Origin of the sequence: Enterococcus sp. C63, from assembly GCF_040887215.1 — a bacterium.
GTDB lineage: Bacteria > Bacillota > Bacilli > Lactobacillales > Enterococcaceae > Enterococcus_B > Enterococcus_B hirae.
This window is the reverse complement of the sequence record NZ_JBFOFI010000003.1, coordinates 230,687-288,129: the sequence shown is the minus strand read 5'-3', so window position 1 is coordinate 288,129 and position 57,443 is coordinate 230,687. Positions and strand designations below refer to the sequence as shown.

63 protein-coding genes, 3 tRNA genes and 1 riboswitch (2 of these 67 running past the window's edge) are annotated in these 57,443 nt (G+C 38.3%); of the genes, 58 read left to right on the top strand and 8 right to left on the bottom strand.

What is annotated here, in order from left to right; genetic code table 11:
• The 6 genes from AB3H90_RS06740 to AB3H90_RS06715 all read left to right on the top strand — a co-directional run.
• On the top strand, positions 1-740 hold the 3' portion of the coding sequence (locus AB3H90_RS06740) for a V-type ATPase subunit (RefSeq protein WP_368016430.1). It extends 247 nt beyond the left edge of the window; only the last 740 of its 987 coding nucleotides appear in the window; its start codon lies off the left edge, out of view; the stop codon is at positions 738-740.
• Complete coding sequence (locus AB3H90_RS06735) at positions 730-1,041, top strand: V-type ATP synthase subunit F (RefSeq protein WP_010718638.1); 312 nt, start codon at positions 730-732, stop codon at positions 1,039-1,041. The genes AB3H90_RS06740 and AB3H90_RS06735 overlap by 11 nt, the downstream gene beginning before the upstream one ends.
• 20 nt (positions 1,042-1,061) lie before the next feature.
• Entirely contained in the window at positions 1,062-2,843 is a 1,782-nt protein-coding gene (locus AB3H90_RS06730; RefSeq protein ID WP_010718637.1) for a V-type ATP synthase subunit A, read from the top strand.
• A complete protein-coding gene (locus AB3H90_RS06725) occupies positions 2,836-4,212 on the top strand; it encodes a V-type ATP synthase subunit B (RefSeq protein WP_010718636.1) in 1,377 nt (458 codons plus the stop codon). The genes AB3H90_RS06730 and AB3H90_RS06725 overlap by 8 nt, the downstream gene beginning before the upstream one ends.
• A 7-nt stretch (positions 4,213-4,219) precedes the next feature.
• Positions 4,220-4,852, top strand: coding sequence for a V-type ATP synthase subunit D (locus AB3H90_RS06720; protein ID WP_080292479.1), 633 nt, complete (start codon positions 4,220-4,222; stop codon positions 4,850-4,852).
• Positions 4,853-5,167: 315 nt separating this feature from the next.
• Positions 5,168-6,514 carry a TrkH family potassium uptake protein gene (locus AB3H90_RS06715; protein ID WP_368016429.1) on the top strand — a complete coding sequence of 449 codons (1,347 nt, stop codon included), beginning with the start codon at positions 5,168-5,170 and terminating at the stop codon, positions 6,512-6,514.
• Positions 6,515-6,600: 86 nt separating this feature from the next.
• Here AB3H90_RS06715 and AB3H90_RS06710 read toward each other — a convergent pair whose 3' ends face one another.
• The gene (locus AB3H90_RS06710) at positions 6,601-6,972 is read right to left on the bottom strand and encodes a VOC family protein (protein ID WP_010718633.1); all 372 of its coding nucleotides are present in this window, start codon (positions 6,970-6,972) and stop codon (positions 6,601-6,603) included.
• A gap of 128 nt (positions 6,973-7,100) precedes the next feature.
• On the opposite strand from AB3H90_RS06710, the gene AB3H90_RS06705 reads away from it, so the two are divergent.
• The gene (locus AB3H90_RS06705) at positions 7,101-7,538 is read left to right on the top strand and encodes an NUDIX hydrolase (protein ID WP_034699102.1); all 438 of its coding nucleotides are present in this window, start codon (positions 7,101-7,103) and stop codon (positions 7,536-7,538) included.
• 90 nt (positions 7,539-7,628) lie between these two features.
• Here AB3H90_RS06705 and yidA read toward each other — a convergent pair whose 3' ends face one another.
• The 3 genes from yidA to AB3H90_RS06690 are packed head-to-tail and all read right to left on the bottom strand — an operon-like array spanning position 7,629 to position 10,650.
• Complete coding sequence (gene yidA / locus AB3H90_RS06700; protein ID WP_368016428.1) at positions 7,629-8,441, bottom strand: sugar-phosphatase; 813 nt, start codon at positions 8,439-8,441, stop codon at positions 7,629-7,631.
• Positions 8,442-8,465: 24 nt separating this feature from the next.
• Positions 8,466-9,836, bottom strand: a complete 1,371-nt coding sequence (locus AB3H90_RS06695; RefSeq protein ID WP_053765708.1) for an HD domain-containing protein — start codon at positions 9,834-9,836, stop codon at positions 8,466-8,468.
• A complete protein-coding gene (locus AB3H90_RS06690; RefSeq protein WP_368016427.1) occupies positions 9,820-10,650 on the bottom strand; it encodes a biotin/lipoate A/B protein ligase family protein in 831 nt (276 codons plus the stop codon). The genes AB3H90_RS06695 and AB3H90_RS06690 overlap by 17 nt, the downstream gene beginning before the upstream one ends.
• A 370-nt stretch (positions 10,651-11,020) precedes the next feature.
• Here AB3H90_RS06690 and AB3H90_RS06685 point away from each other — a divergent pair, with 370 nt between their 5' ends.
• From AB3H90_RS06685 to AB3H90_RS06635, 11 genes are all read left to right on the top strand, one after another.
• A complete protein-coding gene (locus tag AB3H90_RS06685; RefSeq protein ID WP_010718627.1) occupies positions 11,021-11,458 on the top strand; it encodes a DUF1934 domain-containing protein in 438 nt (145 codons plus the stop codon).
• A gap of 75 nt (positions 11,459-11,533) precedes the next feature.
• On the top strand, positions 11,534-12,145 hold the full coding sequence (gene rpoE, locus AB3H90_RS06680; RefSeq protein WP_368016426.1) for a DNA-directed RNA polymerase subunit delta: 612 nt from the start codon (positions 11,534-11,536) through the stop codon (positions 12,143-12,145).
• 134 nt (positions 12,146-12,279) lie between these two features.
• Positions 12,280-12,792, top strand: a complete 513-nt coding sequence (locus AB3H90_RS06675) for an RNA polymerase sigma factor (protein WP_034699109.1) — start codon at positions 12,280-12,282, stop codon at positions 12,790-12,792.
• A gap of 27 nt (positions 12,793-12,819) precedes the next feature.
• Positions 12,820-13,713, top strand: a complete 894-nt coding sequence (locus AB3H90_RS06670) for an RsiV family protein (protein ID WP_368016425.1) — start codon at positions 12,820-12,822, stop codon at positions 13,711-13,713.
• 585 nt (positions 13,714-14,298) lie between these two features.
• Complete coding sequence (locus tag AB3H90_RS06665; protein ID WP_010738003.1) at positions 14,299-15,024, top strand: GntR family transcriptional regulator, LSA1692 subfamily; 726 nt, start codon at positions 14,299-14,301, stop codon at positions 15,022-15,024.
• A gap of 1 nt (position 15,025) precedes the next feature.
• Complete coding sequence (locus AB3H90_RS06660) at positions 15,026-16,327, top strand: Sapep family Mn(2+)-dependent dipeptidase (RefSeq protein WP_161637936.1); 1,302 nt, start codon at positions 15,026-15,028, stop codon at positions 16,325-16,327.
• 145 nt (positions 16,328-16,472) lie between these two features.
• Positions 16,473-17,420 (top strand): N(4)-(beta-N-acetylglucosaminyl)-L-asparaginase, encoded by a 948-nt coding sequence (locus AB3H90_RS06655; protein WP_034699124.1) that lies wholly within the window; start codon positions 16,473-16,475, stop codon positions 17,418-17,420.
• 61 nt (positions 17,421-17,481) lie between these two features.
• Positions 17,482-17,811, top strand: coding sequence for a PTS sugar transporter subunit IIB (locus AB3H90_RS06650; RefSeq protein ID WP_010718620.1), 330 nt, complete (start codon positions 17,482-17,484; stop codon positions 17,809-17,811).
• Between the two features lie 52 nt (positions 17,812-17,863).
• Entirely contained in the window at positions 17,864-19,219 is a 1,356-nt protein-coding gene (gene celB / locus AB3H90_RS06645) for a PTS cellobiose transporter subunit IIC (protein WP_010738000.1), read from the top strand.
• 14 nt (positions 19,220-19,233) lie between these two features.
• The gene (locus tag AB3H90_RS06640) at positions 19,234-19,752 is read left to right on the top strand and encodes a GrdB-related putative oxidoreductase (protein ID WP_010718618.1); all 519 of its coding nucleotides are present in this window, start codon (positions 19,234-19,236) and stop codon (positions 19,750-19,752) included.
• Positions 19,753-20,126: 374 nt separating this feature from the next.
• Positions 20,127-20,738 carry a hypothetical protein gene (locus AB3H90_RS06635; RefSeq protein ID WP_161651607.1) on the top strand — a complete coding sequence of 204 codons (612 nt, stop codon included), beginning with the start codon at positions 20,127-20,129 and terminating at the stop codon, positions 20,736-20,738.
• 214 nt (positions 20,739-20,952) lie between these two features.
• Here the strand turns inward: AB3H90_RS06635 and AB3H90_RS06630 are convergent.
• Positions 20,953-21,024 (bottom strand) — tRNA-Arg (locus tag AB3H90_RS06630).
• A 59-nt stretch (positions 21,025-21,083) separates the two neighbouring features.
• Here AB3H90_RS06630 and rpoN point away from each other — a divergent pair.
• From rpoN to AB3H90_RS06590, 8 genes are all read left to right on the top strand, one after another.
• Positions 21,084-22,415 carry an RNA polymerase factor sigma-54 gene (gene rpoN, locus AB3H90_RS06625; RefSeq protein WP_161651606.1) on the top strand — a complete coding sequence of 444 codons (1,332 nt, stop codon included), beginning with the start codon at positions 21,084-21,086 and terminating at the stop codon, positions 22,413-22,415.
• Positions 22,416-22,567: 152 nt separating this feature from the next.
• A complete protein-coding gene (locus AB3H90_RS06620; RefSeq protein WP_172595671.1) occupies positions 22,568-23,659 on the top strand; it encodes a sugar-binding transcriptional regulator in 1,092 nt (363 codons plus the stop codon).
• 40 nt (positions 23,660-23,699) lie between these two features.
• The gene (gene gap, locus AB3H90_RS06615; protein WP_010718614.1) at positions 23,700-24,701 is read left to right on the top strand and encodes a type I glyceraldehyde-3-phosphate dehydrogenase; all 1,002 of its coding nucleotides are present in this window, start codon (positions 23,700-23,702) and stop codon (positions 24,699-24,701) included.
• A 110-nt stretch (positions 24,702-24,811) separates the two neighbouring features.
• Positions 24,812-26,002 (top strand): phosphoglycerate kinase, encoded by a 1,191-nt coding sequence (gene pgk / locus AB3H90_RS06610; protein ID WP_010718613.1) that lies wholly within the window; start codon positions 24,812-24,814, stop codon positions 26,000-26,002.
• Between the two features lie 155 nt (positions 26,003-26,157).
• On the top strand, positions 26,158-26,913 hold the full coding sequence (gene tpiA, locus AB3H90_RS06605) for a triose-phosphate isomerase (RefSeq protein WP_010718612.1): 756 nt from the start codon (positions 26,158-26,160) through the stop codon (positions 26,911-26,913).
• A gap of 115 nt (positions 26,914-27,028) precedes the next feature.
• Positions 27,029-28,327 (top strand): phosphopyruvate hydratase, encoded by a 1,299-nt coding sequence (eno, locus tag AB3H90_RS06600; RefSeq protein WP_010718611.1) that lies wholly within the window; start codon positions 27,029-27,031, stop codon positions 28,325-28,327.
• 259 nt (positions 28,328-28,586) lie between these two features.
• The gene (locus AB3H90_RS06595; RefSeq protein ID WP_368016424.1) at positions 28,587-29,612 is read left to right on the top strand and encodes an alpha/beta hydrolase; all 1,026 of its coding nucleotides are present in this window, start codon (positions 28,587-28,589) and stop codon (positions 29,610-29,612) included.
• 172 nt (positions 29,613-29,784) lie between these two features.
• Positions 29,785-30,921 carry an ArgE/DapE family deacylase gene (locus AB3H90_RS06590; RefSeq protein WP_368016423.1) on the top strand — a complete coding sequence of 379 codons (1,137 nt, stop codon included), beginning with the start codon at positions 29,785-29,787 and terminating at the stop codon, positions 30,919-30,921.
• A 166-nt stretch (positions 30,922-31,087) separates the two neighbouring features.
• Here AB3H90_RS06590 and AB3H90_RS06585 read toward each other — a convergent pair whose 3' ends face one another.
• Both AB3H90_RS06585 and AB3H90_RS06580 read right to left on the bottom strand, forming a co-directional pair.
• Positions 31,088-31,654, bottom strand: a complete 567-nt coding sequence (locus AB3H90_RS06585) for an ECF transporter S component (protein ID WP_010737992.1) — start codon at positions 31,652-31,654, stop codon at positions 31,088-31,090.
• Between the two features lie 5 nt (positions 31,655-31,659).
• A complete protein-coding gene (locus AB3H90_RS06580; RefSeq protein ID WP_368016422.1) occupies positions 31,660-32,634 on the bottom strand; it encodes a nucleoside hydrolase in 975 nt (324 codons plus the stop codon).
• 23 nt (positions 32,635-32,657) lie between these two features.
• Positions 32,658-32,702: riboswitch (PreQ1 riboswitch) on the bottom strand.
• Positions 32,703-32,915: 213 nt separating this feature from the next.
• Here AB3H90_RS06580 and AB3H90_RS06575 point away from each other — a divergent pair.
• The 28 genes from AB3H90_RS06575 to AB3H90_RS06440 all read left to right on the top strand — a co-directional run bounded on the left by AB3H90_RS06575 (position 32,916) and on the right by AB3H90_RS06440 (position 54,248).
• Complete coding sequence (locus AB3H90_RS06575) at positions 32,916-33,911, top strand: alpha/beta hydrolase (RefSeq protein ID WP_368016421.1); 996 nt, start codon at positions 32,916-32,918, stop codon at positions 33,909-33,911.
• Positions 33,912-33,982: 71 nt separating this feature from the next.
• Positions 33,983-34,258: a GNAT family N-acetyltransferase gene (locus tag AB3H90_RS06570; RefSeq protein WP_010718605.1), complete on the top strand. Its 276-nt coding sequence runs from the start codon at positions 33,983-33,985 to the stop codon at positions 34,256-34,258.
• 280 nt (positions 34,259-34,538) lie between these two features.
• Positions 34,539-34,775, top strand: a complete 237-nt coding sequence (gene secG / locus AB3H90_RS06565) for a preprotein translocase subunit SecG (RefSeq protein ID WP_010718604.1) — start codon at positions 34,539-34,541, stop codon at positions 34,773-34,775.
• A gap of 220 nt (positions 34,776-34,995) precedes the next feature.
• Positions 34,996-35,745, top strand: coding sequence for an alpha/beta hydrolase (locus AB3H90_RS06560; RefSeq protein ID WP_368016419.1), 750 nt, complete (start codon positions 34,996-34,998; stop codon positions 35,743-35,745).
• Between the two features lie 2 nt (positions 35,746-35,747).
• Complete coding sequence (gene rnr / locus AB3H90_RS06555; protein WP_034699140.1) at positions 35,748-38,114, top strand: ribonuclease R; 2,367 nt, start codon at positions 35,748-35,750, stop codon at positions 38,112-38,114.
• 39 nt (positions 38,115-38,153) lie between these two features.
• Positions 38,154-38,618: an SsrA-binding protein SmpB gene (gene smpB / locus AB3H90_RS06550; protein WP_010718601.1), complete on the top strand. Its 465-nt coding sequence runs from the start codon at positions 38,154-38,156 to the stop codon at positions 38,616-38,618.
• 300 nt (positions 38,619-38,918) lie between these two features.
• A complete protein-coding gene (atpB, locus tag AB3H90_RS06545) occupies positions 38,919-39,638 on the top strand; it encodes a F0F1 ATP synthase subunit A (protein ID WP_010718600.1) in 720 nt (239 codons plus the stop codon).
• Between the two features lie 50 nt (positions 39,639-39,688).
• Complete coding sequence (atpE, locus tag AB3H90_RS06540) at positions 39,689-39,904, top strand: ATP synthase F0 subunit C (protein WP_010718599.1); 216 nt, start codon at positions 39,689-39,691, stop codon at positions 39,902-39,904.
• Between the two features lie 209 nt (positions 39,905-40,113).
• Entirely contained in the window at positions 40,114-40,638 is a 525-nt protein-coding gene (atpF, locus tag AB3H90_RS06535) for a F0F1 ATP synthase subunit B (protein WP_368016418.1), read from the top strand.
• Complete coding sequence (gene atpH / locus AB3H90_RS06530; protein ID WP_034699144.1) at positions 40,625-41,167, top strand: ATP synthase F1 subunit delta; 543 nt, start codon at positions 40,625-40,627, stop codon at positions 41,165-41,167. The genes atpF and atpH overlap by 14 nt, the downstream gene beginning before the upstream one ends.
• 22 nt (positions 41,168-41,189) lie before the next feature.
• Positions 41,190-42,746: a F0F1 ATP synthase subunit alpha gene (gene atpA / locus AB3H90_RS06525; RefSeq protein WP_010718596.1), complete on the top strand. Its 1,557-nt coding sequence runs from the start codon at positions 41,190-41,192 to the stop codon at positions 42,744-42,746.
• Positions 42,747-42,759: 13 nt separating this feature from the next.
• Positions 42,760-43,662 (top strand): F0F1 ATP synthase subunit gamma, encoded by a 903-nt coding sequence (locus AB3H90_RS06520; protein WP_010737986.1) that lies wholly within the window; start codon positions 42,760-42,762, stop codon positions 43,660-43,662.
• Between the two features lie 22 nt (positions 43,663-43,684).
• Positions 43,685-45,091 (top strand): F0F1 ATP synthase subunit beta, encoded by a 1,407-nt coding sequence (atpD, locus tag AB3H90_RS06515; protein WP_010718594.1) that lies wholly within the window; start codon positions 43,685-43,687, stop codon positions 45,089-45,091.
• 13 nt (positions 45,092-45,104) lie between these two features.
• Positions 45,105-45,527, top strand: coding sequence for a F0F1 ATP synthase subunit epsilon (locus AB3H90_RS06510; protein ID WP_368016417.1), 423 nt, complete (start codon positions 45,105-45,107; stop codon positions 45,525-45,527).
• A gap of 218 nt (positions 45,528-45,745) precedes the next feature.
• Positions 45,746-46,492: a hypothetical protein gene (locus AB3H90_RS06505; RefSeq protein ID WP_368016416.1), complete on the top strand. Its 747-nt coding sequence runs from the start codon at positions 45,746-45,748 to the stop codon at positions 46,490-46,492.
• Positions 46,479-47,255 (top strand): hypothetical protein, encoded by a 777-nt coding sequence (locus AB3H90_RS06500; protein ID WP_368016414.1) that lies wholly within the window; start codon positions 46,479-46,481, stop codon positions 47,253-47,255. Before AB3H90_RS06505 ends, AB3H90_RS06500 begins: the two co-directional genes overlap by 14 nt.
• Before the next feature lie 143 nt (positions 47,256-47,398).
• Positions 47,399-48,250 (top strand): hypothetical protein, encoded by an 852-nt coding sequence (locus AB3H90_RS06495; RefSeq protein WP_368016413.1) that lies wholly within the window; start codon positions 47,399-47,401, stop codon positions 48,248-48,250.
• A gap of 449 nt (positions 48,251-48,699) precedes the next feature.
• Positions 48,700-48,933 (top strand): DUF1146 family protein, encoded by a 234-nt coding sequence (locus tag AB3H90_RS06490; protein ID WP_010718588.1) that lies wholly within the window; start codon positions 48,700-48,702, stop codon positions 48,931-48,933.
• A gap of 104 nt (positions 48,934-49,037) precedes the next feature.
• On the top strand, positions 49,038-50,339 hold the full coding sequence (gene murA, locus AB3H90_RS06485; RefSeq protein ID WP_010718587.1) for a UDP-N-acetylglucosamine 1-carboxyvinyltransferase: 1,302 nt from the start codon (positions 49,038-49,040) through the stop codon (positions 50,337-50,339).
• Between the two features lie 12 nt (positions 50,340-50,351).
• A complete protein-coding gene (locus tag AB3H90_RS06480; RefSeq protein ID WP_010718586.1) occupies positions 50,352-50,528 on the top strand; it encodes a DNA-directed RNA polymerase subunit beta in 177 nt (58 codons plus the stop codon).
• Between the two features lie 180 nt (positions 50,529-50,708).
• Positions 50,709-50,978: a membrane protein insertion efficiency factor YidD gene (yidD, locus tag AB3H90_RS06475; RefSeq protein ID WP_010718585.1), complete on the top strand. Its 270-nt coding sequence runs from the start codon at positions 50,709-50,711 to the stop codon at positions 50,976-50,978.
• Positions 50,965-51,462, top strand: a complete 498-nt coding sequence (locus AB3H90_RS06470) for a GNAT family N-acetyltransferase (RefSeq protein WP_240274209.1) — start codon at positions 50,965-50,967, stop codon at positions 51,460-51,462. Before yidD ends, AB3H90_RS06470 begins: the two co-directional genes overlap by 14 nt.
• A gap of 80 nt (positions 51,463-51,542) precedes the next feature.
• Complete coding sequence (locus AB3H90_RS06465) at positions 51,543-52,430, top strand: ROK family protein (protein WP_034699200.1); 888 nt, start codon at positions 51,543-51,545, stop codon at positions 52,428-52,430.
• Between the two features lie 83 nt (positions 52,431-52,513).
• Complete coding sequence (locus AB3H90_RS06460) at positions 52,514-52,747, top strand: DUF2969 domain-containing protein (protein WP_010718582.1); 234 nt, start codon at positions 52,514-52,516, stop codon at positions 52,745-52,747.
• A gap of 87 nt (positions 52,748-52,834) precedes the next feature.
• A tRNA-Tyr gene (locus tag AB3H90_RS06455) sits at positions 52,835-52,915 on the top strand.
• Positions 52,916-52,921: 6 nt separating this feature from the next.
• Positions 52,922-52,993, top strand: a tRNA-Gln gene (locus tag AB3H90_RS06450).
• Positions 52,994-53,113: 120 nt separating this feature from the next.
• A complete protein-coding gene (locus AB3H90_RS06445) occupies positions 53,114-53,284 on the top strand; it encodes a hypothetical protein (RefSeq protein ID WP_010718581.1) in 171 nt (56 codons plus the stop codon).
• Positions 53,285-53,540: 256 nt separating this feature from the next.
• A complete protein-coding gene (locus tag AB3H90_RS06440) occupies positions 53,541-54,248 on the top strand; it encodes a GntR family transcriptional regulator (protein ID WP_010718580.1) in 708 nt (235 codons plus the stop codon).
• Positions 54,249-54,343: 95 nt separating this feature from the next.
• On the opposite strand, the gene AB3H90_RS06435 is transcribed toward AB3H90_RS06440, so the two are convergent.
• Complete coding sequence (locus AB3H90_RS06435; protein WP_115233174.1) at positions 54,344-54,985, bottom strand: YigZ family protein; 642 nt, start codon at positions 54,983-54,985, stop codon at positions 54,344-54,346.
• A 134-nt stretch (positions 54,986-55,119) separates the two neighbouring features.
• Here AB3H90_RS06435 and AB3H90_RS06430 point away from each other — a divergent pair, with 134 nt between their 5' ends.
• From AB3H90_RS06430 to AB3H90_RS06415, 4 genes are all read left to right on the top strand, one after another.
• Positions 55,120-55,407: a hypothetical protein gene (locus AB3H90_RS06430; protein WP_010718578.1), complete on the top strand. Its 288-nt coding sequence runs from the start codon at positions 55,120-55,122 to the stop codon at positions 55,405-55,407.
• A gap of 96 nt (positions 55,408-55,503) precedes the next feature.
• The gene (locus tag AB3H90_RS06425; RefSeq protein ID WP_010718577.1) at positions 55,504-55,827 is read left to right on the top strand and encodes a PTS sugar transporter subunit IIB; all 324 of its coding nucleotides are present in this window, start codon (positions 55,504-55,506) and stop codon (positions 55,825-55,827) included.
• Between the two features lie 181 nt (positions 55,828-56,008).
• A complete protein-coding gene (locus AB3H90_RS06420; protein WP_368016412.1) occupies positions 56,009-57,382 on the top strand; it encodes a DEAD/DEAH box helicase in 1,374 nt (457 codons plus the stop codon).
• Positions 57,369-57,443 carry the start of a ComF family protein gene (locus tag AB3H90_RS06415; RefSeq protein WP_368016411.1) on the top strand. 615 nt of this gene lie beyond the right edge of the window, so the window shows 75 of its 690 coding nt (coding positions 1-75); it begins with the start codon at positions 57,369-57,371; its stop codon lies beyond the right edge, outside the window. Before AB3H90_RS06420 ends, AB3H90_RS06415 begins: the two co-directional genes overlap by 14 nt.

Sequence of the window (57,443 nt, the reverse complement as noted above, 5' to 3'; positions counted from 1 at the left end):
TCTATACGATGCGTTACACTTTCCATAATTTGAAAGTATTGACAAAGGCTGAGATCACAGGGCAAAACCTTGATCAACTTTACATCCATGATGGATTTTATTCGCTGGAAGTGTTGAAAGATGCGATTCACACGCAAGTGTCGGTGGAATTGCCAGACAGTCTCATGGATTATATTCGAGAAGTTCATGAATATTGCGAAGAATCGACTATTTTACAAGGGATCGATGTGATTTATGACCGTTGTTTTCTAACCGAGCAACGTCGCTTAGGGGAACAGCTTGGTTACCCTGAACTATTAGAAGAGATCATTGCTTTTATCGATTTAACGAATATCACCACGACAGCAAGAGGGATCTTGCAGCAATGTTCTGCAGGTTTTATGACAACAGTTATTTCAAGTTCAGGAAGTATTCCGAAAGACACATTGCTTTCCTTTGTTCGTGGAGAAATGGCATCTTTTACTCAGTTTTTACTGACAACAGATTACAGTGAGCTATTAAAGCAAGTCATCCATGAAGAACAGATTGATTTAGTCAGTTTGGAACAATTGAAAGATGATTATTTAAGTTCTTTTTATCAAGTAGCACAGACACAAGCGTTTGGCCCGTTACCATTACTAGCTTTTTTGAACGCAAAAGAAGTCGAAAGTAAAAATCTGCGCCTTTTGATCATTGGCAAACGAAATCACTTTTCACTGGAACAACTAAAAGAAAGGATGAGACAGGTCTATGACTTATAAAATCGGAGTAGTAGGTGACAAGGATTCTGTCTCGCCTTTTCGATTATTTGGCTTTGATGTACAGCATGGTACGACAAAGACTGAAATAAGAAAAACAATCGATGAGATGGCTAAGAATGAATATGGTGTGATCTATATCACCGAACAATGTGCAAATCTGGTCCCTGAAACGATTGAGCGCTATAAAGGACAATTGACACCTGCGATCATTTTGATTCCTAGTCATCAAGGAACCCTTGGTATCGGTTTAGAAGAGATCCAAAATAGTGTGGAAAAAGCTGTTGGACAAAATATTTTATAATAGGAAAAGGAGATAGTCATTTGCAAATTGGAAAAATCATAAAAGTCTCCGGTCCTCTCGTTATGGCAGAAAATATGTCAGAAGCAAGTATTCAAGACATGTGTTTAGTGGGAGATTTAGGAGTCATCGGCGAAATCATTGAGATGCGTCAAGATGTGGCGTCTATTCAAGTATATGAAGAAACTTCAGGAATTGGTCCCGGAGAACCTGTTCGTTCAACTGGGGAAGCACTATCTGTTGAGCTAGGACCAGGAATCATTTCACAAATGTTTGACGGGATTCAAAGACCACTGGATACATTTATGGAAGTGACTCAAAGTAACTTCTTAGGACGTGGGGTCCAATTACCAGCTTTAGATCATGAGAAACAATGGTGGTTTGAAGCGACAATCGAAGAAGGAACAGAAGTAAGTGCTGGAGACATCATTGGGTACGTGGATGAAACGAAGATCATTCAGCACAAAATCATGGTCCCTAATGGTATCAAAGGAACTGTACAAAAAATTGAATCTGGATCATTTACGATCGATGATCCGATTTGTGTGATCGAAACGGAACAAGGCTTAAAAGAGCTGACGATGATGCAAAAATGGCCAGTACGTCGTGGTCGACCAATCAAACAAAAATTAAATCCAGATGTACCGATGATCACCGGTCAAAGGGTCATTGACACGTTTTTCCCAGTAACTAAAGGAGGAGCGGCAGCCGTTCCAGGTCCGTTTGGTGCAGGGAAGACAGTTGTGCAACACCAGATTGCTAAGTGGTCGGACGTAGATCTAGTGGTTTACGTTGGTTGTGGGGAACGAGGAAATGAAATGACGGATGTCGTCAATGAATTTCCTGAACTGATCGATCCAAATACGGGCGAGTCTTTGATGGAACGAACTGTGTTGATCGCTAATACATCGAACATGCCAGTAGCTGCTCGAGAAGCTTCTATTTATACGGGAATCACGATTGCCGAGTACTTCCGTGACATGGGGTATGATGTAGCAATCATGGCAGATTCCACTTCTCGTTGGGCAGAAGCACTGCGTGAAATGAGCGGACGTTTAGAAGAAATGCCTGGTGATGAAGGTTATCCCGCTTATCTGGGCTCTCGTCTAGCTGAATACTATGAACGTTCAGGACGTGTCATTGCTCTAGGCTCTGACCAACGTGAGGGCAGTATCACTGCCATCAGTGCGGTTTCTCCTTCTGGTGGAGATATCTCTGAACCAGTGACTCAAAATACCTTACGTGTGGTGAAGGTTTTCTGGGGATTAGATTCTAGTCTTGCTCAAAAAAGACATTTTCCATCGATTAACTGGATCCAAAGTTACTCATTATATTCAACAGAAGTTGGCAGATATATGGATCAAATCTTACAACAGGATTGGTCTGATATGGTAACTGAAGGCATGCGGATCTTGCAAGAAGAAGAACAATTAAATGAAATCGTGCGCTTGGTAGGGATCGATTCGCTTTCTGATAACGATCGCTTGACCCTTGAAGTAGCAAAATCGATTCGAGAAGACTATTTACAACAAAATGCTTTTGATGATGTAGATACGTTTACTTCAAGAGAAAAACAATTCAATATGTTGAAAGTTATTTTGACTTTTGGGAAAGAAGCTCGAAAAGCCTTATCGCTGGGAGCGTACTTCAATGAAATCATGGAAGGTACGGTAGCGGTCAGAGAACGCATTAGTCGGAGCAAGTATATTCCAGAAGAAGAGTTAGCCAAAATTAGTAGTATAAATGAAGAAATCAAAGAAACGATCCAATTGATTGTTTCAGAAGGAGGGATGACCGATGATTAAAGAATATCGTACAATCAAAGAAGTGGTCGGCCCTTTGATGGCAGTCGAAAAAGTTTCGGGAGTCAAATATGAAGAATTGATTGAAGTTCGGATGCAAAACGGCGAGATTCGTCGTGGACAAGTACTAGAAGTCCAAGAAGACAAAGCGATGGTTCAGATCTTTGAAGGAACCAGTGGAATCAATCTAAAAAATTCTTCCGTACGTTTTTTAGGACACCCTTTACAATTAGGAGTATCAGAAGACATGATCGGTCGGGTTTTTGATGGTCTTGGTCGACCAAAAGACAATGGACCTGAAATCTTGCCAGAAAAATATTTAGATATCAATGGTGAAGTAATCAATCCAATTGCCAGAGATTATCCCGATGAATTTATCCAAACAGGGATTTCAGCAATCGATCATTTGAATACATTAGTCCGTGGGCAAAAATTGCCGGTTTTTTCTGGCTCAGGTTTACCACACAAAGAGTTGGCTGCCCAAATTGCTCGCCAAGCAACTGTTTTGGATTCTTCCGATGATTTTGCTGTGGTTTTTGCTGCCATCGGTATTACTTTTGAAGAAGCCGAGTTTTTTATGGAAGACTTTAGACAAACAGGTGCGATTGATCGCTCCGTTATGTTTATGAATTTAGCTAATGATCCAGCAATCGAACGAATCGCCACACCAAGAATGGCATTGACGGCCGCTGAATATTTAGCTTATGAAAAAGGCATGCACGTCTTAGTCATCATGACCGATATGACCAACTATGCAGAAGCGCTCAGAGAAATTTCGGCCGCACGTCGAGAAGTTCCTGGCCGTCGTGGTTATCCAGGCTATCTTTACACAAACTTAGCCACCTTATTTGAACGGGCTGGACGGATTAGAGGATTGAAAGGTTCTGTAACTCAAATTCCGATTTTGACGATGCCAGAAGATGATAAGACTCATCCGATTCCCGATTTGACGGGTTATATCACAGAAGGTCAGATCATTTTAACGAGAGAGCTTTATAAGAGTGGGATTCAACCACCGATCGATGTCTTGCCTTCTCTTTCACGGTTGAAGGACAAAGGAACAGGTGCCGGTAAAACGAGAGAAGACCACGCAGCAACGATGAACCAATTGTTTGCCGCCTATGCGCAAGGAAAACAAGCGAAGGAATTAGCTGTCGTTTTAGGTGAATCTGCCTTGTCAGATATTGATAAAATCTATGCAAAATTTGCGGAACGATTTGAAAACGAATATGTTAACCAAGGATTTTACACCAATCGGACGATCACAGAAACGCTTGACTTAGGTTGGGAACTGTTGGCGATGCTTCCAAGAACCGAGTTAAAACGAATCAAGGATGATTTACTGGATAAGTATTTGCCAGAAGGGAAGTGAGTTCCTTATGCGATTAAACGTCAATCCTACGAGAATGGAGCTAACTCGTTTAAAGAAACAATTAACGACAGCGACAAGGGGACACAAACTTTTAAAGGATAAACAAGATGAATTGATGCGTCAATTTATTTTACTGATCCGTAAAAATAATGAGTTACGCCAAGCAATAGAAAAAGAAACCCAAACAGCAATGAAAGATTTTGTCTTAGCAAAGTCAACAGTCGAAGAAGCCTTCATTGACGAACTTTTAGCATTACCAGCGGAAAACGTCTCACTTTCTGTAGTTGAGAAAAATATTATGAGTGTCAAAGTTCCCCTCATGAATTTTCAATACGATGAAACATTGAATGAGACACCATTAGAGTATGGCTATCTTCATTCTAATGCAGAGTTGGATCGTTCGATCGATGGTTTTACGCAGCTCTTACCAAAGCTTTTGAAGCTGGCAGAAGTTGAAAAAACATGTCAACTCATGGCTGAAGAGATCGAGAAAACCAGAAGAAGGGTCAATGCGTTGGAATATATGACGATTCCTCAATTGGAAGAAACGATTTATTATATTAAAATGAAGCTGGAAGAAAACGAACGAGCAGAAGTAACTCGCCTGATCAAAGTGAAAAATATGGGAACAGAAGAGTAAGGCTGATCCAATTCAGCATTCTAATGGCTTTTTTCAGGATCGAAACAAATCGAATTTAGCGTAAGAAGAAAAAGTAGTCATTTATTTTTCTTCTTGCGCTCGTTTGCTTATAATGGAAAGAGGTCGTGAAAACACGGGAGCTTCGACGACAATAAGAACAAATTTTTAAAGCTAGCTTCTCCTATTTTAGAAAATCATCGCTTATTATTGAGGAGTTGCTTCACGCCAATGATTCATTTTGTATCTATTTATGATCGCAGAACAAAATGTCGTTCTGCGATCTTAGATAAAAATTAAGCATAAGGAATGACTATCATGAAAAAAAGAGTAAGAAAACGATTATCACCTGTCCAGCTAATTGCTGCTGGTTTTTTTATCTTGATTCTGTTTGGAGGTAGTTTACTGACGTTACCATTTTTTAGCCGCAGCGGAGAAAGCACTCATTTTATTGATGCCTTATTTACTGCAACCTCAGCTGTTTGTGTGACTGGTTTGACGACACTGAATACTGCGGAGCATTGGAATAGTGCAGGACAGTTTTTGATCATGACCTTGATTGAAATCGGTGGGTTAGGCTTTATGATGATCCCGATCCTCTTTTTTGCTATTGCGAAGAAAAAAATCAGTTTTAGTATGCGGATTGTGCTAAAGGAAGCCTTAAACCTTGAAGAGATGTCGGGTGTAATTAAGTTAATGATCTATATCTTAAAATTTGCGGTGGTGATCCAAGTAATCGGGGCGGTTGCTTTGAGTGTAGTTTTTATTCCTGAATTTGGTTTGGCTAAAGGAATCTGGTTTAGTATCTTTCATGCCGTTTCTAGTTTTTGTAATGCAGGATTTGATTTATTAGGAGACAGTTTACTCGCGGATCAAACAAATGTTTACCTGATCATGGTCGTTTCAGCGTTGATCATTGCAGGTGGATTAGGTTTTATTGTCTGGCGTGATATTCTAAGTTATCATCGGGTCAAAAAAATCACACTACATTCAAAAGTCGCCTTATCTGTAACTGCACTCTTATTAATTGGTGGATTTATTTTATTTTTCATCACTGAAAGAAATGGACTGACTTTAGTTAAAGGTACGTTTACAGAAAGATTAGCGAATACATTTTTTATGAGTGTGACACCAAGAACAGCAGGCTATTACTCTATTGATTATTTACAGATGAGTCATGCAGGATTGATTTTAACGATGTTTTTGATGTACATCGGAGGAACTTCTGGTTCGACAGCTGGAGGACTGAAAACTACGACATTAGGAATTTTATTGATCCAAATGCATGCCATGTTCAAAGGAAAGACACGAGCAGAAGCCTTCGGTCGAACCATTCGCCAAGCAGCCGTGCTACGTGCATTGACTCTTTTCTTTGTAACTCTCTCTTTATGTGTTGTTGCGATCATGGTCCTATCTGTGACGGAGACGATTCCTAAAACGTCAGGAATCGAATATATTGCGTTTGAAGTCTTTTCCGCTTTTGGGACAGTTGGTTTGACGATGGGGTTGACCCCGGATTTGACATTGATCGGAAAACTAGTCATTATTTCTTTGATGTATATCGGTAGAGTAGGAATCATGACAGTCGTTTTTTCACTACTAGTAAAAGCGAACAGGGCAGAAGCCAATTACAAATACCCAGAAGAAAGCATTATGCTTGGGTAGTTGTGAAGGTATCGGGGAGTTCTGATGATAATAAAAAAGAAACGCTCAAAACAAGAGAAGCTGTTTTGAGCGTTTTTTTCACAACCTTATCCCCGAATAACTTCGATTTTATATCCGTCAGGGTCAACAACGAAATAATAAGAAGGAGCTGTTCCTGGAAGTCCTTTTAGGTCTGTCACATTGAATCCTTCTGCTTGGTGTTTTTCGTGAAGTGCTTCTAAATCATCCGCAGCAATAGCAATGTGTCCATAGCCATTCCCTAGATCATAGCCTTCATGATCATAGTTATAAGTTAATTCTAGTTCGTAGTCATCTCCTGGTAAAGTTAAGTAAACAAGGGTGAATTTGTTTTCTGGAAAATCACGGCGACGACTTTCTTCAAAGCCAAACGCTTTTTGGTAAAATTCTAATGAAGCGTCAAGATCTTTCACTCGAACGCAAGTATGAGCCATTTTCATAAATAACTACTTCCTTTCCTTTTTTTTCATCATAACAAAAAAAGAAAGAGCAATAGAAGATTTGCGCTTGTTTATGAGAAAACTCTCATGTAAAATAAAAAGTAAATAAGCTTAAGGTGGACAAAATGATGGATAAACCAGTATTTGGTGAAAAAGAAGCAGGGGTCCAGTATTCCCCACGATATGCTGCCTATATTATCGTGGAAGAAAAGAACAAACTAGCTTTGATTGAAGCTCCAAATGGTGCTTATTTTTTACCTGGTGGAGAGATCGAAGCGATGGAAACGAAAGAAGCGGCACTCAAGAGAGAACTCCTTGAGGAAATGGGGATCGTCGCAGAAATTGCGACTTATCTAGGGGAAGCGGATGAGTATTTTTATTCCAATTACCGTCAGACCTATTACTATAACCCAGGCTACTTTTATGTGGCAAACGGCTGGCAACAAGTGGCAGAACCAACTGAAAAGACGAATACCATTTGGTGGGTCACACCACAAGAAGCCATTGAAAAATTAAAACGAGGTAGCCACAAGTGGGCGGTTGAAAAATGGTTATTGAACAATTAAAACAATTAAATCAAGAAAAAATCCAAAACCAGCGTACAGTCAGTGACGAACTGGTTTTGGATTTTTATTTAGTAGCAAGTGTTATTTTTATTATGATAAAACATACGTTTTGATCGCTTCTGCCACGCCATGTTCTTCATTTGTTTTAGTGACCACGTTGGCAGCTTCTTTAACTAGCGGAACTGCATTTCCCATCGCAACGCCTAAGCCAGCATATTCAATCATCGATAAGTCATTTTCGTTGTCACCAATCGCCATGATCTCATCCTGATCGATTCCAAGATGTTGCGCTAAGTTCGCAACGGCTGCGCCTTTACTTGCTTCTTTGTTTAATACTTCAAAGTAATAAGGCGCACTTTTCACTGTCGTGTATTTTTCACGGAATGTTTGTGGTAAACGAGCAATCGCAGCATCTAAGATATCAGGTTTGTCGATCATCATCATTTTAACCAAATTGATATCTGGTGTCATTTCTTCAGGTGTGCGGTATTTCAACGGCATATGAACTAAGCTGGCTTCATGGATCGTATACGCACTGATATCACGATTAGAGGTGTAAATCGCCTGATCATCAATGGAGTGTAGATGACTGCCAACTCGACGAGCCATCACTTCGATTTCTAAATAATCTTCATGTGTCAAACCATGACGTGCGATGATTTTTCCTGATTTTGTTTGTTGGACAAGTGCGCCATTGTAGGTGATCACGTAGTCATTTTCTTGGAATAAATCGAGTTCATTCAACTGTTCCTGTACACCAGGCAACGGTCTGCCGGTACACAAGACGATAGCTACTCCTTTAGCGACAGCCTGAGCAATCGCTTCTTTGACGTCTGCTGTAATTTCTCTTTTCTCATTTAATAAGGTTCCATCGATGTCGATGGCGACTAACTTGATAGACATAATTTCCTCCAGTGATCGTGTGTTTTAGTTTGTTTGGGTAATCAGTGAACCATTGCGGATATGGCTTGCAAATTCTTGATAGGTTTCGTCAAATAGATCGTAGTGATTTCTTAAAGACGGATCAACCATTTCTTTTGGAAAGAAAAATCGTTCATCTCCTTGTTCTTGTCCAGCAAGAGCAGCCACAAGTTGGCTCACCTCTGATAATTCTACCAAAGTTCCATCATTTCGCAAGATTTCGATTTGTGTTCGATGGCGTCCTTCTTCGGGGCGGTAAAAATCATAAGGCAAATCATAACTGGAATTGATGGCAGTATAGTAGACAGGATTGTAGCCAACTTTTTCCACAAGAGCAGTCATTTCCTTGATCAAGGAAGAAGAGCGATCCCCAGAAAAAGTTGCCGATTTTAACGGTTTACGGTATAAGAAACGTTTAGCTAAATCACTTAAGATTGGATCAGAAAATTCCGTCCATTGGGTAAAATAAGTTCCTAAAACGCCATCGTCTAATTTTAAATACTCATCCAGTGTAAAGTTTTCGTCAAGAAACGGTAAGAGTAGTTGAGAATGGGATTCAAACACATTGGGATCTTCTCGATACAACTCATGCGCTCGATGTAACAAGTGTTCTAAAATTACTTCCATGCCACGAGACACAGGGTGAAAATAAACTTGAACGTACATTTGATAGCGACTCACAATATAATCTTCGACTGCGTGCATCCCATTCATCGAAAAGGCGATCCCGCCTTTATAGGGACGAATGACACGTAAAATTCGTGTTAAATCAAACGTACCGTATTCTGTCCCAGTGTAATAGGCATCTCGTAACAAGTAATCCATTCGATCAGCATCGATCTGACTCGAAATCATTTGGACGACTTGGGGATTAGGATACGTTTTTTGGATCACACTGGCAACTTTTTCTGGAAATCCTTCTTCCACACGATTCAAAATTTGATAAACTTCCGTTTCAGGAGAAGTAATGATTTCTACAGTGATCGCTTCATGATTCGTATGGAAAATATGTTCAAATGTATGAGAATAAGGACCGTGACCAACATCGTGAAGCAATGCTGCGCACAACGTAACCAAACGTTCTCGATCATCCCAGCCGTCAGCGCCAATTTTTTCTTGAGGGAAATTGCGGGAAAAGATATCACAGATCCGTCTTGAGATTTCATAGACCCCTAATGAATGAGTGAACCGACTATGTTCAGCGCCGTGAAAAGTAAAGGAAGAAGTGCCTAACTGTTTGATACGGCGCAATCGTTGGACTTCTTTTGAATTGATCAGGTCTAAAATGACTTGGTGTTGGACATGGATATAGTTATGGACCGGGTCACGAAAGACCTTTTCGATCGGTAATAATTGATATTTATAAGGAATAGTCATCAGCAAGCTCCTTTAATTTATTTCGTTCTTCCATTCGATTGATTTGATTCGTCCACTGTTCAGAAGTGACATGTGCCTCTTTCCAACATAGCGCATCAACGGAACGACTCTCTCCATAGAGTTGTGTGAGTGCCAATTGGAATTGTTGTTTTACATCCTCAATGGTTAAAGGCGTTTCAAGTAAATCAGCTAAGGTTGCCATACTTTCAGGAACGACCGCCGGGTAACCATCCATGCCGAAATCCTCTTTCAACGCTTCTTGATAGAATCGTTTCATCGCTTGACCTCTGGTTTGTTGTGCGCCATTGACACTAACATACATCATCACAGAAATCCCATTTTTTATGCGACGTTGGGCGATCCCCGCAAACTTTTTACCGTTGATACTCAGGTCATACGTACCAGGACAATAAGAATGAGTCACTTCAAAAGCTTCGATTGATACGGTTGGAAAAGCCAGACGAGTCAATGTGAGCATTTTTTCATAGGCAGCATCAATCGATATCTTCTCCTGTTCGTTTTGAGGGAAAATCAATGAGATATTTAAAACCCCTTGATCAGAGATGATCCCTAATCCACCAGCGTTACGAACGATTGGCTGATAGCCTGCTTTTCTTAGCTCCTGAATGCCTTCATGGAAGTAGGGCGTTCGAGTATCTTTCATTCCTAAGATCACCGTTTGTTCATATTGCCAAAAATGGAGAAAGTTTTGGTTGTTTTTTTTTGAATACTCGGTTAAGATATCCGTCAGAGCAAAAGGGGTAAAATCATTTTTTTGATAAATTTTTTGATCCAAAATAATTGTTGGATTCATTACATTCGCTCCTTTATATAATTAATCATCGATTGACATTCCAATGATTCACGTTTGTCATCGTTTCATGGGAGTTTCTCTCATTATTATACTATACTCTAATATACTCTAAAAAAAGAATTTATTGAGTCTGGGACAAAACTTGGCTCAGTCTCTTCTGGTAGCTCTAAAAACGAATAAACGGTGTTCAAGCATCAGCTCCTTGAAATAAGCCTGAATTTTTCAAAATATGAGAAGCTATTTTAAAAAATTCTTTCTTATTGTCATCGGAGCTCCCCGATGCTTTCACAACCTCTTCGATGACGAGTTGTTTGACAAATAGACGAAAACTAGGAACAATGTACCTATATGAAGTAAAGGAGAAGGTAAAATGGCACAATCGCAAGGAACACCCATTTCAATCAAATTACGGACGAAAGTCATGCAAAATGGGGAGCATCAAGACTTTTTCTTTGATCTGAAAGGTCAAATGGTCAAAATTGGGGATACGTTATACATACGATACCAGGAAATTCAGGAAAATACAGCAGAAGAAATCCCTGTAACGATCAAATTGATGCCCGATGGACAGGTTCAACTGATTCGTGCGGGAGAAACACGGATGCGACTAAAATTCGGGTATCGTGAACGTTTGGAAACAACGTATCGGACACCGTATGGCATGCTTCAAATTGAAACGTATACCAAAGAATTACATGTTAGTTTGAAAGACCGACCAACCGCTGGGAAAGTAATGATTGAATACGACTTGCTAATGGGACCAGAAAAATTAGGGGAATATTATTTAACTTTAGATTTTACTGCTTAAATCGCAAAGAAACGTTTGATTTTTTACGTATGATTTTGTATGATAAGGAGTAGACTGTGAAAGGACGTGTCCTGATTGGAAATTAGTGTATTTGAAGGTGCAAACAAAAACGAATTATCAATGATCGAAGTAGCACATGCGATCTTAGAACAACGTGGCGATGTGATGGATTTTTCTGATTTAGCCAACCAAATCCAAACCTATCTTGGAAAATCAGACAGTGAGATTCGTGATTCACTGGCACAATTTTATACTGACTTAAATATTGATGGTAGCTTTATTTCATTAGGTGACAATCGTTGGGGCTTGCGTTCATGGTATGCGATCGACTCGATCGATGAAGAAGTAAACCATGGAATTGACGAAGAAGATGAAGATACACCTCGTCGACGCAAACGTAAAAAAGTCAATGCCTTTATCAACGATGATGAAGATGCGATCGATTATAATGATGATGACCCAGAAGATACTGACTTGTCTGACGAAGATGACGATGATCTTTTTGAAGATGATGATGACGATGATGAAGAAATCGCTGCTTATAACTCTGACTTGCAAGAAATCGGTGCAGACGACGCAAGTGACGATGAAGAAGAATTACCAGGCAACATCGAAGAAGATCTAAGCATTATTGAAGATGACGATGAAGACGAAGACTACGAGGGCGAAGAGTTCACCGAAGAATAGACTTTCGGCTTCATAGCTGCAGATCCCCCAATAAGGGATCTGCAGTTTTTTTGTATTGATTTTTTACATAAATTAAAGAATAATTGAAACTTTTTGGTTTGTTTGATCGTCATAGTAAGTGAGAGGGAAAGGAGATGGGTCCGATTTTTAATCGTTACAAGAAAAAGAAGCAAATCGAAAAATCCAAGAATTTATTAAGTGAATTGATCCAAGAGGAATATGAGAAAATGTTTCGGATCACAATGAATTATGTTCATAACAAAGAAGAAGCATTGGACGTAATGCAAGACAGTTTTCATAAAGCGTTAGCTGCTATTGAACAAGGGAAAGAGATTGAACGATTTTCAGCTTGGTTTTATCGTATTTTGATACGAACAGCGATCGATGCTTGGCGTAAGCAAAAACGAAATCAATCGGAAACATTGGAAGAAGAAACGATTCAACTCGCTCATACAATGGACGATTCATTGACTGATTTACATGGAATCATTGAAGGAATTGATAGCCCCGAAAAGGAAATTTTGATTTTACATTTTTTTGAAGGCTTTCGTTTAAAAGAAATTGCAGAGATTCTTGATTTGAATGAAAACACCGTCAAAACCAAAATGTATCGTACGTTAAATCAGCTAAGAAAAATCTTACAGTAAAAATCACAATAAAGGAGAGAAAGACGGATGTATTCAGCTCATAAGGAACTAGAACAACTGAAACAAGTCTATCAACAACAAGAAATCCCTCATGGTATCAAAAATGAGATGATCAAGCGCTACTCACTGGAAGAACAAAGGTTTAATCAGCGAGTGAAACGAAAAAAACAAGTGAAAGGACTTATTCTATCTTTTGCTATTATTGCAATGATGTTCAGCAGTGTTTTTTTTAACAATCAAATTCGTAGTTTTGCTGAAGATTTACCCTTGATTGGCCCAGTCGTGAAATTAATTTTAGGGAAAACACTGTCTGATGAAGCAATCGAGATCCGAGTGCCGCAAATCAGTACAAAAGATAAAGAAAATAGTCAGACGATTGCTGGACTGAACAAAAAGTACTTTCGTGAAGGACAAGAAAACTTTGAAAAAGCAAAAGTACAGTACCAAGACTTTAAAACAAATCATTTTCAAGTTACGGGAGATTATCAGAAACTGTTGGATGATCCGCGTTTTTTAGTGATTGAACGAAAGATGACACAAACTGCCGCAGACAGCTATACGGAAAAGCGTTATGATACGATTGATAAAAAAAGCGGAGTAGTCCTATCTTTACCACTTTTATTCAAAGATGATCAGTATCTTTCCGTTTTGACAAATGAAGTCAAAGAGCAAATGCAAAAAAATAGCAAAGAAAACCCTGATCAGTATTATTGGACAGATGATGATTTTAAAGATGGACTAATCAAAAAAACGCCATTAGTTACTAAAGACACATCTTTTTATATCAATAAAAACCACGAATTAGTCTTAGTTTACGATCAATTTTCGATCGCACCTGGCTATATGGGCACACCAACCTTTGTGATACCTAAAGAAGTGACACGTTCACTTTTAGCTTCTCCAGATTACTTAAATGAGTAAGCTCAACCTAAAAAATAAATAACTGATCCTTTGCGCTATCATAAGAGTTGATTTGATTTTGGAAAAATACTTCAAATAGTTCAATTATACATGGTTATAATATATACAAAATGTCTAGGACAGCCATTGTTGGATAAATAGCTGTTTAAGAGAGATTGAGACAAAAGTATTTCGCATCAAGAAATAAGAAGGAATTTCCGAAAATTGACAAGAAACGCAAACACTGGTTTTTGCTGTTGATTGTTACCTACTTGGTGCTTCACAAATTTTTGGTCAATTTCGACAAATTTTTTGAAGATGCTACTTTTTTCTCACCGTGAACAAGAGGTCAGCTCTTTGAACATCATTTATTCGTTTTTAGAGATACTAGAAGAGACTGAAGCAAGTTTTGTTTCAGTCCCTTTTATTTTAGAAAACTATCCAAATTTCGTCCTAGAATTTTTTGTGCAAATATCGTAAATGATGTGAAAGTATATACTTTTTAGTATATACTTATTGTTGGATAAAAATATTTTCTCATTATTGTTGGTTCTGCTAATAAATAAAGCTAGCAGAAAGTTTGGAGAATATTTTAGGAGGAATCTCGTGAAAAAACAACCAAAATTTCAAGAAATTGCGAATGAGATTGAGAAGCGAATCATGGAAGGAATTTACGTTTCTAGTCAAAAATTACCTTCAGAATATGATTTAGCAGACGAGTTTCAATGTAGTCGTTTAACTGTTCGTAAAGCAATCGAATTATTGATCAGCCAAAATAAGTTGATCAAAGAAAAAAGTAAAGGCACGTATGTCATGAAACAACCTAAGATCCAAAGTGGCTCTGGAGGATTGCAAAGCTTTACCGAAACTGCTCGAATCCAAGGGAAAAAGACAAAAACGCAAGTCTTAGAATGCGAAGTTACTGAACAACTACCAACGAATGTTAAACAAGCTTTTGGTGAATCGATTTCTGAGCCAATCGTTCATTTGAGACGATTACGTTATTTTGATGACGAACCAATGACGGTTGAAAATCTTTATATTTTAAAACGTTATCTGGGAGAAGTCTCTCAAGAAGAATTAAGTGGGTCACTCTATCAAGTGATCGAAAAAAACGTGGAGATCGCTTATTCTCACCAAGAAATCGAAGCAGTGAAAGCGACGGCTGACGTGGCAAAACTCTTGCAAGTAGCTGTGGATGAACCGATGTTGTTTGTCCATTCAATGACATATTCGCCAGCAGCCAAACCAATCTTATATGACTGCTCGTATTATCGTGCAGATAAATATACATTCAAAAATACATTGATTCGTCAAAAAAGGAGTGAATAAATTGAAAAAAAGCAAGTCGATGATTGATGAACATTGGGAGGAATTTCTTGAATTTCTTCAAACAGTTATGAAAGTACCAAGTGTGAAAGGGGAGCCGGAAGATCATGCTCCGTTTGGGAAAGCACCTCGAGAAGTGTTGGACCTTGTACTCAAAAAAGGAAAAGAAGTAGGGTTTAAGACTAAAGTGATTGATGATGCGATCGGGTACGTCCAATGGGGAGAAGATGATGAGGATTATATTGGGATCATTGGTCATTTAGATGTGGTTCCAGCAGGATCGGGATGGGATTTCCCACCCTTTGATTTAAGCGAAAAAGATGGACGCTTTTATGGACGAGGGATTTTAGATAATAAAGGGCCGATCATTAGTTGTTTTTATGCTCTGATCCTGTTGAAAAAAATGGGAGCGGTTCCTAAAAAAACGATCCGCATTATTTTTGGGACTGACGAAGAAAGTGGGATGTCTGATGTGGCTCATTATTTACAGGCTGAAGTTCCACCATCATTTGGTTTTACGCCAGATTGTAAATATCCAGTTGTTTACGGAGAAAGAGGAGTAGTCAACCTAACGATTCATTTCCCATTAGTTAAAGAAGAAGTTATTCAAATCAGTGATTTTGCAGGGGATCAATATCGAGATCATGTGCCAGACCAGCTGAGTGTTTCGATTAATGCGAAAAAATTTGATGTGGAAGGAAAACGTTCTCCAAGTAATGCTCCTGAATTAGGAGAGAATGCGATTACACTGCTTGCCGAAAAAATCAAAGCAGATTCAGCTGTTCCAGAACAAATACGAGCTTATTTTGATTGGATCTGGCAAGCTTTCCACAATAAACATTATGGAGAAGGAATCGATCTTGCTTTGTCTGATGAAGATTCAGGCAGGTTGATTCTTACACCTGTGAATTTGCAAAAAAACACTAACGGGTTAGATTTAGAAGTTGCTTTTCGTTACCCTGTTTCAGTCACAGAAGAGGAAGTCGTGAGTGGGTTGGCTAAACAGTTGCCCAAGAAAGCGACTTTTACAATCAATCGCAGTATTCCAGGGATCTGTCAGAAAAAAGATTCGCCTGAAATCAAAAAACTCTCTCAAATTTATGGCGAGATTACTGGGAACGACCCTACACCAGTGACGACAACGGGTGCTACTTATGCCAGAAAGATTCCTAATGTATTAGCGTTTGGTCCCTCTTTTCCTGGACAGAAAGGGATTGCACATAACAAAAACGAGTATATGGAAGTAACAGATCTGCGTATGAATTTAGAGATATACCTGCGAAGCATTCAAGCATTGATCGAATAAACAGTTATATATTTTTTAAAAAAAAGATTATCAGAGACTTCTCTTATAAATCAATTAGATTTTAAGAAAAGTCTCTTTTTAGTATAGACATAATAGTATATACTAAATAAAATAGATGTAAGCGCTATATATAGGAGGAGTAAACATGTGGGGAATTATCGCAACGTGGCGTATGGCACATGATGGTGTGTTAGCTGCTAAAGAATTATTAGAACAGGAAGGAACATGCGGAGATGCCGTGGAAACGTCAATCAAATGTGTAGAAGACTATCCATTTTATAAATCAGTTGGCTATGGTGGCTTGCCAAACGAACGAGGCATTGTAGAAATGGATGCGGCTTTTATGGATGGGGATACGTTCAAAATTGGGGCAGTGGCTGGGATCGTAGATATTGCGAATCCAATATCAGTTGCCAGAAAATTAAGTAATGAAAAATTCAATAGTTTTCGCGTAGGACAAGGAGCCACTGAATATGCAATGCTAGCAGGATTCGAACGGAAAAACATGCTAACGCCAAGAGCTAAAAAAATTTGGCAAAAACGAGTGGCAGAAGTGGCGAAAACGAATCTAAGCCCCTATGACGGACACGATACGGTGGGCGTGGTTTCTTTGGATCAACACACCGGCATGGCTGCAGGAACGTCTAGTTCTGGATTATTTATGAAAAAGCAAGGTCGTGTGGGAGATTCCCCTTTATCAGGTTCTGGTTTTTACGTCGACAGTCAAATCGGTGGTGCGACAGCAACTGGTCTAGGAGAAGATCTAATGAAAGGCTGTCTAGCTTATGAAATTGTTCGCTTGATGGGAGAAGGAGTCACTCCACAAAAAGCCTGTGATCAAGCTGTGTATTCTTTTACTGATTTATTAAAAGAACGGTATGGCAAAGCAGGTGCTTTTTCATTAGTTGCTATGAATAAAGCAGGTGAATGGGGAGTTGCGACTAATGTAGAATTTACGTTTACTGTTGCAACTGAAAAGGAGCAACCAGCTATCTACTTAGCTAATCCAGGAGTTGATCAGACAACGATCATTGAACCAATCACCAAAGAATGGCTGGATGCTTATGAAAAACGCATCAAAGCCCCAGTTTGATCCCAGTATCGAAGTCATTTAGCTGATAATCAGCATATGTATATATAAGGAGGAGAAAAAAATGGCAACAAAAAAAATCTATTTATTCTGTGAAGCAGGTATGTCAACGAGTATTATGGTCAATAAAATGATGGAAGTAGTCACAAAACATCAGATGCCACTAGAAATCCATGCGTTCCCAGCAATCCATGCAGAGGAAAAAGTTGAACAAGAGAAACCGGTAGCCATCTTATTAGGACCACAAGTTCGTCATTTAAGTGACAAAATGAAAAAAACGTTTGAGCCGTTAGGCATTCCTGTAGGCACAATTGCCACAGAAGCATATGGCATGATGGATGGCGAACGTGCGATGAAAGATGTCCTGAAAATGATCAAAGAAAGTAGAAAATGAGTTTTTGTAAACGGAAACAGTTGGAGTCAACAAAAAGATCGGGGGAAAAAAGATGCAAAAATTTTTGAATTGGTTAGAAAAAGTTTTGACACCAATGGCAAAAACGGTTGGAGAAAATAAATATTTGATTGCTATACGAGATGGCTTTTTACTTTCTACACCGTTATTGATCGTGGGGTCATTGTTTCTAGTATTGACCAACTTTCCAATACCAAATTGGAATGAATGGATGGCTGGATTTTTAGGGGAAAATTGGGCAGTCATGTTGAATAAGCCTGCTACCGCCAGTTTTGATATCATGACGATTTTAGCAGTTGGGGGCATCGGTTATAGTTTAGCAAAGCAATTTAAAGTGGATGCGATGCAAGCAGCAATTATTTCTTTAGTTTCATTCTTTATCGTAACGCCTTTTACCACATTATTTACGCCAGAAGGTTCGACTGAAGTATTTGAAGTTGGAAGTCTTCCTTTACGTTGGATGGGATCAAGTGGTTTATTTTTAGGTATGGTAGTTGCTTTAGTAGCGACTCGTATGTTCGTTGCTTTGATTCGCACAGGGTGGACAATCAAAATGCCAGATGGCGTGCCGCCTACTGTTGTTAAATCGTTTGAAGCGTTGATTCCAAGCTTCGTCATCTTAACGTTCTTTATGGTGGCGAATTGGGTAGCGAGTTTAACCACATATGGGAATTTACAAGAAATCCTGTTTAAATTCTTACAAACACCATTGTTAAGTTTAGGGAATACCTTAGGTGCTATGATCATTGCGTACTTATTTTTACATTTTTTCTGGTTTTTCGGAATCAATGGTTCAAGTGTCGTAGGTGCAGTTTTCAATCCAGTTCTTCGTGCTTTATCGATTGAAAATCTAAATGCGTTCAAAGACGGACATGAAATTCCTAATATCATTACAGGTCAATTTCAAGATATGTTTGCAACATTTGGTGGGGGCGGTTCTACCTTATCATTGATTTTGATTATGATTCTTGTATGTAAAAGTCAGCGAGTGAAAAAACTTTCACAATTATCGCTTGTACCAGGAATTTTCGGGATCAATGAACCGATCATCTTTGGTTTACCGATCGTATTAAATCCAATCATTTTGATCCCATTTGCTTTAGTACCGACAATCAATATCATTATTGCTTATTTTTGTATGGACCTAGGGTTAGTTGCTTACACCAATGGGATTCAACTTCCATGGACAACGCCACCGATCATTTCAGGCTTTTTAGTCAGTGGTTGGCAAGCTTCTGTCCTTCAGGGATTACTTATTTTATTAGGAATGGCAGTTTATTATCCATTCATCAAAGTGTTAGACAATCAATATCTGAAAGAAGAGCTTGAGGCAGAAGAATCAACAGCAGAAGAAATCAATTTTGATGACTTTGATTTTGATACCTTATAAAAAGGAGTAGGAGCATGAAAAAAATCATTTTGATCCTCAACCATGTGACCGCAGGTATGGGAAGTGACGAACAAGCACAATTACCTCCAGGTGGAAAAAAAACAGCTCTAGGACCGGGAGAAACATTAGCGCCATTGTTTAAAGAAAAAAAGGCAGAGATTATTGCTACTTTATACTGCGGTGATCGTTATTATTCAAGTCATCCAGAAGAAGTCAAACAAAAATTTATCGGATTCGCCAAAAAGTTTGGAGCAGATGCGATATTATGTGGACCAGCTATGCATTATCCTAATTTTGGAGAGATGGCAGGCGGGTTAGTCGAAGCTTTTAACAAAGAAGGCATTCCTGCTGCCGCTGCAATGTCTGTTGAAAATCCTGCTGTAGCAAAATATCAGCAAGTGATCCCCATCGTTAAAATGCCAAAAAAAGGTGGGATCGGACTAAATCAATCCTATAAAAATATGGCAACAATCGTGACACAGTTAGCGAAAGGGGAAGAACGAACTTCCTCAGAACAAGAAATGATCTTTTGAATCAAAAGTGAATAAACGGAGCATAATGTCTTTTCTTAAGTTGAAAAGCTGTTTCGTTAGATGACAGAAAAGCCAATCATTACCTATTGTTTTGATTGGCTTTTTGCGTGAAGAAGCTTGCAAAGAATGGTTTGCCACAAGCAGGGTCAGGGGAGATGAGGAACACGTAAGGCTTTGATCAATGTTTGGGTAGAAAGATTCGATCAATTAGCTAACTGAATTTCACCGTTTGCCAGCTTGCTCCTTCTCTTTATTGATTTATTCCTTCTCTTTATTAAAAAGTAGAGTGAAAAATAGACTTGAATCTCAATGGATCGTCCAATAAACTATTTATTGTAAGCGATTTATTCTTAATTGAAGAAAAGTGGTGATGTATGAACAAAGTAAAGATACTCATGACCTTGTTTGGTAGCTTTATACTCCTATTTTTGATTTCTCATCCTCAAGAAATAGCGGCAACTACAAGCAAGTCTAATGTAGGAACACATGCAATATTTTCCAAAGTAATGACTTATGATCAAATGATTGAGCAACTCACAAACGATCTTCAGCTTTCATCAACAAAAGCAAGGCAAAAACTCGAATCTTCGGACAAGATTGTTCACACAGTTACTCGAAATAGAGCAACCTTTCGAGTACTGTCGCATACTGTGATGGTAAATAAGGCGTATAAGCCAACGATGCGGTTTTATTGTGAAACGCGTGAAAGTGGTCATTTTAGAGCGATTAAACGAATAATAGCAATAAATTTGGTTAGAGAAGACCAAAAAGTGGCAAAAGCTTTTTCCGGAACTGTCTATGTCAACTTAGAAGAAGCCAATCGTATCTATTATACCGTGAATGGTGACTTCTTTAATCAAGGCACGACTTCATGGAAAAACGGATCAACGAGTGGTGTAGACAGTGCGCTAGATCTAAGGTTTACTACAAAGGATGCCGAAAGCCATTACCAATACAGTTATAGTGAACACCGAATCACTTTTTGATTTGCAGGCGGGTAAGGCAGTGGACAGCGATCGCTAACCATTGCTGAATAATAGTGAATGGTTAAAGAAAAGTGATGGGAGAGATATGGGTGGCTCGTAAAACTTAGTTTACACAAAAAATAACGAAAAAAGCTGATCCATACATGCGGATCAGCTTTTTATCTTTTAAATTTAGAAAGCAAAACATTCCCAAATATGCTAAGATAGCAATAGACGCGTCCTGAGGGAATCGAACCCCCGTCTCAAGAACCGGAATCTTACGTGATATCCACTACACTAAGGACGCAAGTACAGACACAATTGTAACGAAACTAAAAAAAAATTACAAGGGGAATGGACAAAAAAATGAAATTTCAACAAAACTTTTCACAAAAACAACAGCAAACACAAAAATTAGCCATGACACAACATCTGCAACAGTCCATCCAGGTATTGCAATATAACAGTGAAGAGCTCTTGGCATTTGTTGAAAATCAAGCATTAGAAAATCCATTGATAGAAGTAGTGGAACCAGAATGGCAATCTGACTATCAGAAGATCAGATCAGCCAATGATAATGAAGAAATCAACTACTTAAATCAAATTCCCGATACCAGTGTTTCCTTATTTGAATCATTGATCGAACAGATCCATTTGAACTATCGGCAGACCTTCTTACGTCAGTTAGTTCTTTATTTAGTCGAGTACATTGATTTAAATGGATTTTTGACGATTGATTTAAAAGAGGCACAAGAACAAACAAATGCAACTTCGATTGAGATCCTTGATGCACTGACGCTGGTCCAACAACTTGAACCAGCAGGTGTGGGGGCACGAAGTTTACAAGAGTGTTTGATGTTACAAACGGAAAGAGATGACTTTGCACCAGAGTTAGCGTATATCGTTTTGGAAGAGTGTTTTGAGTTGCTGGTTGATCGCAAATGGAAAGAGATCGCTCAACGCTTTTCAATCGAACTTAGTGAAGTACAACGAATCTTTGATTACATCCAAACACTTAGCCCAAGCCCTGGACGGATTTTTGATCGAAGCAGTGAATTATATATCATTCCTGATGTCAAAGTGATGGTTGATAAGGACCAAAAAGTGTCTGTCCTTTCTAGACGAGGAAATCAACCAGACGTTCGTTTCCAAGAACATTATTTTAATCAGATGCTTAAAAGAGCAGACAAAGAAACACAAGCGTACTTGAAAGAACGGAAACAAGAATTTGACTGGTTGAAAAAAACGATTCTACAACGAGGGGATACGATTTTACGTGTGGCTCAAATCATTGTTTCCCATCAGCAAGCCTTTTTCACAAACAAAGAACGACCAATTAAACCGCTGACATTAAAAGAAGTGGCAAAAGAGTTGGAAGTACATGAATCCACTGTCAGCCGTGCCGTCAATGGAAAATACTTGGAAACTGAATTTGGGGTTTTCGAGCTTAAGAAATTCTTTACAACTAGACTACAGCAAAGTGGGACAGATACTGAGACCGATCTCTCAGCTGATACTGCACAAAAGAAAATCCAAGAACTTGTAGATCAAGAAGACAAAATCAAACCACTTTCTGATCAAAAGATCGTAGAATTATTAAAAAAAGATGAAATATTGATTTCAAGAAGGACGGTTGCAAAATATCGTGACCTGCTGGGAATCCCAAGTTCATCGAAAAGAAAACGTTATGATAGATAATGTGAATCTCGACTAGAAAAAAATGAAAAGTTTTTTCTAGTCTTTTTTTATTGAAAAAAACGGGTAAAACTGTTAGACTTACATTCGTGAGGTTGAGATTTTCCTTTTAAATACTTAGTAGTAGGAAAGTCGCTTTTCTTTTTTTATCGTACATGGGTCGTTTTGAGTCTACATTGGACAAATATCGTCCAACTAAGGAGATCGCTATGCTTGATGAATTGAAAATGATTGAATCTGTTGCACCGGATATTATCGAGGTTTTACAGGAAAGATATAAAATTTTACGTAATATTTATTGGATGCAGCCAATAGGTCGTCGTAGTTTATCAGAGAGTATGGGCATCACAGAACGCGTATTACGAACAGAAACAGATCTACTAAAACAGTTAGATTTGATCAACACCTCTAAAAGCGGTATGACTTTGACCAAAAAAGGAGAAGAAGTTTATCAAAGTCTTGAGAACTTCATGGATCAACTTTTAGGAATGCATCAGACAGAAAAAAAACTGGCTGAGTATTTTGGGAATCAACGTTGTATCGTGGTATCAGGAAACAGTGAAGAACAGCCTAAAGTGGCGGATGCTTTTGGTGAAGCATTAAATGAAGCTTTAGATTTGTTACTACCGGAGGGCAATAATATCATTGCTGTAATGGGCGGAACAACGATGGCTGTAGTAGCTGAACAACTGACAAATTTGGAAAACAATCAGCGACATAATCTATTTGTGCCAGCTCGTGGTGGTATCGGAGAGGCTGTGACTGTACAAGCAAATTCCGTAAGTGCTAGAATGGCTACAAAAGCAAGTGGAAATCATCGTGCATTGTATGTTCCAGAACAATTAAGTTTAGCAACGTACAATTCCTTGCTCAATGAACCCTCTATTCAAGAAGTGTTAAACTTGATTAGTCAGGCAAATTGTGTTATTCATAGTATTGGACGCGCACTCCATATGGCAGCACGTCGAAAAATGACTGAAAAGGAATTAGTCATGCTGAAACAGGCGAATGCGGTGGCGGAATCTTTCGGCTATTTTTTCAATGAAAATGGCGAAGTCGTATATAAAGTTCCTCGCATCGGAATCGAATTGAAAGATTTGGCAAATGTACCCATCATTCTTGCGATTGCTGGGGGAAAGTCAAAAGCAAAAGCGATTCGCGCCTATATGAAAAATGCACCAAAACAAACGTGGCTCATCACTGATGAAGCTGCAGCAAAAGAGATTTTAAAAGGGGTATCCCTTTAAAATAAATATTTTTTTGATTTTCATAAGGAGGAAATCTTAAATGACAGTTAAAGTAGGTATTAATGGTTTTGGACGTATCGGACGTCTAGCATTCCGTCGTATCCAAGATGTAGATGGAATCGAAGTAGTAGCAATCAACGACTTAACAGATGCTAAAATGTTAGCACACTTGTTAAAATATGACACAACTCAAGGACGTTTCAACGGAACAGTTGAAGTTCACGAAGGTTCATTCAACGTTAACGGAAAAGAAGTTAAAGTTTTAGCTAACCGTAACCCTGAAGAATTACCTTGGGGCGAACTAGGTGTTGACATCGTTCTAGAATGTACTGGTTTCTTCACTTCAAAAGCAGCTGCTGAAAAACATCTAACAGCTGGTGCTAAACGTGTTGTTATCTCAGCTCCTGGTGGAAATGACGTTCCAACAATCGTTTATAACACAAACCACGAAACATTAACTGGTAAAGAAACAGTTATCTCAGGTGCTTCATGTACTACTAACTGTTTAGCTCCTATGGCTAAAACATTAAACGACAAATTTGGTGTTGTTGAAGGATTAATGACAACTATCCACGCTTACACAGGTGACCAAATGACTCTAGACGGACCTCATCCTAAAGGTGACTTCCGCCGTGCACGCGCTGCTGCTGCAAACATCGTTCCTAACTCAACAGGTGCTGCTAAAGCTATCGGTTTAGTAATCCCTGAATTGAACGGTAAATTAGACGGAGCTGCTCAACGTGTTCCTGTACCAACAGGTTCATTAACTGAATTAGTTACAGTTCTTGAAAAAGAAGTAACTGTTGACGAAATCAACGCAGCAATGAAAGAAGCTTCAAACGAATCTTACGGATACAACACAGACGAAATCGTTTCTTCTGATATCGTTGGTATGACTTTCGGTTCATTATTTGACGCTACACAAACTAAAGTAATGACTGTTGGCGACAAACAATTAGTTAAAACTGTTGCTTGGTATGACAACGAAATGTCTTACACTGCACAATTAGTACGTACTTTAGAATACTTCGCTAACTTATAAGATAGACCAAACGTACAAGTGTAATTTATAAGCATGTACACTTAAAAGCGGGGAAGCAATCGCGCTTCTTCCGCTTTTTTTGATAGTAAGTTTATTTAGGAGGAAATAAAATGGCTAAGAAAACAGTGAAAGATATTGATTTAAAAGATAAAAAAGTTCTTGTCCGTGTTGACTTTAATGTTCCTTTGAAAGATGGCGTGATCACAGATGACACACGTATCAAAGCAGCATTACCAACAATCAACTACGTATTAGAACAAGGCGGAAAAGCAATTCTTTTCTCTCACTTAGGACGTGTAAAAACGGAAGAAGATAAAGAAGGTAAATCTTTAGCTCCAGTTGCAAAACGTTTAGGCGAACTATTAGGAAAAGAAGTAACTTTCGTTCCTGAAACTCGTGGTGCAGAATTAGAAGCAGCAATCAATGGCATGAAAGATGGCGACGTGGTTGTTTTTGAAAACACTCGTTTTGAAGACATTGATGGCAAAAAAGAAAGCAAAAATGATGCAGACCTAGGTAAATACTGGGCTTCATTAGGTGATGTATTTGTCAATGATGCATTCGGTACAGCTCACCGTGCGCATGCTTCAAACGTCGGAATTGCTTCAACTGGTATCCCAACAGTTGCTGGATTCTTGATGGAAAAAGAAATCAAATTTATCGGTGAAGCCGTTGAAGAACCAAAACGCCCTATGATCGCAATCTTAGGTGGCGCAAAAGTTTCTGATAAAATCGGTGTAATCGAAAACTTGATTCCTAAAGCAGACAAAATCTTGATCGGCGGCGGAATGACTTACACATTCTACGAAGCTAAAGGAATCAAAATCGGTAACTCTTTAGTAGAAGCTGATAAAGTTGAATTAGCAAAAGAATTGATCGAAAAAGCTGGCGACAAATTAGTCTTGCCAATCGATAACGTTTGTGCTCCAGAGTTCTCAAACGATGTTGAAACACAAGTAATCGAAGGCGATATCCCTGAAGGATTGATGGCTTTAGACATCGGCCCTGCATCAGTGAAATTATTTGCTGATACATTACAAGGTGCAAAAACAGTTGTTTGGAACGGACCAATGGGTGTGTTCGAAATGAGTAACTTTGCTAAAGGTACAATCGGTGTTTGTGAAGCAATCGCTAACCTTGAAGATGCAACAACAATCATCGGTGGTGGTGACTCAGCAGCTGCTGCAGAACAATTAGGTTTTGCTGACAAATTCACACATATCTCAACAGGTGGCGGCGCAAGCTTAGAATTACTAGAAGGTAAAGAACTACCTGGTTTAGCTGCAATCAACGATAAATAAGCATCGTTCGCTGTATCTGATTTAGATGAAGACAGCTGCTTTTTGCAACGGTGAATTGATTCAAACTCAAATAAACTTAACCAAAAAGCAGCTTTTTCTTTTTATACGTGGAGGAGAGTTCCACGACTCATAATTTTAAAGGAGTGCATACTGTCATGCGTAAACCAATTATCGCTGGTAACTGGAAAATGAACAAAACTGCATCTGAAGCAAAAGAATTTGCTGAAGCAGTAAAAAACAACATCCCTTCAAATGAAAAAGTTGATTCTGTTATCGGATCACCTGCTTTGTTCTTACAAGAACTAATGGCTTCAGCTGAAGGAACAGAATTAAAAATCTCAGCACAAAACTGCTACTGGGAAAACTCAGGTGCATTCACAGGTGAAACTTCACCAGCTGCTTTAGCAGACTTAGGTGTGGACTATGTGATCATCGGACATTCAGAACGTCGTGAATACTTCCATGAAACAGATGAAGACATCAACAAAAAAGCGAAAGCTATCTTTGCAAACGGCATGATCCCAATTCTTTGCTGTGGTGAATCTTTAGAAACTTACGAAGCTGGAAAAACAGCTGAATGGATCGAAGGACAAATCACTGCTGGTCTTGAAGGATTAACAGATGGCCAAGTAAGCAACATGGTTATTGCTTATGAACCAATCTGGGCAATCGGTACTGGTAAATCAGCTGATGCACAAATTGCTGACGAAATCTGTGGCGTTGTACGTCAAACAGTTGAAAAATTATACGGCAAAGAAGTATCTGATGCAGTACGTATCCAATACGGTGGTTCTGTAAAACCAGAAAACATTGCTGAATATATGGCGAAAGAAAATGTTGACGGAGCATTAGTTGGTGGCGCAAGCTTACAAGCTGATTCATTCTTAGCATTATTAGACGCTGTAAAATAATTAGTGAAAATTTGCGAAAAATGCAAGAAATGTTTGCACTAACGCCTAAAATTAACTAAAATCGTATATGAGGGAAATCCCTTAGGAAAAAACAAACTCAAAGGAGAGACAAAACATGTCAATTATTACTGATGTTTACGCTCGCGAGATCTTAGACTCACGCGGTAACCCAACAATCGAAGTAGAAGTATACACAGAAAGCGGAGCTTTTGGCCGTGGAATGGTTCCTTCAGGTGCTTCAACTGGTGAATACGAAGCCGTTGAATTACGTGATGGAGACAAAGCTCGTTATGGCGGTAAAGGTGTAACTAAAGCTGTTGACAACGTAAACAACATCATTGCTGAAGCAATCATTGGCTACGATGTACGTGACCAAATGGCAATCGATAAAGCTATGATCGCTTTAGACGGAACTCCTAACAAAGGTAAATTAGGTGCGAACGCAATTTTAGGTGTATCTATCGCTGTTGCTCGTGCAGCTGCTGACTACCTAGAAGTACCTTTATACCACTACCTAGGCGGATTCAATACAAAAGTTTTACCAACTCCAATGATGAACATCATCAACGGTGGATCACATGCGGATAACTCAATCGACTTCCAAGAATTCATGATCATGCCTGTTGGCGCTCCAACATTCAAAGAAGCTCTACGTATGGGTGCTGAAGTATTCCACGCATTAGCAGCAATCTTGAAATCTCGTGGATTAGCTACTTCTGTTGGTGACGAAGGTGGATTCGCTCCTAACCTTGGTTCAAACGAAGAAGGTTTTGAAGTAATCATCGAAGCAATCGAAAAAGCTGGCTATGTACCTGGTAAAGACGTTGTTCTTGCTATGGATGCTGCTTCTTCAGAATTCTACGACAAAGAAAAAGGTGTTTACGTATTAGCTGATTCAGGCGAAGGCGAAAAAACAACTGACGAAATGATCAAATTCTACGAAGAATTAGTTTCTAAATATCCAATCATCTCAATCGAAGACGGATTAGACGAAAACGACTGGGACGGATTCAAGAAATTAACTGACGTATTAGGCGACAAAGTTCAATTAGTTGGTGACGACTTGTTCGTAACAAACACTCAAAAATTATCTGAAGGTATTGAAAAAGGAATCGCTAACTCAATCCTAATCAAAGTTAACCAAATCGGTACTTTGACAGAAACTTTTGAAGCAATCGAAATGGCTAAAGAAGCTGGCTACACAGCAGTTGTTTCTCACCGTTCAGGTGAAACAGAAGATTCAACAATCTCTGATATTGCTGTTGCAACAAACGCTGGTCAAATCAAAACTGGTTCTCTATCACGTACTGACCGTATTGCTAAATACAACCAATTACTACGTATCGAAGACCAATTAGGCGAAGTTGCTGAATACAAAGGTTTGAAATCTTTCTACAACTTAAAAAACAAATAATTTTAGGACGATCAAATAAGTACGACGATAGCAGAGCGTCGATTATGTAGCTGTGCTGGTCTACTTCATTCTAAAGTTATTAAAAAGTACCTTTCTCTTATCTTGAAGATAGGAGAAAGGTCTTTTTTTGCAGAAAAAATTTAGAGATTATCCTAACAAAAACTGAATTACATAATCGTTTTTTGTCACGTTTACAAACGATTTAATTATTGCTAAAATATTACGATAAAAGCAAAAAACAGAATAATGGGGAAAGTGTATGAAAGCAAAAATTTTAAAGGGGTTCAAATGGTTCGGTATTTTGCTTCTCAGTACCATTTTATTGGTCGTGATCGCTTTTCAAGTTTCGCCAAGACCAGGTGCTTATGTGATCCGACATCTGTTTAGCGACGCTGTAACGATCACAGATAAAGAAACGTATGAACAAGCAAAAGCAACCACTAGTTTGCTCGCCGATCGTTCTTATCAGTCGCAATTCAAAAAAAACAACTATGATATCTATTCTCCTAAAGATAGTGAAGCACCATTGCCAACGTTGATCTGGGTTCACGGTGGAGGTTATGTGAGTGGGGATAAAGCAGGAGTAAAAGAATTTGCAATAAAATTAGCTTCAGATGCGCACATCGCAGTTGTTGCTATGAACTATGAGCCGGCACTTAGCTCTCAGTATCCCAATCAAGTAGTCCAAGTCAATGAATTAGTCCAACAATTAAAAAAAGAGAACAATCCGAAGTTGGATCTTTCGAAGCTGATTTTTGGGGGTGACAGTGCAGGCGCTCAGATTGCCTTACAGTATGTCACTATCCAAACAAAACAGCAGTATGCAAAAGAAATGAAGATGAACCAAATAATCGATCCATCGGCGATCAAAGGGGCCATTTCTTACTGTGGGCCAGTTGACTTGCAACAAACAGCAAAACAGCAATCGAGTGATCGATTGATGCATTTCTTCGTTAAAACGGTAGCTTGGTCTTTGATTGGAACGAAAGATTGGCAAACGGACGAACGCTTATATCAAGCTAGTTTAGTTGATCAAGTGTCAAAAGACTTCCCGCCTACGTATATCACAGATGGAAATGCGTATTCATTTCAAGATCAAGGGATTGCTTTCGCAAATAAATTAAAAGAGTTAGACGTCCCTGTAGAAGAACTATTTTATAAAGACCAGAAAAAAGAAATCAGTCATGAATATCAATTTAATTATACATTGCCAGAATCAAAAACTTGTTATGAGCAGACGGAGCGGTTCATTGAAAACTGTTTTCGATCTACAACAGCTCAATAACGAATTGCCGAAGCATCCCGAAATAGCTCCTTCTATTTTGGGGTGCTTCGGTGTCTTTAGACATAGGAGTGTCAATGGCTGCTGCTAACTAATCGACTGAGAATGGATGAATGATTGAAAATGATACACTGTTTCAGTAAAATAGAAAGAAACAGCAGGAGTGTGGGACAGGATGGGAAATGAAGAAAAAATAGCTATTTTACAAGAAATGATCCGAATCAAGTCAGTGAATGGGAACGAAGGGGAAGTAGCCGCCTACTTAAATCAATTATTGAATCAACATGGAATCCAAGGAGAAATCATTTCTCACACTGAGGGGCGTGATAACTTGGTGGCGACGTATCACAATGGTCAAGGAAGAGTATTAGGTTTGTCTGGTCACATGGATGTTGTGTCTGCAGGAGACGAATCGAATTGGACCTATCCGCCTTTTGCAGCAGAAATAAAAGGTAATCGTTTGTATGGACGTGGTACTACCGATATGAAAAGTGGGCTAGCCGCTATGGTGATTGCGATGATTGAATTGAAAGAGTCTGGGAAACCGTTTAACGGGACAATCAAATTATTAGCGACAGTAGGGGAAGAAGTCGGAGAATTAGGTAGTGAACAACTGACAAAAGCAGGTTATGTCGACGATTTAGACGGATTGATCATTGGTGAACCAACCAATTACAATTTGATGTATACTCACATGGGTTCAATAAACTACACCGTTGTTTCTCATGGTAAAGAAGCCCACAGCTCAATGCCTCAAGAAGGCTACAATGCGATCAACCATTTAAATGAATTTATTACGCGTGCAAACGAGCAAATGGATGCTTTAGCTCAAACCTTCCAAAATTCAGCGTTAGGAAAAACGATTCATAACGTTACAGTGATCAACGGAGGAAATCAAGTCAACAGTATTCCAAGTCAGGCGCAATTACAAGGAAATATCCGCTCAATCCCTGAATTTCCAAATGATCAAATCATTGATTTATTACAAAAGATCGTGGATGAATTGAATGAAGGAACGAACTATCACTTAGAATTGACGATCGACTACAATAAGATTCCTGTGAAAGCAAATCCTGATTCTTCGTTGATCCACCATATTCAAAAACAGTTCAAGCAACCATTGCCCCTAGTAGGTGCAGCAGCAACGACAGATGCAGCTGAATTTACTAAATCCGCTCACTCCTTCGATTTTGTGGTATTCGGTCCCGGAGTCGTAAACTTGCCTCATCAAATAGACGAGTATGTAGAAATCGATAATTACTTGGATATGATTGACACATATCAAGCAATCATCTTGTCTTATTTAGCATAACAGCCTATTTTGGTTCAAAGTACCAAAAAGTACAAAATAGATCCTTCAATTAAATCAAAAAAAAGCAAAACATGAAAATTTGTTTTGCTTTTTTTTGATTTACTAATTGAAGTAACCGACTTCTATTCGCACGTATATTTACTCCAGCTCATCACAACTACGCAGCTCAAATCGCTCTGTTCACAACCCTTTTCGGCAATGCCAAGACGACAAGGGTGACGACGACTACTGAGAGCAGGCGGTCGAGGTAATCGGTACCCGCTTGAACGAGAATCACGCTCATTGTTTGATTGAACCCAATTCCATGGAGGAACTGAACGATCATGCTTGAACCAGAAGAAGTGACTCCCCCAAAGAGTTTTACAGTGATTAGGGAAGAAAGGATGGTTCCAGGCAGTGATAAGACAAGTGCCCAGAAAACTAAGGTCCAGCGGTTCTTACTTCGAGTGAATCGTTGATGGAAAATCACTCCAGCAAGTAAACCCGTTACCATTTGAACAGGTGAATAATACAACGAGAAGATATCGGTGGTAACACCACTTAATACCCCGCTGGCCAAGCCAGTGAGTAACCCAAATACCGGACCTAACAAAGTCCCAGCGAATATGGTACCGATCGAATCAAGATAGATCGGTAATCGTAGCCATAATGCAATGGTTCCGCCGATATAATTGATTCCGATACATAAAGCGACGATCGTAATCGTCTGTGTGGTGATTCTTTTTTTGCGCATGTTTTTCATCCCATCTTTAATCTTTCCAGATCTTTTTTAATCGTTTCTTCTTGTGCATTTAAAAGAACGGTCAAAAACTTCCGAAAAAATAGATGAGTATCAACTTCTGTCATAATGGTGCTGTTTGGTGCTTTTTGCCAAAAATCAAAGCGATCGACTAGTGTTTGCCCACGGCTGATTCCTTGCGTTTCAACAGCGGTATAACTAGTAAATCCCTGACAAATGCTTTCGTCGATAAAGTAGGCAACGGCCAGAGGATCATTGATGACGCACCCTAGGATTCTTTCTTGTTGCCAGTGAAAATCAAAATAAAAACGAGTGATCGCTTTTAGAAATTCTCCTTCCTCAGGATTGAGCTGACAACAATATTCTAATAAGGTAGGTGTCAAAACGATTTCTCTCGTAACATCTAACCCGACCATTTCAATCGTGTTCCCTAAATTTTCAAACACAAAGGCAGCTGCATCAGGATCGCACCAATAATTGTACTCAGCAACTGGTGAACAGTTTCCGTGGCTTTTGTAGGTGCCACCCATTGAAATAAATCGCTCGAAATGTTTCCCTAAATGTGGATTTTTCATCAAAGCATGAGCAATATTGGTCAAAGGGCCAAGTGCAATGATCGAGGTGTTTGTTTCTTTAGAAAAGTATTCCGCCAAAAAATCGACTGCTGATTTTTCTTCTATTTGTTTTTCTTGTACTTGAGCAAAGTTTGTCTCGCCTAATCCGTCCATCCCATGAGTGTCTTGTGCGCTAATAAACGGCTGTTTCAACGGTTGTGTTTGCCCTTGATAGACGGGGATGTCTAAGCGTCCGCAACGTTTCAAACATTTGAAAACATTTTGGCTACCGATCGTCACAGGTACATTACCGCAGACCGTCGTGATCGCAACCACCTCGATTTCGGGGGACTTGATGGCTAACATCAATGCTAAAGTGTCATCGATTCCAGGATCGCAGTCAATAATTACTTTTCGCATTATTTCCAATCTCCTTTCTGTAGAGATACTTAGTTTTTTATTCTGGGAAGTTTCCGAACCAGTCCAAGGATACTCCTTGATTAAAATGCACGGAATCAGTATACTGGCTTTTAAATAAAATGTAAATGTTATCTTATTTTTTATTCCTATTTGATTGGTTTTAAATTTCAATGAAGCCTAGGGTGAAAACTTGAGCAGTTTTTTTAGAAAATGGTACAATGGAATAGAAGGCTATACGGATTGATAATAGAAAAAATATTTATGGAAAGCGGGGAAGATAAGTGATTGTCATGTATCTTATTCTTATAGTTCTCATTTTAGGCGCAGTCATTTATCGTGGACTTTCTTCTTACTATGCGCAAAAATTAATTCAATCGGGTTTACAAAGAGGGTATGATTGGTATGAGAAAACAGGTCATCAGTTGATGGACCCATCGGCTTTTACGATTGTAGAAAAGCAACGGCAACATGCGGAAACAGAAGCTGAAGGCTTTTGGAATAAAGGCAAAGAAATCGAAGTCAAAAGTCATGATGGGTTAAAACTGTTAGGACGAATCTTTCAAAGTTCCTCTCCCAACAAAAAATGGGTTGTTTGTGTCCATGACTATCGAAGTGATGGGAAAACAGATATGTCTTATATTGGAAAGAAATATGCAGAAGCAGGGTTTAACGTCTTGATTCCTGATTTGCGTGCTCACGGCAAGAGTGAAGGAGAAATCATCGGAATGGGTTGGTTGGATCGTTTAGACTTGATTATCTGGATCAACTATATTTTACAGATGCAGCCAAATGCTAACATTATTTTACATGGGAGTTCAATGGGTGCCTCTGCTATCATGATGGCTAGTGGGGAAAAACTACCTCCTGCAGTTCGAGGGTTTATCCTGGATAGCGGGTTTGTTTCCGTCTATGCGGAGTTTCGCTACATGTTGAGCAAACTAACCTTTCTTCCTAAAAAAATGATCATGCGCCATGCAAATCGCTATGCAAAGAAATATGCTGGTTATTCTTTGAAACAGGCGTCAGCAACTCGTCAGTTGGGCAGTAACCATCTGCCAGTATTGATCATTCATGGGGAAGAGGATCAGTTCGTTCCAGTCAGTGCCGCTTATACGATCCAAAATGCAACAGCTGGTGAAAATGATCTTTTTCTGATCCCAGAAGCTCAACATTTAGAAGCAGCCGTGAAAGATCCCACCAAATATTGGACGGTTGTTTTCTCATTTATCGAACAGCGAATCGATTGGAGAGAATCAGGTTATTCCGAGTATAAATAATTGTTTGCTGAGAACTAGACTGTTAGAATCAAGGAGAACAAATTATTTGGTCAATACGGGGAGTGGCGAAAATGGAAATCAAAGAAGAAAAAAATCGTTTCGTATTATTGAATGATGAAGCAAAAGAAATCGGGGAAATGACTTGGTCGGATGCAGGACCAGACATCATGATCATTGATCATACATTTGTAGAACCAGAGTATCGTGGACAAAAATTAGCAGAAAAATTAGTGCTTAATGGCGTAGAACTAGCTCGAAGAGAAGGTAAAAAAATTATTCCATTGTGTCCATATGCGAAGAAAGAATTTGAAAGAAAACCTGAATATCAAGATGTGCTTCGTAAATAATCGACTCGTTTTCGTACGATCGTCAATGAATGAAATGACAAAAAGTGGATCTATCCGCTAAATGAACTTATTTTTAAATTAGAGAAACCGAAATTGTAGCAACCGGCTATTAACGTTGTTATTCTTTCGGTTTTTTCATCTTTTCAGTCTTTGCCCATGAATAAGTGCTAATACTAAATGTTATCTAAAATTGGAGCCCCATTCGCAAGAGAAGGTTGTCAGAGTTTTTTTTATATGATAAAGTAAAATAGATGATATTTTACGGAAAGGAGGCTGCTTAATGTATAATGTAATTTTAGGAATCGTGATCGTGTTATCGATTGTAATGGTCATTGCAATCATGATGCAACCAAGTAAACAAAACAGTGCAGCAAGTGCATTTACTGGCGGAGCGGATCAATTATTCGGTAAACAAAAAGCACGTGGTTTTGAAGCAGTCATGCAACGTTCGACAGCGGTAATGGGTGCCATTTGGATGATTTTATTATTTGTACTAGCCTTTTTATCTTCTAAATAAAAAGTTGATTTAACGATTAGTCGAAATAATTATGAATCGTTTTTTCGTTCAAAAAATTTCGGCTTAATTTTTTAAGTAGTTGATTTGAATGAGCGAAAAAAGAATTCCTTTCATGCAGAGCAGTGATTGACGTCGCGGCTCTTTTTTTTTTGCCAAAAGAGCGGTTTTGTCCTAAGGGATCGCCAATCTATGTTAAAATGAGAAGAACGAGGTGAACCTAATGAAAAGTCTACCAAAACCCCTTTATGCAAAACATAGTAAGAGAGCTGTGCTACTCTTACATGCCTATTCTGGAAGTCCGAATGATGTGCGCATGCTGGCTCGATATTTGGAAAAGTCAGAATATACTGTCTATGCTCCATTATTTACTGGACATGGAACGCTAGCTCCACAAGACATTTTAGCGCAAAAAACGGAAACATGGTGGGAAGATACGAAACAAGCCATCCACTTTTTAAAAGCAGAAGGTTTTTCCCAAGTTGCCGTTTTTGGATTATCAATGGGAGGAATCTTCGCTGTTCGAGCATTAGCAGAACAGCCAGAGATCATTGGTGGCGGATGTTTCTGCTCGCCGATTTCACCAGTTGAAAATCATGTGCCAGAAAATTTTGAGCGATATGAACGTTATGTGCTAAAACTTGCAGGGGAATCTGAACAGGAAATCGAAGAAACTGTCGCTGCGCTTCGACCAAATGTTTATCAGCAATTAGCAGAGATACAAAACCAAGCAGCAATTACAGAAGGAAAACTTAGTGACATCCAAGCACCTGTTTTTTTAGCCCAAGCCGGTCAAGATGAAATGATTGATCCAGCTGGAGTCTACGAAACAGTAAAAAAATTAGCCGATAAAAGAGTGACCCTTCAATGGTATCCCAACAGCAAACATGTGATCACCGTTGGAGAGTCTAGAAAATTACTGGAAAAAGATGTGTTGGAGTTTCTAGAGAATTTACCTTGGAATGAGGAATGAAAATGACAAAAGAAACATTGAAAGAAAAAATTATTTTTTTTATTGAGAGCGAGCGCAAAAAAAGCTTTTCAATGGAAGAAATCGCCCAAGGATTGGGCTTGCAAAAAAGTGAAGATTTCAAACTACTCGTTCAGACAATCGCTCAAATGGAACGAGAACAAAGTGTGGTCTTTACCAAAAAAGGAAAAGTGAAGCTACCATTAAAACCAGTATTGATCGAAGGAACGTTTCGGGCCAATGAAAGAGGATTCGGCTTTGTGACGATTGATCCAGAAGAAGATGATATCTATATTCCTAAAGAAGCAACTGGGTATGCCATGGATGGCGATACGGTAGCGATCGATATCATAAAAACGGCGGATACTGCGATGGATCGTGGAGCAGAAGGTAAAGTAGTTGAGATCCGCAAACGAGCAACTACGCAATTAGCTGGGGAATTTGTAGCTTACACAGAGGAAGAGATAAGTGAAACGGATCTTTATGGGGTGGTTATCCCAAAAGACAAAAAATTGAATCAGTTTAAAGTTTATGCAGCAGCTGAAGGGATTCGACCAGTTGATGGGAGTATCGTAATGGTTGAGCTGACCCATTATCCTGAGAAAAACTACGCGACCAGTTTAGAAGGTATTGTCAAACAAGTCATCGGCCATAAAAATGATCCTGGAATGGATATCCTATCGATTGTTGTCTCAAACGGGATTCCGACAAAATTTCCAGATGATGTCTTGGCAGAAGCTGATCAAGTGCCAGATACGATCAATGAAAAAGACCTAGTTGGCCGGAGAGACTTACGTGAACAATTGATCGTGACGATTGACGGAGAAGATGCCAAAGATTTGGATGATGCTGTTACTGTGAAAAAATTGGCCAACGGTAATTATTTCTTAGGTGTACACATTGCAGATGTTTCCAATTATGTGACCGAAGGAAGCCAGTTAGATCGTGAAGCTTACGAACGAGGAACGAGTGTGTATTTAACCGACCGTGTCATTCCAATGATCCCACAAAGATTATCAAACGGGATTTGTTCATTGAATCCTCACGTACCAAGACTAACAATGAGTTGTGAGATGGAGATTGATCCAAATGGTCAGGTGGTATCTCATGATATTTTCCCAAGTGTCATCCAAACGACGGAACGAATGACCTATACAGCGGTCAATCAGATTTTAGAAGAACAAGATGAGCAGGTAATGGAACGGTATAAGCAATTAGTGCCGATGTTTCAAGAGATGCAAGAGCTACATCAAATTTTAGAAGAAATGCGGATTCGTCGAGGAGCGATTTCTTTTGAAGACCGTGAAGCAAAAATACTCGTAGAACCAGATGGACAACCAACTGATATCTTATTGCGAAGCCGTGGCGTAGGCGAACGGTTGATCGAATCTTTCATGTTGGCGGCAAATGAAACGGTGGCGGAACATTTTAATAAACGCAACTTTCCATTCATTTATCGGATTCACGAGCAACCTAAAGAAGAAAAGATGCAACGTTTCTTTGATTTTGCTTCTGCACTAGGAATCGTCGTTCGTGGAACAAAAGGAACAATCACACCTAAAGATCTTCAAAAAGTCATTGAAAACGTCGAAGACAAACCCGAATCAGCTGTTATCAATACGATGCTGTTGAGAAGTATGCAACAAGCACGTTATTCAGAAGATAATTTTGGACACTATGGATTAGCTGCGGAATATTATACGCATTTCACTTCGCCTATCAGACGTTATCCAGATTTGATCGTTCATCGCTTAATTCGCTCGTATGGACAAGACCCAAGTGAAGCAAATCAAACTTATTGGGAAAATGAACTACCCGAAATTGCGGAGCATAGTTCGAAGATGGAACGTCGTGCGGTCGAGGCAGAGCGTGAAGTAGATGCAATGAAGAAAGCTGAATACATGATGGATAAAGTAGGAGAGGAATTTGAAGGGATCATCAGTTCAGTTGTTAAATTTGGGTTGTTTATCGAATTACCCAATACGATTGAAGGGTTGATCCATATTAATGAGTTGAAACAAGACTATTTCCACTTTATTGAGAATCATTTAGCATTAGTAGGCGAACGAACAGGGTTAACTTTTAAAATCGGTCAAAAAGTGCGGGTAAAAGTCATCAAAGCAGATCCGGAAGAACGTGCAATTGACTTTGAATTGATTGATGCAGAAGAAATCGTTCCATTAGAACGTCCAAAAACGTCAAACAAAAATCGTCCTTCTAATCGTCATCAAAAACGTTCATCAAAATCTCATACTGAACGGAATGGAAAGAAAAATTCCTATTCAAATGAGCGGAAAAAAGGAAAAGGACCATCTAATAAAAAAGGGAAAAAACCTTTTTATAAGGGAATTAAGAAGAAAAAGAAAAAATAACCAATAACCACTATGAATACCAGTTTGGAGGAATGTCATATGCCAAAAGGCGACGGAAAGTTAATCGCCCAAAATAAAAAGGCTCGCCATGATTATTCGATTATCGATACGATGGAAGCAGGAATGGTGCTGCAAGGAACAGAAATCAAATCGATCCGAAACAGCCGAATCAATTTGAAAGATGGATTTGTCCGTATTCGAAACGGTGAAGCATTTTTGCATAATGTTCATATCAGTCCCTATGAACAAGGCAATATTTTTAACCATGATCCGTTACGAACAAGAAAGTTACTATTACACAAAAAACAGATTTCACGGCTAGAGACTGAAACAAAGAATACCGGGGTCACGATCGTACCCTTAAAAGTATATATTCGTGATGGGTATGCCAAAGTTTTGATTGGTCTTGCGAAAGGGAAGAAATCTTATGACAAGCGAGAAGATCTAAAACGAAAAGATGTGGATCGTCAAATTGATCGAACATTAAAAAATTTCTCTAGATAATTTCATTATCCTTTTTCGCATATTCGGTGCTTTTAGGTTTACTTAATGATAAAATTTGTTAGCATTTAATCTGATAAAGCATGATATCACAGGTTTTTTCTTGTAAAACGCCACGATGATTTTTAGGAAAAAGCAAACTTTTTTGACTGAAATAAAAAATTGTCTGATTTTCATGAAAATGTTTTGAATTTTCTGTTTCATGGTGGTATGATACCGTTTGGTTAGAAAACGATTTAGAAAAACCAGATGTACACATGAATTTGATTTTATGTGAAATTCAGGGAAAAGAGGTGAAATGGATTGGATGAACGCTCGCTAACGTTCCATATTGGACCGGTTTGGTTTGATGGTACTGTTTGTATGATGGTGTTATTGACCTGCTTGATTGTCTTCTTCTTAGTTTACTTCTTTACAAGAAATCTTAAGATGAAACCAACGGGGAAACAAAATGCGCTGGAATGGGTCATTGACTTTACCCGAGGGATCGTAACAGATAATCTGCCTAGAAAAGAATTGAATAATTTTCATTTGTTGGCTTTTACATTGTTCTTGTTTGTCTTCGTGGCAAATAATATAGGTTTAATAACGAAAATCGTCTTACCTAGCGAAACAACACTTTGGAAAAGTCCGACAGCAGACCCGTTTGTTACTTTAACTTTGGCATTTATAATGATCACACTTACTCATTTATTCGGGGTGAAAAAGCTTGGATTTAAAGGGTATTTTGTAAATTCGTTCTTGAAACCATATAGTTTCATGTTTCCAATGAAGCTGATCGAAGAATTTACGAACCTATTAACACTTGCTTTGCGTCTTTACGGGAATATCTACGCGGGGGAAGTTTTACTTACCTTGATTGCCAATATGATGAATAATTTAGGTTGGTTCTCATTACCGTTAGCAATTCCTTTAGAGATGGTCTGGATCGCATTCTCATTGTTTATCGGAAGCATCCAAGCATTTGTCTTTGTCACTTTATCGATGGTATATATGAGCCATAAGATTGAAGTAGAAGAGTAACATCGTTTTTAACAAACTACTATTTATCTATATTTAGGAGGAAATAAATTATGAATTATATCGCAGCAGCAATCGCAATCATGGGAGCAGCTATCGGAGCTGGTTATGGTAATGGTCAAGTAATCTCTAAAACAATCGAATCAATGGCACGCCAACCTGAAATGTCTGGTCAATTACGTACAACAATGTTCATCGGGGTAGCCTTAGTTGAAGCTGTTCCTATTCTAGGTGTGGTTATTGCCTTGATTCTAGTCTTTGCTGTTTAATCAATTAACTGTTTGAGGATAGGACAACTGTCACTAATCCTCTTTTAATTGTCAAAAACTGAAAAAAAACAACCTGGTTATTTTCAAAATAATTGAGTTGTTTCATCATAATACTAGAACAAAAGGCGTTGAGGAGGCTGTTTCAATCATTGAAGTCAGGATTCCTTCATCATCCATGAGATACACCTTAAAGAAAGGAAGGCTAGCCTATGCTGAATCAATTGGCAATTGCAGAAGTTGGTAATCCGATGTTAGGTAATATCATCGTTGTCAGCGGCTCATTTTTGATACTAATGTTTCTATTGAAACATTTTGCTTGGGGACCAATCAGCGATATTTTGAAAAAACGTGAAGATAAGATCGCCAATGATTTAGATTCTGCCGAAAAATCTCGCATCAATTCAGCAAAAATGGAACAAGAACGCGAACAACAATTGTTAGCGTCTCGCTCTGATGCAGCTGATATCATTAAAAATGCGAAAGAAAGTGGAGAATTAAGCCGTCAAAATATTTTGAAGGAAACGCAAGAAGAAGTTGCACGTCTAAAAAGCAAAGCGCAAACTGATATCATGTTAGAACGTGATACAGCTTTAAACTCTGTAAAAGATGATGTAGCAGATCTTTCTCTTCAAATTGCGGCTAAAATCTTGAACAAAGAATTGTCTCCAGAAATGCATGAATCTTTAATCAATCAATATATCGAAGGTCTAGGTTCTACAAATGAAACTAGATAAATATACTGTCGGCAGACGCTACGGTAAAGCACTATTTGAACTGGCGATCGATTCAAATAGCGCAGAAGAAATTTACCAAGAATTACTAAGCTTACGCCAAATCTATAGTGAAGTACCTGGATTAGGCAACGTACTTAGTGACGTCCGCTTAGAACCTCACGAAAAACGAATCATTATGGATAAACTTGTCAGTGGGTTTGACGGTATCGTGAAAAACTTTTTAGAAGTGGTCTATAGTTATAATCGGATGTCTGAATTATCGTTTATGATCGATGAATACGAACATCGCTACAACGATTACAAAGGACTACTTTTAGGTAGTGTAAAAACAGCAGTACCACTTTCTGATGAACAATTACAAAAACTAGAAATGAATGTTGCAAAAACAATGGACTATCAAACAGTTGAATTGAAGCAAATCGTTGATTCTTCTATTATTGGTGGGGCAATTGTTGAAGCCAACCATCGAGTGATCGACGGAAGCATTCGCACGCAATTAGAAAAAATGCGTAATCAATTAAATAGATAGTACAAAGAGGTAGGTGAATCGAATGGCTATCAAAGCAGAAGAAATTAGTGCCTTGATCAAAGAACAAATTGAAAATTATCAAAACGTGCTTTCAGTCGAAGAAATCGGTACCGTGACTTATGTCGGTGACGGGATTGCTCGTGCACACGGTTTAGAAAATGCGATGAGTGGTGAGTTGCTTGAATTTTCAAACGGCTCATACGGAATGGCGCAAAACTTAGAATCAAATGATGTAGGTATCATTATCCTTGGGGATTTCGAATCCATTCGTGAAGGAGACAAAGTAAAACGAACAGGTAAAATCATGGAAGTTCCAGTTGGGGACGCCTTGATCGGACGTGTCGTTAATCCGCTAGGTCAACCAATCGATGGGTTAGGAGAAATCGTTACAGATAAAGCTCGTCCAGTCGAAGCAATGGCACCAGGCGTTATGCAACGTAAATCTGTCAATGAACCAATGCAAACAGGTCTAAAAGCCATCGATGCTTTAGTTCCAATCGGACGTGGCCAACGTGAATTAGTTATTGGTGACCGTAAAACGGGTAAAACATCTATCGCAATCGATACGATCCTTAACCAAAAAGGTCAAGATATGATCTGTATCTATGTGGCGATCGGTCAAAAGGATTCTACTGTGCGTACACAAGTAGAAACTTTGAAAAAATATGGAGCAATGGATTACACGATCGTAGTCAATGCGGGTGCATCACAACCTGCGCCATTACTTTATATTGCGCCTTATGCAGGAACTGCAATGGGTGAAGAATTCATGTACAACGGCAAACATGTATTGATTATCTTTGATGACTTATCAAAACAAGCTGTTGCTTATCGTGAACTTTCATTGCTATTACGCCGTCCTCCAGGTCGTGAAGCTTATCCAGGGGATGTTTTCTACTTGCACTCACGTTTATTAGAACGTGCGGCAAAACTAAGTGATGATTTAGGTGGCGGTTCAATGACTGCTTTACCATTTGTTGAAACACAAGCTGGAGATATCTCGGCTTATATTCCAACAAACGTTATTTCAATCACTGACGGACAAATCTTCTTAGAAAGTGACTTGTTCTACGCCGGAACTCGTCCAGCCGTTGATGCTGGTTTATCCGTTTCCCGTGTAGGTGGTTCTGCTCAAATCAAAGCAATGAAAAAAGTGGCAGGAACATTACGTCTTGACTTAGCAAGTTACCGTGAATTAGAAGCATTTACCCAATTTGGTTCTGATTTAGATGCTGCGACTCAAGCGAAATTGAATCGTGGACGTCGTACAGTTGAGATCTTGAAACAAAAACTTCATGCACCACTAGCTGTTGAAAAACAAGTAGTTATCTTATATGCTTTGACACATGGATTCTTAGATAGTATTCCAGTTGACAGCATCTTAGATTTTGAACATGAATTATTTGAATATCTAGATACGAATCATGCAGATATCTTTGAAACGATCCGTACAACGAAAGATCTTCCAGAAGAAGAACGATTGAATCAAGCGATCCAAGAATACAAAGATATTTTCTTAGCGACAAAAGGAAACACTTCTTCAACAGAAGACAAATTGAAATCCATTCAAAATGCATAGTGAGGTGAGATGAATGGGCGCTTCATTAAATGAAATCAAGACTCGGATTGCTTCAACGAAGAAAACGAGTCAAATCACTCGAGCAATGCAAATGGTGTCCGCTTCTAAACTGACAAAATCTGAAGCTTCTTCTCAGAAGTTTCAGATTTATGCAAATAAAGTCAGAGAAATCGTCACTCATTTGACAGCTACTCAACTAAATGATATTGCTTCTGATAATCCTCGTGGAGATATCAATTACAATAGTATGTTAATCAGCCGTCCGGTAAAGAAAACGGGGTATATCGTGATTACCGCTGATGGTGGTTTAGTTGGTGGCTATAACAGTTCGATTTTAAAGCAAACAATGTCTATTTTAGAAGAAGACCATAAATCTCCTGACGATTATGTGATGATCGCAATCGGAGGTACAGGCGCAGATTTCTTCAAAGCTAGAGGAATTAATTTAGCTTACGAATTACGTAATTTATCGGATCAACCAAGTTTTGATGAAGTGCGTAAAATCGTAGGTATGGCAACAACGATGTATCAAAATGAAGTATTTGATGAATTGTACGTATGCTACAATCATCATATCAATTCACTAACTAGCCAATTTCGTGTAGAAAAAATGCTGCCAATTTCAGATTTAGATCCAGAAGAAGCAACTACTTTTGACCAAGAATACATTTTTGAACCTTCAAAAGAAGAAATCTTGGCGCAGTTATTGCCTCAATATGCGGAGAGCTTAATCTATGGTGCAATCGTTGATGCGAAGACAGCAGAACACGCTGCCGGCATGACTGCCATGAAGACAGCAACGGATAATGCTGCAACGATCATTGATGATTTGACGGTATCTTATAACCGTGCAAGACAAGGGGCTATTACCCAAGAAATTACCGAAATTGTTGCCGGAGCTTCGGCGCTAGAATAGTATTGAGATTGGAGGAAAAAAGATGAGTTCAGGCAAGATTGTTCAAGTAATCGGTCCCGTTGTCGACGTGGAATTTTCTTTAGACCAATCCTTACCAGATATCAACAACGCATTAGTTGTTTATAAAAATGATGAGAAAAAATCAAAAGTTGTTCTTGAAACAGCATTAGAATTAGGGGACGGAGTAATCCGTACCATTGCCATGGAATCAACAGATGGTTTACAACGTGGTATGGAAGTTATCGATACTGGTAAAGCCATTTCTGTTCCAGTAGGGAAAGATACACTAGGACGTGTATTCAACGTTTTAGGAGATACGATCGATTTAGGATCATCTTTCCCAGAAGATGCAGAACGTAGTGAGATTCATAAAAAAGCACCAAGCTTTGATGAATTAAGTACTAGTACGGAGATCCTTGAAACTGGGATCAAAGTTATCGATTTGTTAGCACCTTACTTAAAAGGTGGGAAAGTTGGATTATTCGGTGGTGCCGGTGTAGGTAAAACGGTATTGATCCAAGAATTGATCCATAATATTGCCCAAGAACATGGTGGTATTTCTGTATTTACCGGTGTTGGGGAACGTACTCGTGAAGGAAATGACCTTTACTATGAAATGAAAGATTCAGGCGTTATCGAAAAAACAGCGATGGTGTTCGGACAAATGAACGAACCACCAGGTGCTCGGATGCGGGTAGCTTTGACTGGTTTGACGATCGCTGAATACTTCCGTGATGTAGAAGGTCAAGACGTGCTATTGTTTATTGATAATATTTTCCGTTTCACTCAAGCTGGTTCAGAAGTATCTGCCCTTTTAGGTCGTATGCCTTCTGCCGTTGGTTACCAACCAACGTTAGCAACTGAAATGGGTCAATTACAAGAACGTATCACATCAACGAAAAAAGGTTCGATCACTTCGATCCAAGCAATCTATGTACCAGCCGATGACTATACTGACCCAGCACCAGCAACAGCATTTGCCCACTTAGATGCTACAACAAACTTAGAGCGTAAATTGACAGAACAAGGGATCTATCCAGCCGTGGACCCATTGGCTTCATCTTCAAGTGCTTTGGCACCTGAAATCGTTGGTGAAGAACATTATAAAGTAGCGACTGAAGTCCAACATGTCTTACAACGTTACCGTGAATTACAAGATATCATTGCGATCTTAGGGATGGATGAATTATCTGATCAAGAAAAAGTTTTAGTTTCACGTGCACGTAGAGTTCAATTCTTCTTGTCACAAAACTTTAACGTAGCGGAACAATTTACAGGTCTTCCTGGTTCTTATGTACCAGTTGAAGAAACAGTCAAAGGTTTCCGTGAAATCTTAGAAGGTAAATACGATGATCTTCCTGAAGAAGCATTCCGAAGTGTTGGTAGAATAGAAGACGTCGTAGAAAAAGCGAAAAAACTAGGCTACTAGAAAGGGGTGCCCCATGGATCAATATTTAACTGTGAATGTGGTGACTCCTGACGGTTTGGTCTATGTTCACCATGCAGCGATCGTAGTAGCACGTACTACAGCGGGGGAACTTGGTATTTTACCTAAACATGCGCCGATCATTGTTCCATTAACAATTGATGAAGTCCGTGTGAAGAGAACAGACTCTGATACCCACGTCGATTGGATTGCTGTCAATGGCGGAATCATGGAAGTTCGTGACAATGTTGTTTCAATCGTTGCCGATAGTGCAGAACGTGAAAGAGATATTGACGTTTCTCGGGCAGAAAGAGCCAAACAACGTGCTGAGCGACAAATCGCAGAAGCAAAAGAAAAAGAAGATACGAATGAATTGAAACGTGCGACAGTTGCTTTGCATCGTGCGATCAACCGAATCAAGGTTTCAAAACATTCTTAAAAGCAACGAATGAGGACCTAACAAGTAGGCCTTAAAAAATCCAAGATTCTTAAGGAGATTCCTTAGAATTTTGGATTTTTTTATCGTTTTTTTTATTGGTAGTTATATTCTAAACATAAAAAGTAAAGAACAATTACTTCTTTGTTACATAAAAATATGGAACTTTCATCATTATGATACTATGGTAAACTAATTGCAGTAAAAAAGGAGGTATCATAATGCCGAAAAAGGTTCAACGGTTTTCCACAGAAGACACAAAAGAAGAAACACATACGCAACAAAAATCGCTATCTTACTCAGAAATAGTAGGCAATCTTACGGATGATCAAACAGTTTCGTTACATAAACAATTACAAGAATTTAGGGACTATCTTTTAAAGAAGAGCCTTGAATCAGAAAAACAAGAGAAAGAGGAGTTTCCATCTAACAGACATCATTTTGGTCCACCTCTATCGGAAAATAATACAGGTAATCTTGCTGAGCAACAACACTCGCGATCGGAAACAATTCAAAGAAAGAGAACGTTGCAAAACATTATTAACGAAAATGAACTGAAAATGATTCAAAACCAAGATAGTCATGCAGTGTCAGAACAGAATAACAAAGTACAAGTTCCACCGTATAAGAAACAAAAAGTTGCTCCAGAGAACGAACTGGAAAATCATTTGGAGTACTCATTAGATGTCGAACGGTTACTAGAAATAGAAGAAATGTTGGGGATCAGAAACACTTCCCAATCAACAACGCTGTCTACCAAAGTCCAAGAGTCTTTATATGAAACTAAGAAATTTGTACAAGATACAAACGTGCCAATAGAAAGTAATAGCGAGTTCAGGTGTTCAACACAACAACCATTGGAGAATGGGCAGACAAGCACTCAAAGTAAGAAGGAACAAGCGCTTGTTGAATCAGTGAAGTGTTTGTTGGAGCAAAGACATAAACTATTTTTTTTTGCGATTAGCTAAAAAACATGAGATGAGTTGTCAAACTGTAAAAAACATTTTAATTGAGAATAATATAGATGTAACTGCTGAGAATAATAAAATAAAAGTAGAGTCTGAAGAAAAAGCACGGCAATTATTAACGGAAGTATTTCACGGAAGGAAAAATTTATCATTTGAAAATATTAAACAAATGGTACGATTGAACAACAATGATATTACAGTTTTAGCTAAGAATCACTTAAAAGTTCTCCTAGAACAAGCACACGCATCTCATCTGAATGGTTCTCAGAAGGAAACTTCAATAGATAGGATTCTTTTGACATATTCTGGATGGACTATGCCAATGCAATATAAATTGTCAAGGCTGGATACTGAATTAAAAGAACAGATAGATAAATACGGCGTAATAAACATAAATGAAATATTAAAGAAAATACCATGTAGCCAAATTGATGTCATCAAGCGAATAGGGCAGTTAAATTATCAGCAATATCTCCCACCAATTTATATGTTTCACCCGCAACTAAATGAGAAAATCCAAAAGCCATTTTATGATGCAATAATACAAGATAAATCGATTCCTACTGATCAAACAAATCAATTTTTTAATCCTAGTACTGATCAAAACATTGCTTATTTGAAGGAACGAATAAAATTAAATCTCGCTAGAAAAGCTGAGTTTGAAACAGCAGAACAAAAAAACAAGACAATTATGGATCAGAGAACTCAGTTAAAAAACCAACCGATTAGAAACAATCAATCTCCCGCTATGGAAGAACGTTGAGTGTTTTAATTTTCGTAGTATGACTATTTTTTTGTTAAATCGGACTAGGACAAAAGAAAAAAGTTCAAAGGAGGACGATTATTGCTGCTATTATTTACCTTGAAAACTAAAAATAAATAAACTTATGGGAAGGAAAATGAACGATGAAACAGGAAATAATTCTATTTTATGGCTTATCACCAAAAGCGGAAAACTTACAGAAACAGATTGAAAAAATTAGAAAAAAAGGATTCTATTCAAGTGATACTGAAGGACAAGGTCCCTGTGATATCAGAGAGTACAATAATCATTTTTCATCGATTACATATGATCACCCAAAAAATCCGATGAATCTTGAATACTTAAAAGATTTTTCAATAAATTGGAAAAAATATATTTCACCATTTAAAGATTGGTGGCCTTTATGGTCTTACTATTTTCAACGCACACAAGATACTGAAAAAAATAAAGTAATCAATTTTAATCCTGGGCTACATGAATCTACGAAAAAAAATATAGAACACCTATGTGAGAAAAATCGCAAATATACAGGACAGCTGATTGTTAGAGGTTGTAAAATTGGATTAGACAGTGCAAGAGATAATGAAAATGTAACCATTTATTATTGTATTGATGGTTTAGATATGAAACGTATTATAGAAAAAAAAGATAAAAAGGCTTTCACTCCTAAAGAAATTCGCTATCTCTTTCGCAATTGGAAAGATTTTGAAGGAAAGGTACATTTTTTTGAAGATGGATATGAAGTGCCTGCACCTTGGAAAACATCTCCAAATGAATGGGAAAGTTATAAACCAAAAAGTTGGCAAGCGTTGAATGAACAACCACCCTTTCAAGAGAATCAAGTGAAACCAGAAACAATCAACCAACGAATATGTAGACAAAAGTATCTAAATGAAATAAAAAATAATTTATTTAAGCTAAAAGTAGCAGAACAACCACACTCTCAAGAGAATCAAGTGAAACCAGAAACAATCCACCAACGAATATGTAGATAAAAGAATTTAAATGAAACAATAACAAATGACTTAGCTGACCTTAAAGTACAAGCAAAGAAGATGGCAAAAAAAAGAAATAGACTTGATTGTACGATCATCAAGAAATTAAACAAAGGATTTTTTGTTCTTACACTATAAAAGAGAGCATATATTTATATTAAATAATCGTTTAATTAACAATGGTAAATACTATCATAATGATATGAGTACATAAGCAAAAAAGGAACAACTTTCATCAAAGATGCATGTGAAATAGTAGTTAAAATAGTTTATAAAAATAAGGTATTAAAACAGAGTCATCATTTGAATGTAAAGTTCTTGAAAATTCTTGTCTCGTTTAGCCAACAAATTCCATCTTTTTACAACCAATAATTTCTCTATTTTTCCAATTTATGGTATCATCATTTTGTTAGTTATTAAAAAAAGTATAATTTTGAAGGGACGTCACTATGCAAGTATACGGAATTGATGCAATTATTCGAATCGTGAGTCATTTAGCTTTTATTTATCTGGCTTTCTGGTCGTTGCGGTCACTGCGAATTGAGATGTTTTTTAAAAAAATGCATGATACGCAAATTCGAATGGCGATTGTATTCTTCTCTATTTTTTTAGGATATACTGCCAGTAATTTCTTCTTAGAAATTATTGCATTGTGTCGAAATCTTTTCGTTAGCCTGCAGTAAAAAAAAGGTACTATAAAAAAAGGTACTATTTTAATAAAAGAAATGATATAATAGAAAAGATTTTGAGTCTTTATAGCTCATTGGAATTTTTTGGGGGGAACAACATGGAAGAGATCATCGTCAAAGGTGGCAAACAATTGAATGGAACAGTAAAAATCGAAGGAGCTAAAAATGCTGTTCTACCTATTTTAGCTGCTAGTTTGTTGGCTGAAGAAGGAACAACCGTTTTAGACAACGTTCCAATTCTTTCTGACGTCTTCACTATGAATCAAGTGATTCGTCATTTAAACGTAGATGTAGTGTTTGATGAAGACAATAATCAAGTAACGCTTGATGCGTCAAGACAATTAGAAATCGAAGCGCCATATGAATATGTGAGTCAAATGCGTGCTTCTATCGTTGTAATGGGACCATTACTTGCTAGAAATGGTCATGCAAAAGTTGCCATGCCAGGGGGATGTGCGATTGGGAAACGTCCAATTGATTTACATCTTAAAGGATTCCAAGCATTGGGTGCGAAAATCATTCAAAAAAATGGCTACATCGAAGCTATTGCGGATGAATTGATCGGTAACACGATCTATTTAGATTTTCCAAGTGTTGGAGCCACTCAAAATATCATGATGGCAGCAGTAAAAGCTAAAGGAACAACGATCATCGAAAACGTCGCTCGAGAACCTGAAATTGTAGATCTTGCAAATATTTTAAATAAAATGGGCGCAAATATCTATGGTGCTGGTACGGAAACGATGCGTATCGAAGGAGTCGATCATCTGCATGCAGTGAAACACGCAATTGTTCAAGACCGGATCGAAGCAGGTACTTTTATGGTAGCAGCAGCGATGACTGAAGGAAATGTCTTGATCGCAGATGCAATCTCAGAACATAATCGTCCGTTGATTTCTAAATTAATTGAAATGGGTGCAACGATCACTGAAGAAGAAGGCGGCATTCGAGTTGTTGGTCCAAAACATATTTTACCAACTGACGTCAAAACAATGCCTCATCCTGGTTTTCCGACAGACATGCAAGCCCAAATGACTGCTATTCAGTTAGTTGCTGAGGGAACGAGCATGGTGACTGAAACAGTTTTTGAGAATCGCTTCCAACATTTGGAAGAAATGCGCCGTATGAACGCCCATGTGAAGATTGATGGAAACGTAGCGATTATGGACGGGAATCATGAATTACAAGGTGCTGAAGTTTATGCAACAGATTTACGAGCTGCTGCAGCATTAGTACTTGCTGGTTTAAAAGCAAATGGCATAACACGCGTTCGCAATCTTAAATACTTAGATCGTGGTTATTATCAATTCCATATTAAATTGCAAAACTTAGGTGCAGATGTGGAACGTGTGGCAATCGATCAAACGCCCGCTGATAAAACAGCTCAAGTCACTGTTTAAGGACGTGATAAAATGAGTAGCCAACGGTATATTTTAATCACATTGGTGAAGATTTTAGTTGTCATACTATTACTGATTCTTTTATTTATAGCTGGAACAATGATTGGATACGGGGTTATCGGTGGTGGAAATCCGTTTAAGGTTTTTCAACCAAGTTTGTGGCTGCACATCCAAGATTTTTTCAGATAAAGAGTTTTGTGAAAATGATAGTGTAAGCAAACAAAGGATTTCTTAAAACGAATTTTCGCTTTTGAGAAGTCCTTTTTTATTGTGAGTCATTCCACTGTTTGGCAGATTATTGCTCCTTTGAACAGTCGTTTGTCATGAATAGGAGAATGAGGAGCAAAGCTTTAATAATGAGGTGATGAGATGAAAAAAATCTTAGTGGCTATTGTCCGTTTTTATCAACGGTTTATTTCTCCTGCTTTTCCACCTAGCTGTCGGTACTATCCTACTTGTTCAAACTATATGATACGTGCGATTCAAGTACACGGTGCATTTAAAGGAACGCTGATGGGGACAGCACGCATTTTGCGTTGCCATCCATTCGTAAAGGGCGGAATCGATTACGTGCCTTTAAATTGCCAATTGACACGTAATAAGAAAGATAAAGAGATGCCTAATTATGATGAAAAATAAACAGTCAGGTAAGACCGAGCATTCTGAAGAAAAAAGAATTGTCAAACTAGAGCAATCAACTTTACCTTGGTCATTATTGTTGGATGCAGATCCTGAAGAGGAAAACGTCCAACGATACATTGATCAAGGGTCTGGTTTTATATGGAAAGCAGAAAACGACATTCAGGGAGTGATCGTTTTTCTCACAAATAAATTAGTGTTTGAAATAATGAATTTAGCTGTAGCTCCAAAAGTTCAAGGTCAAGGAATCGGCTACGCGTTGCTTACCCATACACTAAAAGAAATGAAAAAGTTAAAAACCACCCAACAACAAGTCATTATTCGGACGGGGAGTACGTCATCAGCAGCTTTACAACTGTATAAAAAAATCGGCTTCCTGGAAATTTCTAGAGAAAAAGATTATTTTGTCAAAAATTATAAACAGCCAATCTATGAAAATGGCCAACGTTTACGAGATCAAGTAACTCTAGCAAAGAAAATTTGAACTCATCCATAAAAAGGCTTTCAAAATACTGTGGCTTGACTTAAAATAAAAACAGTATGAGAAAAGGAGACAAATAAATGATGGGTATTTTAGTTTTTGATTTTGGTGGTTCCGCAGTAAAATATGGCTATTGGAATGGACAAGCGCTTGAAGACACCAGCCAATTTCCGACTCCTAAGACATGGGAAGAAATGAAAGCGCATTTAAAACAGGTATTCCAAACGTTTGTAAAACAGAAGGCGATTGAAGGCATAGCAATCAGCGCACCTGGAGTAGTGAATCAGGAGAAACAGCTGATTGAAGGGATTAGTGCCATTCCTTATATCCACGGATTCAATATTTTTCATGAACTGGAGGAACTCTTCCATTTACCAGTGACGATCGAAAATGATGCTAATTGTGCTGGAATGGCTGAGTATTATGAAGGCGCAGCGAAAGAATATCAACATGTAGCATTTGTTGTACTTGGGACTGGAGTAGGTGGAGCAATCTTTACCCAAGGACAACTAAATAAAGGCGCTCATTTGTACGGGGGAGAATTTGGCTTGATGTTCTTAGAAGGCAATCAAACATTTAGTAAGCTTGGTACAGCAGTTCAAATGGCTTGGCGTTACTGTGACCGTTTGGGAGTTTCACGTACGACTTATAGCGGAAAAGAAGTCTTTGAACGAGCAGAACAAGGGGATGAACTAGCAAAAGAAGAGGTAGATAATTTTTATAATTATTTAACAAAAGGTTTGTTTAGTATCCAATTTTCGATTGATCCTGAAGTCATCGTGATTGGTGGGGGGATCTCTGCAAAAGCAGGGTTATTAACAGAAATCAATCAACGAATGAAACAATTAACTACTGATTTAGAACTAAATGACTTTGATCCTAAAATTTTATTATGTGATTATCGAAATGATGCAAACTTGATTGGAGCAGCTGCCAATTTCACCGCTCAACGTGAAGGTTTAGTTCAATGATGCATAGCGTTGAACAAAACTTTTAGACATATGGTAGGCATTCCATGAATGAATATGATAAACTATCATGGAGGTGGAAAAAGATGTCAAAAAAAAATAAAGATATTGAAGTACGTATCGAAGAAGTCAAAAAACAAATCAAAGGAACAACTTATGATGTGACTCAGTTATTTATTGGTAAAAAAATGATTGGGGAAATTTTGGCTTATGGACCAAAAGAATTTGAAATTTTTTTTGGTGAAGAAGATTTTGGGAAAGAAAAGAGTCTTGAAAACGCGATAGAAACAGTTATTCGTCACTGGAATCTTCACGAATAAAAAAATATCAAAAAAATTTTCAATAAGGGGTTGCAAAAATCTGGAAAATTAGGTATTATAACTAAGTCAGGTTGATACAAACCTTTCGGAGGAGTAGCGAAGTGGCTAAACGCGACGGACTGTAAATCCGTTCCTTAGGGTTCAGTGGTTCGAATCCACTCTCCTCCATTTCATTGGGGTATAGCCAAGCGGTAAGGCAAGGGACTTTGACTCCCTCATGCGTTGGTTCGAATCCAGCTACCCCAGTAGTACGGAGTGATCTATTAAGATCACTCTTTTTTTGTGTGAAAACAGCTTGTTTCTTGAAGATTATCATGAAATAGGCTAGAGTGAATAGTAGATAGATCAAAAAAAGGGGGCAGTAAAATGAAGTGGAAAGAAAAAGTAGATGAGACCGCAGAGAAAATCTATGATTTGATTAAGTCGGAAAAGTATCAGGTAGAAGTCCGGTTACCGAAAAAATCAGAAAAAGCGATACAAGTGAAATCAAAGCGTCCAACCAATCACACAAAAAAATGGCTTTCAAAAAACCGTTAAGAATAACACAATCTCTAAAAAACAGTGATTTTGCTGTCTTTTGGAGATTTTGTTATTTTAAAAAATGATTTTCAATCCTTCCACTTGGATTAAAGAGGAAGGACACACATTTACTTACATAAACTTTTGGATAAAATAATCGGGTTGGCAAATGATTGATCGACAATTAGTCGAGCAAAAGAAACTTTTTCCTTTTCAGTTGTGAACCAGGTATATACCAGTTATAATAAAGGAAATGAAAGGGCGGATATACGTTATGTCGAATCAACTACCAGTCTATATACAAATCCATGATCAGATCAAAAGTGAAATCGAACAAGGTATTTGGAAAATCGGTGATCGCCTTCCTTCTGAAAGAGAATTGGCAGTGAAATTCAATGTTAGTCGAATGACTTTACGTCAAGCCATTCAAAACCTGGCTGATGAAGGGATTTTGGAAAGAAAAATTGGCTCAGGTACATATGTAGCAAGAGAAAAAGTCCAAGAAAAGATGTCGGGTGCGACCAGTTTTACTGAAATTATGGAATCACAGAATCGAGTACCCTCTAGTCGGACAATCTCTTATTTTTTAACTTCCCCAAGTTCTAGTGAAATGGAGAAGCTGCAACTGGAAAAAGACGAAACGATTCTTCGTATGGAACGAATTCGTTATGCTGATGATATACCAATCTGCTTTGAAGTAGCCAGTATCCCGCAAAAGATTATTGCAGACTATAGTAAATCTGAAATTACCAATTCTCTTTATCGGGTACTCGAAGAGAAAAGTGGGCATAAGATCGGGGCAGCTAATCAAACAATCACAGCCATTCTTGCTTCAGAAAAAATTGCAGAATATTTAGAAGTAAAAAAAGGAGATGCTGTGTTACGTTTACGCCAAACTTCTTATTTTGATGACGGTACCCCATTTGAATATGTTCGTACGCAATATGTAGGGAATCGTTTTGAATTTTATTTAGAGAAATAAAAGAGGGACACGAAACAGTCCAAATAAAGAAGAGCCTGGGACAAGTTTTGTCCTAGGCTCTTCTTTTTTGATTTCGAGATCAGCGGATAGAGTAATCACTGGTCAGCTTCTACCAGTTGTTCATGATAGGAAATTGGACCATCTGTAAATTCCACTTGTCCATTCAATAATTCAACGACTGCTGTTTTAAATGCAGTAACTTCTTTTTCTACAATCAAACAGTGAACCGTGACTTTGTCTGTGTAGATCGTTTCTTTTATAGGAATATGTTTCAACTCAAGCATATTTTCTAATTTACCTAATTGCGGGTAGGTGATATGGACAGCTATTTCTTGCTGTTGTGTTCCTTCAACGATCCCGATTTCAATTAGTGCGTGAGAAACAGCCTGTGTATAGGCACGAATCAAACCACCGGTACCCAATTTTGTCCCACCAAAATAGCGTGTGACGACAGCGACCACATTGATCAATTCATTTTTTTTTAGTACTTCCAGCATTGGGACACCTGCCGTACCACTAGGCTCACCGTCATCACTACTGCGTTGAATTTCATTTTTTTCACCGAGAACGAAAGCACTACAGTTATGGTTTGCTTTCCAATGCTCTTTTTTCATTGCCTGAATAAACGCTTTAGCTTCTGCTTCCGTTTCAATTCGTTTCATAGAGCAAATAAAACGAGATTTTTTGACTTCGATTTCTGCTTGACCGTCTGCTTGGATGGTTCTATAACTATTCAGCGTGATGCTTCCTCCTTACAAGTAGTTGATAATAGTCAAAGTATAATGAATTATTCCTTTAGTTTCAACACTTATAATACTTGAGTAATGAAGAGAGTCTATGGGATAATAGAAGAAAGAAAGGTGAGATGGGGATGAAAGAACGCATAAAAAAATATGACGCCATCACCCAATATTTAAAAAATAACGGGGGATCACAGGTTACTTTAACATTTACACAGATCGACGAACTTCTTTTTCCAAGTTATGGGCTCCCTAAATCAGCTAGACAAAGCACTGATTGGTGGGCAAATGATTATAAGCACCCAGAAAAAGGAGCATATGGCTGGATCAATGCTGGCTACGAGGTTGTGGTGATCAATTTAAAAAAAGAATATGTTGTGTTCAATCAATTAGTTAAATCGAGTTGGCTATTCGACTGATAAGAAAACGTTGACATTATCTTGCTTTTTTGTATAATAATCACACAAGCAAAAAAAGAAATCGTTTGCAAAAGTTAAAAGAATGGAGAGAGTAAAATGACTAAAAAAACAATCATGCTCGTATGTTCTGCTGGGATGAGTACCAGTTTACTTGTAACAAAAATGCAAAAAGCTGCTGAAGAACAAGGAATTGATACGGATATTTTTGCCGTATCAGCTTCTGATGCCGATAATCAGCTAGCTTCTAAAGAAGTTGATGTTTTGCTGTTGGGACCACAAGTCCGCTTCATGAAAGCTGATTTTGAAAAACGTCTAGAGCCAAAAGGAATCCCATTAGATATTATCAATATGGCAGATTATGGTTTGATGAATGGCGAAAAAGTATTACAACAAGCCATCCATTTAATTGAAAATAAGTAAAAGCACACGAAACGCATCCCAAGATGGTCGAATCGTAAAATAAGCCGAAAAATCCAGCGAATAGGGCGCCTATTCAAGGATTTTTTGGCTTATTTTTTATACCAACCGTTTCAAATAACCATTTATTCTCAAATTTTTTGAAGAATGGACTGATGTAGCGTATCTTCTTTTAGGGGATTAGATGAAAAAAAGTAGTTTATGCAGTTTATATGGTAGACGATTACTTACGAGAGACTTGAGAGAATGGACAGAGAGTTTTGAACAGATTCGCTATCAGAAACTAGCTGCCATTCATCTACAAGGAAATTGGTTAACATGTAATCGATGCAGCATGCGAACAAAAATAGGTAAATCAGAGCAAAAGCAACCAATCCTCTTTTGTCCTGTTTGTCTTTTTTTAGGTCGTTGTGACAACACACAAGAATTATTTTTATTTGAACAACCTGAGTTGCCGAAAAGAAATGTCTGTTTTACTTGGACAGGAAAGTTAACGCCAACTCAACAAGCGATTTCTACGAACTTGGTCACTGATGTCTCGGGAAAACAGCACATGATTTGGGCTGTGACAGGAGCGGGAAAGACTGAGATGCTTTATGAAAAGGTCATAAAAACGTTAGAAAAAGGTGGACGAGTCGCATTAGTTTCACCTAGGGTTGATGTGTGTAACGAACTTTACCTGCGTTTTTGTGGCATTTTTCCAGAAGAAGACATTGTCCTGCTTCATGGAAAAAAGAAAGAAGCCTATCGCTTTAGTCCATTCGTGATTGCGACTACGCATCAGCTGTATCGTTTTTATCAGGCGTTTGATCTGTTAGTCGTCGATGAGGTGGATGCGTTCCCTTTTGCAGGAGATCCTGGGTTAGCTTATGCTGTTGAAACTGCAATTAAACCAAAAGGAACATTTATCTATTTAAGTGCGACACCTAATGAGCAGCTACTGAAAAAAATCCGTTCAACCTTTTTGATCCATCAATTGCCACTTCGCTTTCATCAACGGTTATTGCCTGAACCACATTTGTTTTTTTGGAATGACTGGCCGAATAAATGTTTGAAAGAAAAAAAACTTCGACCACTTTTGAAGTGTCTAAACATGCTGCTCCAACAAAATCATGTCTTACTATTTTGTCCGTCGATTGCCTTGATGAATCGATTAGCCTCACTGTTAAAGCGTTGTTTACCCATGTACCGTATTACCGATGCATCCGCAAAAGATCCAAACCGTTCAGAAAAAGTTCAGCAAATGAGAAAGCAACAATATGATGTGTTACTTACTACAATGATTTTGGAACGTGGGGTAACATTTGCAAATGTGTCAGTGATCGTCTTAGGCGCTGATCACCGTGTTTTTACTAAATCTTCCCTTGTACAAATCGCTGGTCGAGCCGATCGAAAGGGAGATTTTACCAATAGCCAAGTCTATTTTTTCTATGAAGAACTGACAAAAGCTATCAAATTAGCCTGTCGTGAGATCAAAGAAATGAATCGTCAGGGAAAAAAGCAGCTTGCTATGAAAAATAGTGAGCCTAGAGGAGAAAAAACACATGAATCGTTGTAGTTATTGTCAAAAACAAGTCATCCGAAATTTGAAAATCAGCGAGATTGTTGGGTTGGGAAAG

Bases quoted from the DNA above. Each gene is read 5' to 3' on its own strand.
- tpiA (WP_010718612.1), top strand. From the start codon at position 26,158: ATGCGTAAACCAATTATCGCTGGTAACTGGAAAATGAACAAAACTGCA.
- atpA (WP_010718596.1), top strand. From the start codon at position 41,190: ATGGCTATCAAAGCAGAAGAAATTAGTGCCTTGATCAAAGAACAAATT.
- atpH (WP_034699144.1), top strand. From the start codon at position 40,625: ATGAAACTAGATAAATATACTGTCGGCAGACGCTACGGTAAAGCACTA.
- AB3H90_RS06580 (WP_368016422.1), bottom strand. From the start codon at position 32,634: ATGCGAAAAGTAATTATTGACTGCGATCCTGGAATCGATGACACTTTA.
- AB3H90_RS06670 (WP_368016425.1), top strand. From the start codon at position 12,820: ATGTATTCAGCTCATAAGGAACTAGAACAACTGAAACAAGTCTATCAA.
- AB3H90_RS06725 (WP_010718636.1), top strand. From the start codon at position 2,836: ATGATTAAAGAATATCGTACAATCAAAGAAGTGGTCGGCCCTTTGATG.
- AB3H90_RS06470 (WP_240274209.1), top strand. From the start codon at position 50,965: ATGATGAAAAATAAACAGTCAGGTAAGACCGAGCATTCTGAAGAAAAA.
- secG (WP_010718604.1), top strand. From the start codon at position 34,539: ATGTATAATGTAATTTTAGGAATCGTGATCGTGTTATCGATTGTAATG.
- smpB (WP_010718601.1), top strand. From the start codon at position 38,154: ATGCCAAAAGGCGACGGAAAGTTAATCGCCCAAAATAAAAAGGCTCGC.
- AB3H90_RS06460 (WP_010718582.1), top strand. From the start codon at position 52,514: ATGTCAAAAAAAAATAAAGATATTGAAGTACGTATCGAAGAAGTCAAA.
- atpD (WP_010718594.1), top strand. From the start codon at position 43,685: ATGAGTTCAGGCAAGATTGTTCAAGTAATCGGTCCCGTTGTCGACGTG.
- AB3H90_RS06430 (WP_010718578.1), top strand. From the start codon at position 55,120: ATGAAAGAACGCATAAAAAAATATGACGCCATCACCCAATATTTAAAA.
- AB3H90_RS06595 (WP_368016424.1), top strand. From the start codon at position 28,587: ATGAAAGCAAAAATTTTAAAGGGGTTCAAATGGTTCGGTATTTTGCTT.
- AB3H90_RS06505 (WP_368016416.1), top strand. From the start codon at position 45,746: ATGCCGAAAAAGGTTCAACGGTTTTCCACAGAAGACACAAAAGAAGAA.
- AB3H90_RS06420 (WP_368016412.1), top strand. From the start codon at position 56,009: ATGAAAAAAAGTAGTTTATGCAGTTTATATGGTAGACGATTACTTACG.
- AB3H90_RS06570 (WP_010718605.1), top strand. From the start codon at position 33,983: ATGGAAATCAAAGAAGAAAAAAATCGTTTCGTATTATTGAATGATGAA.
- eno (WP_010718611.1), top strand. From the start codon at position 27,029: ATGTCAATTATTACTGATGTTTACGCTCGCGAGATCTTAGACTCACGC.
- AB3H90_RS06690 (WP_368016427.1), bottom strand. From the start codon at position 10,650: ATGAATCCAACAATTATTTTGGATCAAAAAATTTATCAAAAAAATGAT.
- AB3H90_RS06715 (WP_368016429.1), top strand. From the start codon at position 5,168: ATGAAAAAAAGAGTAAGAAAACGATTATCACCTGTCCAGCTAATTGCT.
- AB3H90_RS06695 (WP_053765708.1), bottom strand. From the start codon at position 9,836: ATGACTATTCCTTATAAATATCAATTATTACCGATCGAAAAGGTCTTT.
- AB3H90_RS06620 (WP_172595671.1), top strand. From the start codon at position 22,568: ATGGGTCGTTTTGAGTCTACATTGGACAAATATCGTCCAACTAAGGAG.
- AB3H90_RS06590 (WP_368016423.1), top strand. From the start codon at position 29,785: ATGGGAAATGAAGAAAAAATAGCTATTTTACAAGAAATGATCCGAATC.
- AB3H90_RS06465 (WP_034699200.1), top strand. From the start codon at position 51,543: ATGGGTATTTTAGTTTTTGATTTTGGTGGTTCCGCAGTAAAATATGGC.
- AB3H90_RS06510 (WP_368016417.1), top strand. From the start codon at position 45,105: ATGGATCAATATTTAACTGTGAATGTGGTGACTCCTGACGGTTTGGTC.
- AB3H90_RS06685 (WP_010718627.1), top strand. From the start codon at position 11,021: ATGGCACAATCGCAAGGAACACCCATTTCAATCAAATTACGGACGAAA.
- AB3H90_RS06480 (WP_010718586.1), top strand. From the start codon at position 50,352: ATGAGTAGCCAACGGTATATTTTAATCACATTGGTGAAGATTTTAGTT.
- rpoN (WP_161651606.1), top strand. From the start codon at position 21,084: ATGAAATTTCAACAAAACTTTTCACAAAAACAACAGCAAACACAAAAA.
- AB3H90_RS06585 (WP_010737992.1), bottom strand. From the start codon at position 31,654: ATGCGCAAAAAAAGAATCACCACACAGACGATTACGATCGTCGCTTTA.
- atpE (WP_010718599.1), top strand. From the start codon at position 39,689: ATGAATTATATCGCAGCAGCAATCGCAATCATGGGAGCAGCTATCGGA.
- rnr (WP_034699140.1), top strand. From the start codon at position 35,748: ATGACAAAAGAAACATTGAAAGAAAAAATTATTTTTTTTATTGAGAGC.
- AB3H90_RS06675 (WP_034699109.1), top strand. From the start codon at position 12,280: ATGGGTCCGATTTTTAATCGTTACAAGAAAAAGAAGCAAATCGAAAAA.
- AB3H90_RS06705 (WP_034699102.1), top strand. From the start codon at position 7,101: ATGGATAAACCAGTATTTGGTGAAAAAGAAGCAGGGGTCCAGTATTCC.
- yidA (WP_368016428.1), bottom strand. From the start codon at position 8,441: ATGTCTATCAAGTTAGTCGCCATCGACATCGATGGAACCTTATTAAAT.
- AB3H90_RS06440 (WP_010718580.1), top strand. From the start codon at position 53,541: ATGTCGAATCAACTACCAGTCTATATACAAATCCATGATCAGATCAAA.
- AB3H90_RS06520 (WP_010737986.1), top strand. From the start codon at position 42,760: ATGGGCGCTTCATTAAATGAAATCAAGACTCGGATTGCTTCAACGAAG.
- AB3H90_RS06655 (WP_034699124.1), top strand. From the start codon at position 16,473: ATGTGGGGAATTATCGCAACGTGGCGTATGGCACATGATGGTGTGTTA.
- AB3H90_RS06425 (WP_010718577.1), top strand. From the start codon at position 55,504: ATGACTAAAAAAACAATCATGCTCGTATGTTCTGCTGGGATGAGTACC.
- AB3H90_RS06560 (WP_368016419.1), top strand. From the start codon at position 34,996: ATGAAAAGTCTACCAAAACCCCTTTATGCAAAACATAGTAAGAGAGCT.
- AB3H90_RS06490 (WP_010718588.1), top strand. From the start codon at position 48,700: ATGCAAGTATACGGAATTGATGCAATTATTCGAATCGTGAGTCATTTA.
- AB3H90_RS06720 (WP_080292479.1), top strand. From the start codon at position 4,220: ATGCGATTAAACGTCAATCCTACGAGAATGGAGCTAACTCGTTTAAAG.
- AB3H90_RS06445 (WP_010718581.1), top strand. From the start codon at position 53,114: ATGAAGTGGAAAGAAAAAGTAGATGAGACCGCAGAGAAAATCTATGAT.
- gap (WP_010718614.1), top strand. From the start codon at position 23,700: ATGACAGTTAAAGTAGGTATTAATGGTTTTGGACGTATCGGACGTCTA.
- atpF (WP_368016418.1), top strand. From the start codon at position 40,114: ATGCTGAATCAATTGGCAATTGCAGAAGTTGGTAATCCGATGTTAGGT.
- AB3H90_RS06635 (WP_161651607.1), top strand. From the start codon at position 20,127: ATGAACAAAGTAAAGATACTCATGACCTTGTTTGGTAGCTTTATACTC.
- yidD (WP_010718585.1), top strand. From the start codon at position 50,709: ATGAAAAAAATCTTAGTGGCTATTGTCCGTTTTTATCAACGGTTTATT.
- celB (WP_010738000.1), top strand. From the start codon at position 17,864: ATGCAAAAATTTTTGAATTGGTTAGAAAAAGTTTTGACACCAATGGCA.
- AB3H90_RS06495 (WP_368016413.1), top strand. From the start codon at position 47,399: ATGAAACAGGAAATAATTCTATTTTATGGCTTATCACCAAAAGCGGAA.
- AB3H90_RS06640 (WP_010718618.1), top strand. From the start codon at position 19,234: ATGAAAAAAATCATTTTGATCCTCAACCATGTGACCGCAGGTATGGGA.
- murA (WP_010718587.1), top strand. From the start codon at position 49,038: ATGGAAGAGATCATCGTCAAAGGTGGCAAACAATTGAATGGAACAGTA.
- AB3H90_RS06650 (WP_010718620.1), top strand. From the start codon at position 17,482: ATGGCAACAAAAAAAATCTATTTATTCTGTGAAGCAGGTATGTCAACG.
- AB3H90_RS06710 (WP_010718633.1), bottom strand. From the start codon at position 6,972: ATGAAAATGGCTCATACTTGCGTTCGAGTGAAAGATCTTGACGCTTCA.
- pgk (WP_010718613.1), top strand. From the start codon at position 24,812: ATGGCTAAGAAAACAGTGAAAGATATTGATTTAAAAGATAAAAAAGTT.
- AB3H90_RS06735 (WP_010718638.1), top strand. From the start codon at position 730: ATGACTTATAAAATCGGAGTAGTAGGTGACAAGGATTCTGTCTCGCCT.